57 protein-coding genes, 2 rRNA genes and 1 pseudogene (2 of these 60 only partly in view) are annotated in these 55,165 nt (G+C 62.1%); 37 read left to right on the forward strand and 23 right to left on the reverse strand.

Translation table 11 applies throughout. The features are described from left to right. The 4 genes from I6L39_RS08370 to I6L39_RS08385 all read left to right on the forward strand — a co-directional run. Positions 1–707, forward strand: a 23S ribosomal RNA gene (locus I6L39_RS08370) (it extends 2,182 nt beyond the left edge of the window). An 83-nt stretch (positions 708–790) separates the two neighbouring features. Beyond that, positions 791–905, forward strand: a 5S ribosomal RNA gene (gene rrf / locus I6L39_RS08375). A gap of 362 nt (positions 906–1,267) precedes the next feature. Beyond that, positions 1,268–1,585 carry a PTS system regulator TmaR gene (gene tmaR, locus I6L39_RS08380; RefSeq protein WP_042074391.1) on the forward strand — a complete coding sequence of 106 codons (318 nt, stop codon included), beginning with the start codon at positions 1,268–1,270 and terminating at the stop codon, positions 1,583–1,585. Between the two features lie 211 nt (positions 1,586–1,796). Beyond that, positions 1,797–4,880: a transglycosylase domain-containing protein gene (locus I6L39_RS08385; protein ID WP_042074393.1), complete on the forward strand. Its 3,084-nt coding sequence runs from the start codon at positions 1,797–1,799 to the stop codon at positions 4,878–4,880. Between the two features lie 64 nt (positions 4,881–4,944). Here I6L39_RS08385 and yjgA read toward each other — a convergent pair whose 3' ends face one another. Next, positions 4,945–5,469: a ribosome biogenesis factor YjgA gene (gene yjgA / locus I6L39_RS08390; protein ID WP_042074394.1), complete on the reverse strand. Its 525-nt coding sequence runs from the start codon at positions 5,467–5,469 to the stop codon at positions 4,945–4,947. A 113-nt stretch (positions 5,470–5,582) separates the two neighbouring features. On the opposite strand from yjgA, the gene pmbA reads away from it, so the two are divergent. After that, positions 5,583–6,926, forward strand: coding sequence for a metalloprotease PmbA (gene pmbA / locus I6L39_RS08395; protein WP_042074395.1), 1,344 nt, complete (start codon positions 5,583–5,585; stop codon positions 6,924–6,926). Between the two features lie 93 nt (positions 6,927–7,019). Here pmbA and murA read toward each other — a convergent pair whose 3' ends face one another. Genes murA through mlaF form a run of 7 tightly spaced genes read right to left on the reverse strand, consistent with a single transcriptional unit; the run spans position 7,020 to position 11,543 of the window. Then, entirely contained in the window at positions 7,020–8,276 is a 1,257-nt protein-coding gene (gene murA / locus I6L39_RS08400) for a UDP-N-acetylglucosamine 1-carboxyvinyltransferase (protein WP_042074397.1), read from the reverse strand. Positions 8,277–8,294: 18 nt separating this feature from the next. Beyond that, a complete protein-coding gene (gene ibaG, locus I6L39_RS08405; RefSeq protein WP_010675882.1) occupies positions 8,295–8,552 on the reverse strand; it encodes a BolA family iron metabolism protein IbaG in 258 nt (85 codons plus the stop codon). Beyond that, positions 8,552–8,824, reverse strand: a complete 273-nt coding sequence (locus I6L39_RS08410; RefSeq protein ID WP_042074400.1) for a lipid asymmetry maintenance protein MlaB — start codon at positions 8,822–8,824, stop codon at positions 8,552–8,554. Before I6L39_RS08410 ends, ibaG begins: the two co-directional genes overlap by 1 nt. Beyond that, positions 8,821–9,453, reverse strand: a complete 633-nt coding sequence (gene mlaC / locus I6L39_RS08415) for a phospholipid-binding protein MlaC (RefSeq protein WP_042074403.1) — start codon at positions 9,451–9,453, stop codon at positions 8,821–8,823. The genes I6L39_RS08410 and mlaC overlap by 4 nt, the downstream gene beginning before the upstream one ends. Positions 9,454–9,455: 2 nt before the next feature. Further along, positions 9,456–9,956: an outer membrane lipid asymmetry maintenance protein MlaD gene (gene mlaD, locus I6L39_RS08420; RefSeq protein WP_042074406.1), complete on the reverse strand. Its 501-nt coding sequence runs from the start codon at positions 9,954–9,956 to the stop codon at positions 9,456–9,458. Positions 9,957–9,963: 7 nt separating this feature from the next. Then, positions 9,964–10,743: a lipid asymmetry maintenance ABC transporter permease subunit MlaE gene (mlaE, locus tag I6L39_RS08425; protein ID WP_042074408.1), complete on the reverse strand. Its 780-nt coding sequence runs from the start codon at positions 10,741–10,743 to the stop codon at positions 9,964–9,966. After that, a complete protein-coding gene (gene mlaF, locus I6L39_RS08430; RefSeq protein WP_042074410.1) occupies positions 10,743–11,543 on the reverse strand; it encodes a phospholipid ABC transporter ATP-binding protein MlaF in 801 nt (266 codons plus the stop codon). The genes mlaE and mlaF overlap by 1 nt, the downstream gene beginning before the upstream one ends. Before the next feature lie 206 nt (positions 11,544–11,749). Between mlaF and I6L39_RS08435 the strand changes: the two genes are divergently transcribed. From I6L39_RS08435 to npr, 10 genes are all read left to right on the forward strand, one after another. Then, positions 11,750–12,745, forward strand: coding sequence for a KpsF/GutQ family sugar-phosphate isomerase (locus I6L39_RS08435; protein WP_042074411.1), 996 nt, complete (start codon positions 11,750–11,752; stop codon positions 12,743–12,745). Beyond that, complete coding sequence (gene kdsC, locus I6L39_RS08440) at positions 12,745–13,299, forward strand: 3-deoxy-manno-octulosonate-8-phosphatase KdsC (RefSeq protein WP_042074412.1); 555 nt, start codon at positions 12,745–12,747, stop codon at positions 13,297–13,299. The genes I6L39_RS08435 and kdsC overlap by 1 nt, the downstream gene beginning before the upstream one ends. Continuing rightward, entirely contained in the window at positions 13,296–13,856 is a 561-nt protein-coding gene (lptC, locus tag I6L39_RS08445) for an LPS export ABC transporter periplasmic protein LptC (RefSeq protein ID WP_042074414.1), read from the forward strand. The genes kdsC and lptC overlap by 4 nt, the downstream gene beginning before the upstream one ends. Further along, the gene (gene lptA / locus I6L39_RS08450; RefSeq protein WP_042074415.1) at positions 13,843–14,361 is read left to right on the forward strand and encodes a lipopolysaccharide transport periplasmic protein LptA; all 519 of its coding nucleotides are present in this window, start codon (positions 13,843–13,845) and stop codon (positions 14,359–14,361) included. The genes lptC and lptA overlap by 14 nt, the downstream gene beginning before the upstream one ends. Positions 14,362–14,373: 12 nt before the next feature. Continuing rightward, positions 14,374–15,099 (forward strand): LPS export ABC transporter ATP-binding protein, encoded by a 726-nt coding sequence (lptB, locus tag I6L39_RS08455; RefSeq protein WP_010675872.1) that lies wholly within the window; start codon positions 14,374–14,376, stop codon positions 15,097–15,099. Positions 15,100–15,164: 65 nt separating this feature from the next. Further along, positions 15,165–16,604, forward strand: a complete 1,440-nt coding sequence (locus tag I6L39_RS08460) for an RNA polymerase factor sigma-54 (RefSeq protein ID WP_042074418.1) — start codon at positions 15,165–15,167, stop codon at positions 16,602–16,604. Positions 16,605–16,624: 20 nt separating this feature from the next. Then, positions 16,625–16,912, forward strand: coding sequence for a ribosome hibernation promoting factor (gene hpf / locus I6L39_RS08465; protein ID WP_005305957.1), 288 nt, complete (start codon positions 16,625–16,627; stop codon positions 16,910–16,912). Between the two features lie 2 nt (positions 16,913–16,914). Then, positions 16,915–17,361, forward strand: coding sequence for a PTS IIA-like nitrogen regulatory protein PtsN (ptsN, locus tag I6L39_RS08470; RefSeq protein WP_010675870.1), 447 nt, complete (start codon positions 16,915–16,917; stop codon positions 17,359–17,361). A gap of 40 nt (positions 17,362–17,401) precedes the next feature. After that, the gene (gene rapZ, locus I6L39_RS08475) at positions 17,402–18,268 is read left to right on the forward strand and encodes an RNase adapter RapZ (RefSeq protein ID WP_042074423.1); all 867 of its coding nucleotides are present in this window, start codon (positions 17,402–17,404) and stop codon (positions 18,266–18,268) included. Positions 18,269–18,284: 16 nt separating this feature from the next. Next, on the forward strand, positions 18,285–18,557 hold the full coding sequence (gene npr / locus I6L39_RS08480; RefSeq protein ID WP_042074425.1) for a PTS phosphocarrier protein NPr: 273 nt from the start codon (positions 18,285–18,287) through the stop codon (positions 18,555–18,557). A 14-nt stretch (positions 18,558–18,571) separates the two neighbouring features. Here the strand turns inward: npr and I6L39_RS08485 are convergent, their stop codons facing one another. The 12 genes from I6L39_RS08485 to I6L39_RS08540 form a co-directional block, all read right to left on the reverse strand. After that, on the reverse strand, positions 18,572–20,476 hold the full coding sequence (locus I6L39_RS08485; protein ID WP_216991541.1) for a transcription antiterminator: 1,905 nt from the start codon (positions 20,474–20,476) through the stop codon (positions 18,572–18,574). A gap of 106 nt (positions 20,477–20,582) precedes the next feature. Continuing rightward, positions 20,583–21,323 (reverse strand): KDGP aldolase family protein, encoded by a 741-nt coding sequence (locus I6L39_RS08490; protein ID WP_216991542.1) that lies wholly within the window; start codon positions 21,321–21,323, stop codon positions 20,583–20,585. Then, positions 21,323–22,438, reverse strand: coding sequence for a DgaE family pyridoxal phosphate-dependent ammonia lyase (locus tag I6L39_RS08495; protein WP_216991543.1), 1,116 nt, complete (start codon positions 22,436–22,438; stop codon positions 21,323–21,325). Before I6L39_RS08495 ends, I6L39_RS08490 begins: the two co-directional genes overlap by 1 nt. After that, positions 22,422–23,561 carry an amidohydrolase/deacetylase family metallohydrolase gene (locus tag I6L39_RS08500; protein WP_216991544.1) on the reverse strand — a complete coding sequence of 380 codons (1,140 nt, stop codon included), beginning with the start codon at positions 23,559–23,561 and terminating at the stop codon, positions 22,422–22,424. The genes I6L39_RS08495 and I6L39_RS08500 overlap by 17 nt, the downstream gene beginning before the upstream one ends. Before the next feature lie 49 nt (positions 23,562–23,610). Next, positions 23,611–24,261, reverse strand: a complete 651-nt coding sequence (locus tag I6L39_RS08505) for a DUF4310 family protein (protein ID WP_042074435.1) — start codon at positions 24,259–24,261, stop codon at positions 23,611–23,613. A gap of 11 nt (positions 24,262–24,272) precedes the next feature. Continuing rightward, entirely contained in the window at positions 24,273–25,049 is a 777-nt protein-coding gene (locus tag I6L39_RS08510; RefSeq protein WP_216991545.1) for a DUF4311 domain-containing protein, read from the reverse strand. Positions 25,050–25,089: 40 nt separating this feature from the next. Then, positions 25,090–25,386 carry a DUF4312 family protein gene (locus I6L39_RS08515; RefSeq protein WP_216991546.1) on the reverse strand — a complete coding sequence of 99 codons (297 nt, stop codon included), beginning with the start codon at positions 25,384–25,386 and terminating at the stop codon, positions 25,090–25,092. Then, positions 25,386–25,751, reverse strand: a complete 366-nt coding sequence (locus I6L39_RS08520; RefSeq protein ID WP_216991547.1) for a glycine-rich SFCGS family protein — start codon at positions 25,749–25,751, stop codon at positions 25,386–25,388. Before I6L39_RS08520 ends, I6L39_RS08515 begins: the two co-directional genes overlap by 1 nt. Then, a complete protein-coding gene (locus I6L39_RS08525; protein WP_216991548.1) occupies positions 25,752–26,114 on the reverse strand; it encodes a transcriptional regulator in 363 nt (120 codons plus the stop codon). 309 nt (positions 26,115–26,423) lie between these two features. Continuing rightward, the gene (gene degS / locus I6L39_RS08530) at positions 26,424–27,551 is read right to left on the reverse strand and encodes an outer membrane-stress sensor serine endopeptidase DegS (protein WP_042078460.1); all 1,128 of its coding nucleotides are present in this window, start codon (positions 27,549–27,551) and stop codon (positions 26,424–26,426) included. Between the two features lie 89 nt (positions 27,552–27,640). Further along, on the reverse strand, positions 27,641–28,999 hold the full coding sequence (locus I6L39_RS08535; protein WP_216991549.1) for a Do family serine endopeptidase: 1,359 nt from the start codon (positions 28,997–28,999) through the stop codon (positions 27,641–27,643). Positions 29,000–29,080: 81 nt separating this feature from the next. Beyond that, positions 29,081–29,461 (reverse strand): YhcB family protein, encoded by a 381-nt coding sequence (locus I6L39_RS08540; RefSeq protein ID WP_216991550.1) that lies wholly within the window; start codon positions 29,459–29,461, stop codon positions 29,081–29,083. A 139-nt stretch (positions 29,462–29,600) separates the two neighbouring features. Between I6L39_RS08540 and zapE the strand changes: the two genes are divergently transcribed. The 8 genes from zapE (at position 29,601) to I6L39_RS08580 (ending at position 35,782) form a co-directional block, all read left to right on the forward strand. After that, positions 29,601–30,695: a cell division protein ZapE gene (gene zapE, locus I6L39_RS08545; protein ID WP_216991551.1), complete on the forward strand. Its 1,095-nt coding sequence runs from the start codon at positions 29,601–29,603 to the stop codon at positions 30,693–30,695. Positions 30,696–30,961: 266 nt separating this feature from the next. Continuing rightward, entirely contained in the window at positions 30,962–31,390 is a 429-nt protein-coding gene (gene rplM / locus I6L39_RS08550) for a 50S ribosomal protein L13 (protein ID WP_005336289.1), read from the forward strand. 14 nt (positions 31,391–31,404) lie between these two features. Further along, the gene (gene rpsI, locus I6L39_RS08555; protein ID WP_005336286.1) at positions 31,405–31,797 is read left to right on the forward strand and encodes a 30S ribosomal protein S9; all 393 of its coding nucleotides are present in this window, start codon (positions 31,405–31,407) and stop codon (positions 31,795–31,797) included. A gap of 298 nt (positions 31,798–32,095) precedes the next feature. Next, entirely contained in the window at positions 32,096–32,686 is a 591-nt protein-coding gene (gene petA, locus I6L39_RS08560) for a ubiquinol-cytochrome c reductase iron-sulfur subunit (protein WP_209794238.1), read from the forward strand. Positions 32,687–32,688: 2 nt separating this feature from the next. Then, entirely contained in the window at positions 32,689–33,906 is a 1,218-nt protein-coding gene (locus I6L39_RS08565; RefSeq protein WP_042078452.1) for a cytochrome bc complex cytochrome b subunit, read from the forward strand. Further along, positions 33,903–34,637: a cytochrome c1 gene (locus I6L39_RS08570; protein WP_042078451.1), complete on the forward strand. Its 735-nt coding sequence runs from the start codon at positions 33,903–33,905 to the stop codon at positions 34,635–34,637. The genes I6L39_RS08565 and I6L39_RS08570 overlap by 4 nt, the downstream gene beginning before the upstream one ends. Positions 34,638–34,724: 87 nt before the next feature. Further along, the gene (gene sspA, locus I6L39_RS08575; RefSeq protein ID WP_039040485.1) at positions 34,725–35,354 is read left to right on the forward strand and encodes a stringent starvation protein SspA; all 630 of its coding nucleotides are present in this window, start codon (positions 34,725–34,727) and stop codon (positions 35,352–35,354) included. Then, a complete protein-coding gene (locus I6L39_RS08580) occupies positions 35,351–35,782 on the forward strand; it encodes a ClpXP protease specificity-enhancing factor (protein WP_042078449.1) in 432 nt (143 codons plus the stop codon). Before sspA ends, I6L39_RS08580 begins: the two co-directional genes overlap by 4 nt. Positions 35,783–36,497: 715 nt before the next feature. On the opposite strand, the pseudogene I6L39_RS08585 reads toward I6L39_RS08580, so the two are convergent. Continuing rightward, positions 36,498–36,656, reverse strand: a pseudogene (locus I6L39_RS08585) (acyl-homoserine-lactone synthase); the annotation flags it as partial. Positions 36,657–36,719: 63 nt separating this feature from the next. On the opposite strand from I6L39_RS08585, the gene I6L39_RS08590 reads away from it, so the two are divergent. From I6L39_RS08590 to I6L39_RS08600, 3 genes are all read left to right on the forward strand, one after another. Further along, the gene (locus tag I6L39_RS08590; RefSeq protein ID WP_042078448.1) at positions 36,720–37,502 is read left to right on the forward strand and encodes a LuxR family transcriptional regulator; all 783 of its coding nucleotides are present in this window, start codon (positions 36,720–36,722) and stop codon (positions 37,500–37,502) included. A gap of 263 nt (positions 37,503–37,765) precedes the next feature. After that, entirely contained in the window at positions 37,766–38,386 is a 621-nt protein-coding gene (gene lysE, locus I6L39_RS08595; RefSeq protein WP_216991552.1) for an L-lysine exporter, read from the forward strand. A 127-nt stretch (positions 38,387–38,513) separates the two neighbouring features. Next, entirely contained in the window at positions 38,514–40,493 is a 1,980-nt protein-coding gene (locus I6L39_RS08600) for a bifunctional 2',3'-cyclic-nucleotide 2'-phosphodiesterase/3'-nucleotidase (protein ID WP_216991772.1), read from the forward strand. A 253-nt stretch (positions 40,494–40,746) separates the two neighbouring features. Here I6L39_RS08600 and lpxL read toward each other — a convergent pair whose 3' ends face one another. Next, complete coding sequence (lpxL, locus tag I6L39_RS08605) at positions 40,747–41,670, reverse strand: LpxL/LpxP family Kdo(2)-lipid IV(A) lauroyl/palmitoleoyl acyltransferase (protein ID WP_216991553.1); 924 nt, start codon at positions 41,668–41,670, stop codon at positions 40,747–40,749. Between the two features lie 264 nt (positions 41,671–41,934). On the opposite strand from lpxL, the gene hldE reads away from it, so the two are divergent. Beyond that, entirely contained in the window at positions 41,935–43,362 is a 1,428-nt protein-coding gene (gene hldE / locus I6L39_RS08610) for a bifunctional D-glycero-beta-D-manno-heptose-7-phosphate kinase/D-glycero-beta-D-manno-heptose 1-phosphate adenylyltransferase HldE (protein WP_216991554.1), read from the forward strand. Positions 43,363–43,594: 232 nt separating this feature from the next. Here hldE and tolC read toward each other — a convergent pair whose 3' ends face one another. Then, on the reverse strand, positions 43,595–44,920 hold the full coding sequence (tolC, locus tag I6L39_RS08615; protein ID WP_216991555.1) for an outer membrane channel protein TolC: 1,326 nt from the start codon (positions 44,918–44,920) through the stop codon (positions 43,595–43,597). A gap of 307 nt (positions 44,921–45,227) precedes the next feature. Here tolC and nudF point away from each other — a divergent pair, with 307 nt between their 5' ends. From nudF to parC, 10 genes are all read left to right on the forward strand, one after another. After that, positions 45,228–45,869 (forward strand): ADP-ribose diphosphatase, encoded by a 642-nt coding sequence (nudF, locus tag I6L39_RS08620; protein WP_216991556.1) that lies wholly within the window; start codon positions 45,228–45,230, stop codon positions 45,867–45,869. A 108-nt stretch (positions 45,870–45,977) separates the two neighbouring features. Then, a complete protein-coding gene (locus I6L39_RS08625; RefSeq protein ID WP_216991557.1) occupies positions 45,978–46,424 on the forward strand; it encodes a DUF1249 domain-containing protein in 447 nt (148 codons plus the stop codon). 28 nt (positions 46,425–46,452) lie between these two features. Further along, positions 46,453–47,271 carry a 3',5'-cyclic-AMP phosphodiesterase gene (gene cpdA, locus I6L39_RS08630; protein WP_216991558.1) on the forward strand — a complete coding sequence of 273 codons (819 nt, stop codon included), beginning with the start codon at positions 46,453–46,455 and terminating at the stop codon, positions 47,269–47,271. A 10-nt stretch (positions 47,272–47,281) separates the two neighbouring features. After that, complete coding sequence (locus tag I6L39_RS08635) at positions 47,282–47,869, forward strand: YqiA/YcfP family alpha/beta fold hydrolase (protein ID WP_216991559.1); 588 nt, start codon at positions 47,282–47,284, stop codon at positions 47,867–47,869. A gap of 2 nt (positions 47,870–47,871) precedes the next feature. Continuing rightward, positions 47,872–48,495: an NUDIX hydrolase gene (locus tag I6L39_RS08640; RefSeq protein WP_216991560.1), complete on the forward strand. Its 624-nt coding sequence runs from the start codon at positions 47,872–47,874 to the stop codon at positions 48,493–48,495. Between the two features lie 96 nt (positions 48,496–48,591). Continuing rightward, positions 48,592–48,813 (forward strand): DUF1656 domain-containing protein, encoded by a 222-nt coding sequence (locus I6L39_RS08645; protein ID WP_084202739.1) that lies wholly within the window; start codon positions 48,592–48,594, stop codon positions 48,811–48,813. Beyond that, a complete protein-coding gene (locus I6L39_RS08650) occupies positions 48,806–49,672 on the forward strand; it encodes an HlyD family secretion protein (RefSeq protein ID WP_042076810.1) in 867 nt (288 codons plus the stop codon). The genes I6L39_RS08645 and I6L39_RS08650 overlap by 8 nt, the downstream gene beginning before the upstream one ends. Position 49,673: 1 nt before the next feature. Next, complete coding sequence (locus I6L39_RS08655; protein WP_216991561.1) at positions 49,674–51,683, forward strand: FUSC family protein; 2,010 nt, start codon at positions 49,674–49,676, stop codon at positions 51,681–51,683. A 115-nt stretch (positions 51,684–51,798) separates the two neighbouring features. Further along, positions 51,799–53,697, forward strand: a complete 1,899-nt coding sequence (gene parE, locus I6L39_RS08660; protein ID WP_216991562.1) for a DNA topoisomerase IV subunit B — start codon at positions 51,799–51,801, stop codon at positions 53,695–53,697. A 105-nt stretch (positions 53,698–53,802) separates the two neighbouring features. After that, positions 53,803–55,165, forward strand: partial view of a DNA topoisomerase IV subunit A gene (parC, locus tag I6L39_RS08665; protein WP_216991563.1) — the 5' portion only. It continues 932 nt past the right edge of the window; 1,363 of the gene's 2,295 nt are visible here — the first part of the coding sequence; its start codon is at positions 53,803–53,805; its stop codon lies beyond the right edge, outside the window.

A 55,165-nucleotide genomic window follows, 5' to 3' on the forward strand; every position in this document is an offset into this window, starting at 1 on the left:
ACGCAGGGCCCTGAATCGGGCTCGCGGACAGTGCCTGGTGGGTAGTTTGACTGGGGCGGTCTCCTCCCAAAGAGTAACGGAGGAGCACGAAGGTTGGCTAATCCTGGTCGGACATCAGGAGGTTAGTGCAATGGCATAAGCCAGCTTAACTGCGAGACGGACAGGTCGAGCAGGTACGAAAGTAGGTCATAGTGATCCGGTGGTTCTGAATGGAAGGGCCATCGCTCAACGGATAAAAGGTACTCCGGGGATAACAGGCTGATACCGCCCAAGAGTTCATATCGACGGCGGTGTTTGGCACCTCGATGTCGGCTCATCACATCCTGGGGCTGAAGTCGGTCCCAAGGGTATGGCTGTTCGCCATTTAAAGTGGTACGCGAGCTGGGTTCAGAACGTCGTGAGACAGTTCGGTCCCTATCTGCCGTGGGCGTTGGATGATTGAAGGGAGTTGCTCCTAGTACGAGAGGACCGGAGTGAACGAACCTCTGGTGTTCGGGTTGTCACGCCAGTGGCACTGCCCGGTAGCTAAGTTCGGAATCGATAACCGCTGAAAGCATCTAAGCGGGAAGCGAGCCCTGAGATGAGTCATCCCTGACCCCTTGAGGGTCCTAAAGGGCCGTTGGAGACCACAACGTTGATAGGTGGGGTGTGTAAGCGCGGCGACGTGTTGAGCTAACCCATACTAATTACCCGTGAGGCTTAACCATACAACACCCAAGAAGTGTTCGAAGGCTTGTAGCAGATACCGAGAACGAACAACAAAATCAGCTTTCTTAGATTGAAGATTTTGCCTGGCGGCAATAGCGCAGTGGAACCACCTGACCCCATGCCGAACTCAGAAGTGAAACGCTGTAGCGCCGATGGTAGTGTGGCATTCGCCATGCGAGAGTAGGACACTGCCAGGCACCCAACACGAAAAACCCCGCTCATTTGAGCGGGGTTTTTTATTGCCTGAAATGTCTGTTCGCCGTTGTCCTGCCCCTCGCTCCCTCTTATTTATATCTTTGCATGGAGTGGCCTGTTTGCCCGCTGTCATTGCTTGGCGTATGAACATGACGTTACCTGAGCACTCACCGCTGTGCATCAGATTGCCCAGTTGGCTCTCTTCTGTCTAAACCCGGTATCGGGCCTGCGATTGGGGTTGTATCTGCATCATAACTCGGTAGAGTAAAGGGCATTCCGGGTTTGCCCATGCCATGCCTTCGTCTATTTATCTGGTACTGGGAATACCGATCAGTTTTCATTCACCTTCAGTAGTGGTATCGATATGGAACAAGTAAACAAGTCTACCTTCAGCGATGTGTTGGAATATGTGCGTATGTCCCGTCGTCAGAACAAGCTCAAGCGTGAGATCGCGGATAACGAGAAGAAGATCCGTGACAACCAGAAGCGGGTCCTGCTGCTCGACAACCTGAGCGACTACATCAAGCCCGGCATGAGCATCGACGAGGTACAGGCCATCATCGCCAACATGCGTGCGGATTATGAAGAGCGGGTTGATGACCACATCATCAAGAACGCAGAGCTCTCCAAGGAGCGCAAGGAACTGAGCACCAAGCTGAAAGGCATGAGCACCAGCAAGTAATCCCGCCCTGCTCTCGCAAACACCGGCCTTGGGCCGGTGTTTCATTTTCCCCTCAGCTCGGATCTCTTGCCGCGCTGCAACAATCGGCTCCCATTTTCACAATTGCCCTGTTAACATCGCTGCAAAGCAGTCAATAGTTTTCAAGCCCTTGACTTGAAACGACTAAGCTTGATTGAAAGACAATAAATTGCGCAACCATGGTGGGGCTGATATGGGCGCATCAAAACAGACGGATTCGAATAAAGTGGCATCTCAGGATTCATCCGTCCCGCATGCGGACGGGCAACATCAGCGCAAGCGTCGCCCTTGGTGGCGCTGGTTGTTCTGTTTTATCTTCGTGCTTTGCCTGGTTGCCGTGATTGCCCTGGTCGGCTATGAGATGAAGACATCACGGCTGCAGTCGCAGGAGGTCTCCCGCTATGCAGCCAAGCTGACGTATCAGCTTGAACCCGGCCCCAGTAAACAGATCGCCTTCCCGGACGATGGCCCCTTCGACAAGCGCCTTGGCTATGTGCTGATGCCCATGATCCAGGAGCGTCTCACCCAGCGCGGCTATCAGGTGAGCGAGCAGGTGCGTTTTTCTGATGCACTCTACAACTATGCCAGCCATGGTTTCTTTGTCCCTTACACCGAGAAGGTTCAGGCGGGGCTGACGCTGCATGACTGTCGTGCCGAGCCCTTCTACCAGTACAAGTATCCGACCCATTACTATCCGGATTTCAACGCCATACCGCCTCTGGTAATACAGTCGCTGCTGTTTATCGAGAACCGGGATCTGCTGAGCAACAAGGAGCCCCTCGCCAACCCGGCCGTGGACTGGCCACGCTTCGCCAAGGCGGCCCTGTCTCAGGTGGGCAAGGCATTGGACATGCAGGATCAGTCGGCCGGCGGCAGTACCCTGGCGACCCAGGTGGAGAAGTATCGTCATTCTCCCGATGGCCTGACCGTTTCGCCGACCGAGAAGATCCGCCAGATGGTCTCTGCCAGCGTGCGTGCCTATCGTCTGGGGCCCGAGACACTGGAGGCGCGCAAGCTGGTTGCCTGGGCTTATCTCAACTCGGTGCCGCTCTCTGCCGCCCCGGGATACGGCGAGGTTCATGGTCTGGGGGATGGGCTCTGGGTCTGGTTCGGGGCCAATGTGGACGAGGTCAATCGTCTGTTGGACCCCGCCCGCAATCAGGACGCTACCCTGGCCGAACAGGGCTTGGCACTGCGCCAGGTCGTTTCCCTGATGATTGCCCACCGTCGCCCCTCCTACTACCTAGCTCAGGGCCGGGAGGCATTGTCGACCCTGACAGACAGCTACCTGAGACTGTTCGTGCAGGAAGGGATGATCACGCCCCCCCTGATGGAGTCCGCCCTCAAGGCCCAGCTGGTCTTCCGCGATTTCCTGCAGGCACCGGCCATCACCCGGGTCAACAACAACAAGGGCCTGCAGGTGGCTCGAACCCGTCTGAGCCGCCAGCTCGGGGTTCAGCTCTACGATCTGGACCGCATGGATCTGACGGCCAATACCACCCTCAACATGCCGTTGCAAAACGAGGTCTCACGTTATCTGCAGCAGTTGGCGGATCCCGCCTTCGCCGCCCAGGTAGGCCTGTTTGGTGAGCGCCTGCTCTCGCCGGAGAAGACGGGGGACGTGAAATACAGCTTCACCCTGTTCGAGAAGACCCCGGAAGGGGTCAAGGTGCGCGTGCAGACCGACAACACGGATCAGCCGTTCGACATCAACGAGGGAAGCAAGCTGGAGCTGGGGTCCACCGCCAAGCTGAGGGTGCTGACCACCTATCTCGAGATCGTCACCGAGCTGCACGACAGCTACGGGAACATGCCGGCCGAGAGTCTGCGCAAGATCGAGGTCTCCGATCAGGACAACATCAGCCGCTGGGCCATTTCCTATCTGATCAATGCCAGGGACCGGAGCCTGCCCGTGATGCTGGAGGCCGCGCTGGACCGCAAGTACTCCGCGAGCCCCTATGAAGGCTTCTTCACCGGGGGCGGCATGCACACCTTCAACAACTTCCGCAAGGAGGACAACGGTCGCATCCCCCCTATCCGCGATGCCTTGCGTGAATCCATCAACCTACCGTTCGTGCGGCTGATGCGGGATATAGTGCGCTACAGCCTCTACAAGGAGGGTAACCGGGCCCAGTTGCTCAAGGATGACAAGGATCCGCGCCGCACCGAGTATCTCGCCAAGTTTGCCGACAAGGAGGGCCAGACTTATCTGCTGCGCTTCTGGCGCAAGTATCGCGGCAAGACGGTGGAAGAGCAGCTCGATACCTTCCTCGACGGTCTCAAGCCCAGCGCCGTGCGTCTCGCGGCCGTGCATCGCTACCTGATGCCGGAGGCGTCGCAGGCGGAGTTTGCCGCCTTCCTGGCGAAGCGTCTGCCACGGGAGAAGCTGAGCGAGAAGCGGGTCGAGCAGCTCTATGTCAGCTACGGTCCGGGTAAGTATTCACTGCCGGACCAGGGCTATATCGCCCGGGTCCACCCCCTGGAGCTGTGGCTGCTCTCCTATCTCAGGGCGTTTGACAAGGCGACCTTCGCCGACGCCGTCGAGGCCAGCCGGGACGAGCGTCAGGAGGTCTACAGCTGGCTGTTCAAGACCCGCCATCGCAGTGCCAGGGACAGCCGGATCCGTACCATGCTGGAGGTCGAGGCCTTCCTCGACATCCATCAGCGCTGGGCACGCCTGGGTTATCCGTTCGACCATCTGGTGCCCTCCCTGGCAACCGCCCTTGGCAGCTCGGGTGACAGGCCGGCGGCTCTGGCGGAGTTGATGGGGATCATCCAGAACGGCGGGATGCGGGCGCCGACCCTGCGCATCGAGCATCTCTCCTTCGCCAAGGACACCCCCTTTGCCACCGCCTTTGAGCCGGCCAATACCCAAGGGGTCAGGGTGATGCCGGTCGAGGTGGCGGATGCCCTGCGCAACGCCTTGTCCAAGGTGGTGGAAGGGGGCACGGCGCGGCGCATCGCCGGAGCCTTCGCCCTGCAGGACGGCACCGTCCTGGCCCTGGGGGGCAAGACGGGGACGGGGGACAACAGGATCGAGACGGTTGGCCGCTACGGCAATGTGACCAGCTCGCTGGCCCGCAACCGTACCGCGACCTTTGTCTTCTACATCGGGAATGATCACTTCGGCACCCTGACGGCCTATGTGCCGGGCAGCCAGTCCGACAAGTTCCGCTTCACGTCGGCGCTACCGGTGCAGGTGCTCAAGGGGATGGCTCCCCTGCTGGTGCCTTATCTGCAGCCCGGCACCCATACCCAGTGTATGGCGGGCAACTGATCTAGCATAAAAAACGGGGCCTGATTGGCCCCGTTTTCGTTTCTGCCGTCAGCAGGCGGCTGGCTTACAGCTGGTCTTCGATCTCGCCGCGCAGGTACTGGTACATCTCGCGATAGGCGACCGGCGGCTTGTTCAGCTCCCGCTCCTTGTTGGCGGTCCGGATCAGCTGACGCAGCTTCTGGCGGTCCAGTTCGTGGAACTGGGACATCAGCTCGTTGAGGGCGCTGTCACCCTCGGTGATCAGGCGCTCGCGCCACTGTTCGAGACGATGCAGACGGGCGTTCACGGTGGAGTGGCGCATCTTGATGATGGAGAGGGCCTCTTCGATGGGGCCGACATCGCGGCTGCGCATCAGGCGACCGATGAACTGCAGATGGCGGCGGAAGGACTCATCCTTCTTGGGCTTGAGCTTGCGGCCCAGCTCGACCGCTTCGGCCAGCTCCTCGTCCAGCGGGATCTTCTCCAGCTCGCTGTGGCTCAGGGAGACGATCTCTTCCCCCATCTTCTGCAAGGCCTCGGCATCGCGCTTGAGCTGGCTCTTGCTGGGGCCCCAGTCTTCCCACTCGTTGTCGTCTTGATATTGACTCATCGGTCTCTAGATTCCTGTCATTCACGTTTGGCGGATATGTTACCAGCTTCTCCCGCTGGGCGCAGGGGTCTGATATGCTTAGCCCCTTTCCTTCCTTCATACAGATGTGAGTTATGGACCAGCAAGATCAAATCCGCCAGGATCAAGCCCATCTCGAGGCCGTGGTCGCCGAGGCCCTGGCGATAGCGAAAGGGCTGGGCGCCGGGCTTGCCGAAGTCTCCATCAGCAAACAGACCGGCCTCTCGGTGAATACCCGGGGCTGCGAGCTGGAAAGCATCGAGTTCAACAAGGACGGGGCGCTCGGCATCGCCGTCTATCGCGATGGCTGCAAGGGCTCCTCGTCCACCACGGATCTGACCAAGCCGGCCATTCGTGCCGCCGTGGAAGCGGCCATGGAGATCGCCCGCCATACCTCTCCCGATGAGTGCGCCGGCCTCGCGGATGCGGATCTGCTGGCCTGGGATGCGCCGGATCTGCAACTCTGTCACGCCATCGAGCTCGATCCCCAGCGCGGCATCGAGCTGGCCATCGAGTGCGAGCGGCTGGCCCTGGGGCGCGACGCCCGCATCAAGCACTCCGACGGCGCCAGTTTCTCCAGCCATCTGGGGGTGAAGGTCTATGGCAACAGCCACGGCTTCGTCAAAGGCTATGCGGCATCGCGCAACTCCCTGAGCTGCGTGCTGATCGGCGAGCAGGACGGCGATATGCAGCGGGACTATGGCTACTCCTCCAGCCGCTCCCTGGACGGGCTCTGGAGCCCGCAGCGCATCGCCGACGAGGCGGTGGAGCGCACCGTCTCCCGCCTGGGAGCTCGCAAGATCAGCACCCGTCACGCCCCGGTGCTGTTCCACCCCGATACCGCAGCCGGGCTCTGGGGCCACCTGGTGATGGCCATCAGCGGGGGCAACCTCTATCGCAAGTCGAGCTTCCTGCTGGACAAGCTGGGCAAGCAGATCCTGCCCGAGTGGCTCACCATTCAGGAGTTCCCCCACTTGCTGGGGGGGCTCGCCAGCACCCCGTTCGACGGGGAGGGGGTGCGTACCCGCGACCTGGACATAGTCCGCGACGGCGAGCTGATGAGCTGGCTGCTCACCTCCTACTCCGCCCGCAAGCTGGGGCTGACCACCACGGGCCACGCCGGGGGCATCCATAACTGGCAGGTCTCCAGCACAGGTCAGGACTTCCAGGGCATGCTCAAGGAGATGGGCACCGGCCTGCTGGTGACCGAGCTGATGGGGCAGGGGGTCAACATCGTCAATGGCGACTACTCCCGCGGCGCCGCCGGTTTCTGGGTGGAGAACGGCGAGATAGCCTATCCGGTGGAGGAGATCACCATAGCGGGCAACCTGGCCGAGATGTTCAGCCATGTCGTGGCGGTGGGCTGCGACGAAGACGAGCGCTCCAGCCTCAGGACCGGCTCTGTGCTGGTCGAGCAGATGAAGTTGGCGGGGCACTGATCTCCCTTTGCCCTGCCTGAATCGCGATCATGGAAAAAGGCCCCCTCGCCTGGCGAGGGGGCCTTTTTATGCACGGCTCATGAGGAACCGGACTTATTCCTTGATGCGCTCGATGCGACCGCCCAGGCCTTGCAGCTTGTGCTCGATGTCTTCGTAGCCACGGTCGATGTGATAGATGCGATCGACTATGGTGGCCCCTTCGGCCACGAAGCCGGCCAGCACCAGGCTGGCGGAGGCGCGCAGATCGGTCGCCATCACCTGGGCACCCTTGAGCTGGTTGGTGTCGCGGCAGATGGCCACGTTGCCCTGCAGTTCGATATCGGCGCCCATCCGTACCAGCTCGGGCACGTGCATGAAGCGGTTCTCGAAGATGGTCTCGGTGACCATGCCGGTACCCTGGGCGACCGCGTTCAGGACGGTGAACTGGGCCTGCATGTCGGTCGGGAAGGCCGGGTAGGGGGCGGTCTTGATGGTAACCGGCTTCAGGGTGCGGCCCGTCATGTCCAGGGTGATCCAGTCCTCGCCCTTCTCGATCAAGGCGCCTGCCTCTTCCAGCTTGACCAGCACGGCTTCCAGCAGACTCGGGTCCGTGTTGCGGCAGGTGATCTTGCCGCCGGTGACCGCTGCGCCCACCAGGAAAGTCCCGGTTTCGATGCGATCAGGCTGCACGCTGTAGCTGCCACCGTGCAGACGCTCGACGCCGTCGATGGTCAGGGTGTCGGTACCCGCACCCTGAATGTTAGCTCCGAGCGCGTTGAGGAAGTGGGCCAGATCGACCACCTCCGGTTCCCGCGCGGCGTTTTCGATCACGGTGCGACCGTCGGCCAGGGCAGCGGCCATCATCAGGTTCTCGGTGCCGGTGACGGAGACCATGTCCATCAGGATGTGGGCACCCTTCAGGCGACCGTCGACACGGGCCTTGATATAGCCGTCCTCGATGGTGATCTTGGCGCCCATCAGCTCCAGGCCGTGGACGTGCAGGTTGACCGGGCGGGCACCGATGGCGCAGCCGCCGGGCAGGGAGACGTCGGCCGCCCCGAAGCGGGCCGCCAGCGGACCCAGCGCCAGGATGGAGGCACGCATGGTTTTCACCAGCTCGTAGGGGGCGACGTGGTTGTTCACCGCACCGGTCAGCACGGTCACATTGCCGTTGACCTTGGTGGTGGCACCCAGCATCTCCAGCAGCTTGAGGGTGGTGCCGACGTCTTTCAGACGCGGCACGTTGGAGAGCTGCACCTCTTCGTCGCACAGCAGGGTGGCGAACAGGATGGGCAGGGCGGCGTTCTTGGCGCCGGAGATGGTCACTTCACCGGAGAGGGTGCAGGGGCCGGTGATCTTGAATTTGTCCATGGTTACTTCTTTACCAAATCAGGAGGGCAGCTGGAATTTACGCTCGCGTTTCCACTCGGCGTCGGTATAGGCCTTGATGGAGAGAGCGTGGATCTCGTTGGTGGCGATCTTGTCCATCAGGGGGGCATAGATGGCCTGTTGTTTCTTGACCCGGCTCATGCCGTCAAACATGTCGCCGACGGCGATCACCTGGTAGTGACTGCCATCCCCTTTGACATGGACTTCGGACAATGGCAAAGCCTCGAGGAGTATCGCTTCAATTTCAGAGACTTGCATTATGAGTCCTCAGTTGTGAGCGGGGTTGAATGAAAGAGGCCGGCCACCCCGTAGAGGTTGGCCAGCGTATGAAAATCGTCGGAGGCGCCCACCAGTGTCGGTGTGGCGCCTCGTGCCAGGGCCGCCTTGGCCCATTTGACCAGCAGGGCCAGGCCGGCGGAATCCAGGGTGGTGACGGCACCGAGTTCGAGTCGGTCGTCCTGCCACCAGTCGGCGCGGCGTTGCCAAAGATCGTTGACCTGGGCCGCCTGCAAGTCACCGCTCAGGATCATGACTTGATGACCAGCGGCTTGGCATTGTGTTCGCGCAGCTGGGCAATCACCGCGTCGATGCCGTTCTGGCGGATGAGGCCGCCGAGCTCGTTCTGCTTGGCAGAGAGCAGGCTGATCCCTTCTGCGACCATGTCGAAGGCTTTCCACTCGCCGGTCTTGTTGTTCTTGCGCAGCTTGAATTCGAGGAAGATGTCCGGCTTGCCGGCCTCTTTCACGCTGACGTTGACGGCGGTGATGTTGCTCTCGGCGGCCTTGCCCGGCTGAACCTTGACGGTCTGCTTGTCGAAGTGGGCCAGGGCATCGGCGTAGGAGCTCACCATGTACTCGGTGAAGACGTCGACGAAGGCGTCACGCTGGGCCGGGGTGGTCTGCTTGATCTGGTTGCCGAGCACCTTGTAGGCGGCGAAGCGGTTGTCGACATAGGGCAGCAGCTCCTCGCGGATGATCACCCTCAGGTGGTCCGGGTTGCTCTTCACCTGGGCCTGGTCGGCTTTCAGGCGGGCAAAGGTCTGCTGGGCGGCCTGATCCACCAGGGCGTAAGGATCCGAGGTGTTGACATCCGCCCGGGCGACGAGGGAGAACAGCATGCTGGTCATCAGACCCAGCAGCAGGGCGACTTTCTTGAACATGGTTACTCCTTGGTTGCGGGTGTATTGGCGGCCGGAGAGGACTGGCTGTAAAGGAACTTGCCAATCAGGTCTTCCAGCACGATGGCGGACTTGGTGTCTTCGATCATGTCGCCGTCCTTGAGCATGCTGGTGCCCATATCCTCGTCGGTGAAGCCAGGAGCCAGACCGATGTACTGCTCGCCGAGCAGACCTGAGGTGAGGATGGAGAGGGTGCTGGTCTCGGAGAACTCGCCGGCACTCTTCTGCATCTGCAGGGAGACGACGGGCACCTGGCTCTTGGCATCCAGGCTGATGTCGCTGACCCGGCCGACGACGACGCCACCCACCTTGACCGGCGAGCGTACTTTCAGGCCGCCGATATTATCGAAATGGGCGCGCAGGGTATAGGTTTCTCCTTCCGGTTTGAAACTCAACCCCGCCACTTGCAGTGCCAATGCCAGAATGGCCGCGATGCCAGCCAGCATGAAGGCGCCAACCAGAAATTCTACTTTGCTGAACTTCATCTTTCCCTTATCCAAACATGACTGCGGTGAGTATAAAATCCAGACCGAGCACGGCCAGGGATGAGTGGACCACGGTGCGGGTCGTCGCCTGACTGATCCCGGCCGAGGTCGGTTTGGCATCATAGCCGTTGAAGAGTGCGATCCAGGTGACCACCAGGGCGAAGATCAGGCTCTTGATGGCCCCTTGCATGATGTCGTCCTGCCAGTCGACGGAGGCCTGCATGGCGGACCAGAAACTGCCCTCATCCACCCCCAGCCAGTCCACGCCAACCAGCTTGCCGCCGAAGATGCCGATGAGGCTGAACATGAAGGCCAGCAGCGGCATGCTGATGACACCGGCCCAGAAGCGTGGCGCCACGACGCGGCGCAGGGGATCGACGGCCATCATCTCGAGGCTCGAGAGCTGCTCGGTGGCCTTCATCAGGCCGATCTCGGCGGTGAGGGCCGAGCCCGCACGACCGGCGAACAGCAGGGCGGTGACCACGGGGCCCAGCTCCCGCAGCAGGGAGAGGGAGACCAGGGGCCCCAGGCTCTGCTCTGCGCCGAAATCCTTCAATACGTTGTAGCCCTGCAGCGAGAGCACCATGCCGATGAAGAGGCCCGACACCAGTATGATGGCGACGGACTGTACACCCACCACGTAGAGCTGCTGCACCAGCAGCGGGAAGTGCTTGCGCGGCTGGGGGCGGCCCGCCAGCGCATGAAACAGCATGATGGTGGCGCGACCGATGGCGCTGATGAAGCGCACCCCGCTCCGACCCAGCTTGCTTACCTGAGTTGTCAACATCACAGATCCTGTAGCAGGTCGCCTGCCGGAAAATGAAACGGAACAGGACCGTCGGGCAATCCTTTCAGGAACTGCTCGACTTCGGGATTGTGCTCTTCGCGCAGTTGCTCCGGCGTGCCGTGCGCGACCACCTTGCGGTTGGCGATGATGTAGGCGTAGTCGGCGATGCTCAGCACCTCTTTCACGTCGTGGGTGACGATGACGGAGGTGATGCCGAGGGCGCCGTTGAGCTCCTTGATCAGCTTGACCAGCACCGCCATGGTGATGGGATCCTGACCGACGAAGGGCTCGTCATACATGATGAGATCCGGATCCAGCGCGATGGATCTGGCCAGGGCCGCGCGTCGGGCCATGCCGCCGGAGAGCTCGGAGGGCATCAGTTTCGCCGCGCCGCGCAAGCCCACCGCCTGCAGCTTCATCATGACGATGGTGTGGATCAGCTCCTCCGGCAGACCGGAGTGCTCCCGCAGCGGAAAGGCCACGTTGTCGAAGACCGTCATGCCGGTGAACAGGGCGCCGCTCTGGAACAGCATGCTCATCCGCTTTCGCACTTCATACAGCCGGCTGCGCGAGAGGGTGGGGATGTCTTCCCCGTCAAACAGGATGTGACCGGATTCAGGCTTCAGCTGGCCCCCGATCAGGCGCAGCAAGGTGGTCTTGCCGATCCCGCTCGGCCCCATGACGGCGGTGACCTTGCCACGGGGAATGGTCAGGTTGATCCTGTCGTACAGCAACCTATCTCCGTGACTGAACGTCAGGTCGGAGATGGTGATCAGGTCATCGTTCAAACAATTGTCCATCCGGTATAAATGAAGAGCGAATTTTATGGGCTAGTCTAGGTCTAAGCAACAGCGAGGAACAACTATTGAGCGGGTTTCCCCCCCAAAGATGCGACAGTTTTATGTAACAACTTGCATCAACGACCAGCCCTTCCGCATCCGATTCGCTTATCTCGGCAGACTTTTTTATAATCCCGCAGCAAATTTCGGCCCGGAGCTGTGCCTTTATGTCTGTAAAGCCTGAAAAAGTGTCTGAATTGTTCGATTTCCGTCGCAGTGCCCGTGCGGTGCTGGACATAGAAAAACAAGCCATCGATGGGCTCTACCAGTACCTTGACGAAGCCTTCGAGCGCGCCTGCGAGATGGTGCTGCGCTGCGGCGGCAAGATAGTGGTGACCGGCATGGGCAAGTCGGGTCATATCGGCAACAAGATTGCCGCGACCCTGGCCAGCACGGGGACGCCCGCCTTCTTCCTGCACCCGGGCGAGGCCAGCCACGGGGATCTGGGGATGATCTCCGGCGGGGATCTCATCATCGCCATCTCCAACTCCGGCGAGAGCGACGAGATCCTGGCCCTGCTGCCGGTGCTCAAGCGTCGCGGCATTCCACTCATCTGCATGACAGGCAACCCGGCTTCCACCATGGCGAAAGAGGCCAATGTGCATCTGTGCATCAAGGTGGAGAAGGAGGCCTGCCCCCTCGGTCTGGCACCCACCTCCAGCACCACCGCGACCCTGGTGATGGGGGACGCGCTGGCCGTGGCCCTGCTGGAGGCCCGCGGCTTCACCGCCGATGACTTCGCGCTGTCGCACCCGGGCGGGTCCCTCGGCAAGCGGCTGCTGCTGCGGGTCGGCGATCTGATGCACAGCGGTGAGCTGTTGCCCAAGGTGGGGATAGATGCCACCATCAGCCAGGCGCTGCTGGAAGTGAGCCGCAAGGGGCTCGGCATGACGGCGGTGGTAGATGAACGGGGGCTGCTTGCCGGCCTGTTCACCGATGGTGACCTGCGCCGCATTCTGGATCTGCAGGTGGATATCCATCACACCCCCATCAGCCGCGTCATGACGGTTAATTGTGTTACCGTAGGACCTGAGATGATGGCGGCCGAGGCCGTCAAACTGATGGAAACCAGAAAGATCAACGGGTTGTTGGTCGTGGACGGGGAAAGACGTCCGCTGGGCGCCTTCAACATGCACGACCTGCTGAAAGCCGGAGTAATTTGATGCAAGACGTACCGACCCTCTATGGTCCGGTGACGCGCAGCCAGTACGAGAGGGCGGCGCAGATCCGCCTGCTGGTGTGCGATGTGGATGGAGTGCTCTCAAACGGCTTCATCTATATGGGCAACAACGGCGAAGAGCTGAAAACCTTCTGCACCCGCGACGGCGCCGGCATGCGGGCCCTGCTCAATGCGGGCATCGAGATCGCCATCATCACGGGGCGCAACTCCCGCATCGTCAGCGATCGCATGAAGGGCCTGGGGGTGCAGCACCTGGTGCAGGGGGCGGATCAGAAGCTGCCCCACTTCGAGGCACTGCTGGCCAAGCTGGGGCTGGATGCATCACAAGCAGCCTATATGGGGGATGACACCATAGACCTGCCGGTGATGCAGGCCTGTGGCCTGGGTATCGCCGTGGCGGACGCCCATCCTCTGGTGCTGGCGCGGGCCGACATGGTGACGCGGCTGGGAGGCGGTGTCGGTGCGGTGCGCGAGGTGTGCGATCTCATCCTCCAGGCCAAGGGCCTGGGAGACTATCAACCCGAGGCGTCGATATGAACAAGCAGACGGTGCTCTTCGGCCTGCTGTTCCTGGTGGCGCTGGCGGCCTGGCAGCTTGGCGAGATCGAGCTGGCCCCGGAGCCGACCACCAAGGTGGAGAACTTTCAGCCGGACTTCACCGCCAGGAACCTGGTGACGACCCGCTTCAACGAACTGGGCAAACGGACCGAACGGCTGGAGTCGGAATACGCGGAGTATTACCAGATCCTCGAGCAGGCCACCTTCGACAAGCCGGTGGTCTACATGTTCGACGAGAAGGGGGAGGCCGAGTGGAAGCTGACGGCCGAGACCGGGGTGCTCAACACCGATGACAATGTGATCCTGCGTGACAAGGTGCATCTGGACGGCCTGCTGCCGACCTCGTTCATCTCCACGCTGGACAGCCCTTATCTGGAGCTGGATCTGGTGACTCAGGAGATGAGAAGCAACCAGCACATCAGCATAGTGGGCCAGGAATTCCAGACCGAAGGCGTGGGCCTGAAGGGTCACCTGGAACGTAAATATTTCGAATTACTGGATAAAGGCCATGCCACTTATTTCAATGAAAAACGTTAATCTGGCCCTCACGACCCTGCTGCTGTGCGGCACCCTGAGCGCCAAAGAGTCCGACTTCGCCGAGAAGGTCTATGTGGATGCGGTCAAGCAAGTGGCCGAGATGCAGGACAACCGCATCACCTTCAGCGAGGACGTCATCATCACCCAGGGCACCATCAAGATTCAGGCCGACAAGGTGGTGGTGATCCGCTCCGGCGAGAAGGGGGCGGAAGTGATGACGGCCTATGGCAATCCGGCCACCTTCTTCCAGGTGCTGGACAACGGCAAGCCGGTCAATGCCCACGGCAACAGCATCCGTTATGAACTGAAGAACCGGCTGGTGACCATCACCGGCAACGGCCAGCTCAAGCAGGAAGACAGCCAGGTGAACGGGGATCTCATCCGCTACGACATCGTCAAACAGAAGATGATCGCCGAGAGCAAGGGGCCGGCCCAGCGCGTCAAGACGGTGTTCCTGCCGGATCAGGTCGAGAACTTCGACAAGCCCGCCGACCAGAAGAAGTAGGAAACAGAAACCATGGCAGTGTTAAAAGCAACGGGTCTGCAGAAGAGCTACAAGCGCCGCATGGTGGTCAGCGACGTGAGCCTGGAGGTGGGAACGGGCCAGATCGTGGGACTGCTCGGCCCGAACGGGGCGGGAAAGACCACCTCCTTCTACATGATCGTGGGCCTGGTGCAGCGGGATGCCGGTCTCATCACCATCGACGAGCAGGACATCAGCCTGCAGCCCATGCACATCCGAGCCCGCAACGGCATCGGCTACCTGCCGCAGGAGGCCTCCATCTTCCGGCGCCTGTCGGTGTTCGACAACCTGATGGGGGTCATGCAGACCCGCAAGGGGTTGAGCCGGGAAGAGCGGGAGGATAAGGTCGAACAGTTGCTGGAAGAGTTCAACATCACCCATATCCGCGACAGCCTGGGGCAGAGCCTCTCGGGCGGGGAGCGCCGCCGGGTCGAGATCGCCCGGGCGCTGGCGGCTGAGCCGCGCTTCATTCTGCTGGATGAACCCTTCGCCGGTGTTGATCCTATTTCCGTCATAGACATCAAGAAGATCATCCAGCATCTGAAAGAACGCGGGCTGGGTGTGCTGATCACCGACCACAACGTCAGAGAGACGTTGGATGTGTGCGAGAAGGCCTACATCGTCAGCCACGGCAAGATGATTGCCGAAGGTGCGCCGGCCGACATCCTCGCCGATGAGCAGGTCAAGCGCGTCTATTTGGGCGATCAATTCAGTCTATAGTAAGGGGGCACCCCTCATTTTTGTTAGGTGACTGCCTCGCTGAACATAAGGATATCCCGACGTAGATGAAGCCGACATTACAGTTGCGCCTCGGTCAGTCCCTGACCATGACGCCACAATTACAACAAGCGATTCGTCTGCTCCAGCTCTCCACCCTGGAACTCCAGCAGGAAATTCAGCAAGCGCTCGACAACAACCCCTTGCTGGAGCAAGAGGAGAACGAGGCGCAGGAAACCAGTGAGGCAGAGGCACAGGACGCCAGTCAACTCGACTCCAGCGATGCCATGGCCCAGGAGAGCATGCCGGACGAACTGCCGGTGGACACCACCTGGGACGAGGTCTACTCCGCCGGTACGGCCCAGAGCGCAGGGCCCATTCACGACGGGGAGGACAGCATCTATCAGGGGGAAACCACCGAAAACCTGCAGGACTACCTGCTGTGGCAGATGCGGCTCACCCCCTTCAGCGACGTGGATGCGGCAATCGCGCTGGCCATCATCGATGCCATCGACGAATCCGGCTATCTGACGGCCACCCTCGAAGATATTCAGGCTGCAGTCAGCAGCGAAGAGGTAGAAGTCGAACTGGATGAGGTCGAAGCGGTGCTCAAGCGGGTGCAGCATTTCGATCCGGTCGGCATCGCCGCCCGCTCGGTACAGGAGTGCCTGCTTATCCAGCTCGGCCAGTATTCGCCTGAATTGCCCTGGCTCAACGAGGCCAGGGAGGTGATCCGCGAGCACATGGATCTGCTCGGCAATCGCGACTATCGCACCCTGGCTCGCAAGACCCGCCTCAAGGAGAGCGATCTCAAGGAGGTGCTGGATCTCATCCAGCAACTGGAACCCAGGCCCGGCAACGGCATCATCCAGAGTGAATCCCAGTACGTGATCCCGGATGTGTCCGTGGTCAAGAAGGGGAGCAAGTGGGTGGTGGAGCTCAATCCGGACTCGGCACCGCGCATCCGTGTCAACGAGGCCTATGCGGCCATGGCGCGCAATGCCCGCAGCAGTACGGATACCCAGTTCATCCGTTCCCATTTGCAGGAGGCCAAGTGGTTCATCAAAAGTCTGGAGAGCCGCAACGACACACTGCTCAAGGTGGCCAGCTGTATCGTCGAGCAGCAGCAGGGCTTCTTCGAATATGGCGAAGAGGCGATGAAACCCATGGTGCTCAATGACATCGCCGAGGCCGTGGAGATGCATGAGTCGACCATTTCCAGGGTCACGACCCAGAAGTACATGCATACGCCCCGCGGCATCTTCGAACTGAAGTTTTTTTTCTCCAGTCATGTCAATACGGAGGGAGGAGGAGAGTGCTCATCGACCGCTATTCGTGCGCTCATCAAGAAGCTGGTGACGGCGGAGAACCCCGCCAAGCCGCTTAGTGATAGCAAGATCGCGGATTTGCTGGCCGAACAGGGTATTATGGTGGCGAGACGCACGATCGCAAAGTACCGTGAATCCTTGTTGATCCCGCCATCCAATCAGCGCAAACGCCTGGTTTAGGCAAACAGAAGGAAGACGTTATGCAAATCAACCTGACCGGACACCATGTCGAGATTACCGAAGCTCTGCGTGACTATGTGAACAACAAATTTGCCAAACTCGAGCGTCACTTTGACCATATCAACAACGTACATGTGGTGTTGAGCGTCGAAAAACTGAACCAGATTGCCGAAGCCAAGCTGCATGTCAGCGGGGGAGAGGTGTTCGCCAATTCGCAGCATGCCGACATGTATGCGGCGATTGATACCCTGCTGGATAAACTGGATCGGCAGATCATCAAGCACAAAGATAAGTTAAATCAAAAATAACTATGCAACTTGAACACATACTGAGTCGGGACTGCACCAAGAGTGCGGTCCCTTGTACCAGCAAGAAACGCGCGCTAGAGATCATCAGTGAACTGGCCGCAGAGCGCCTCGGTGCCTCCCGCCAGGTGCTGTTTGAGAGCCTGCTGGCGCGAGAAAAGATGGGCAGTACCGGGATCGGTGCCGGTATCGCCATTCCCCACGGCCGGATCGACGACGCTTTTGCCCCGACCGCCGTATTGATGACCTTCTCCGAACCCATCCCTTTCGATTCTATCGACAATCAACCGGTTGACCTGCTCTTTGCATTGCTGGTGCCGGAAAGCGAGTGCAAACAGCACCTCAAGACTCTTTCCCTGATGGCATCCAAGCTGGGTGACAAGGCCGTCTGCCGCCAGTTGCGCCAGGCGACCAGCGACGAAGAACTCTATCAGATCATGACGTCGGCCTGAGGCCGGGTCTGACACAGCCACGTTGGCGTGAGGGGACAAGATGCAGTTAATAGTGGTAAGCGGTCGTTCGGGCTCCGGCAAGACGGTAGCCCTGAGGGTGCTGGAGGATCTGGGGTACTACTGCGTGGACAACCTGCCGGTCAACCTGCTGCCCCAGCTGATCGTCTCGGTGGAGAGCCAGTATGACAAGCTGGCGGTCAGCATCGACGTGCGCAACCTGCCAGCCCAGACAGACAGGCTGGAGAGCCTGCTGAGCCAGGTTCGCAACGAGGGACGGGTGAAGTTTTCGAGCTTCTTCTTCGACGCGGACAACACCACCCTGCTCAAACGCTACGGCGAGAGCCGCCGTCTGCATCCCCTGTCCCGCAACAAGCTGTCGCTGGACGAGGCGATCCGGGAAGAGACCCATCTGCTGGCGCCGCTCTCCTCGACCGCCGACCTGCGCATCGACACCACCAACCTCAGCATTCACGATCTCAGCGAGCTCATCAAAACCCGGGTGCTCGGCAAGAAAGAGAACGAACTGGTGCTGGTGTTCGAGTCGTTTGGCTTCAAGTACGGCATTCCCAAGGATGCGGACTTCGTGTTCGACGCCCGTTTCCTGCCCAACCCGCACTGGATCCCCGAGCTCAAGCCCTTCACCGGCAAGGATGAGCCCGTGGCCAACTACCTCTCGAGCCAGCCCGACGTCATGCTGTTCATCCAGCAGATCGAGAACATGCTGGGGACCTGGCTGCCCCATCTGGAGCGCAACAATCGCAGCTATGTGACCGTCGGGATCGGCTGCACCGGTGGTCAGCACAGGTCGGTGTTCATCGCCGAGCGGCTCGCCAGCGCATTCCGGCTGCTTGGCAAGAACGTGCAGATCCGCCATCGCACGTTGGACAAGCGTTCAAACCCCGCCTGACACACAGGATGCTCAGATGACAGTTTCCGCCTCGGTAGAAGTCAAAAACAAGCTAGGCATTCACGCACGACCGGCCATGATGCTGTTCGAGCTGGTACAGGGATTCGATGCCCACGTGTTGCTGCGCAACGAGGACGGCGTGGAGGCCGACGCGGACAGCGTGATCGGCCTGCTGATGCTGGACTCTGCCCAGGGCAAACAGGTGGAGGTCCAGGTGGAGGGCCCCGAAGAGGTGGAAGCCCTGGCCGCCGTAGTGGCCTTGTTCACCTCGGGCTTCAACGAGGAGTAAACTCCCCCGTTGCCTCAGGGAGCGCTGCGCGCCAGCGCCTTGAAATCGGCAAACTCCCGACAAGCCAGCAGGTTCCTGCTGGCTTTTTCGTTCATCAGCGCCAGAAACAGGTCGTAAAGCCCCATGGCCTCCTCGTAGTCGGCCTTGGCGATGGTCAGCACGAAGATCAGGGTGGCGCTCTCCCCGTTGCCCCAGTCGATCCCCTGTGGGGCCAGCACCGTATAGACCAGGGTGCGGCGCGCCAGCAGACCGAGGGAGTGGGGCAGGGCGATGCCGTCCCCCAGCATTGTAGAGACGATCCGCTCCCGCTCCTGCAATGATCCCCGAAAGCCGGTTTCCACCAGGTCTTCTGCCTCCAGCTGGCTGCAGATGCGATCAAACAGCGCCGCCTGACTGAGAGGTTCATCAAGCACCATGAAGTGCTCGGCATCGAAGTACTTGTCGAGCAGGTAGGGGCGGGTGCGATCGACCAGCACTAGCTTGCCGAGCTGCTCCAGCTGGTACTGGGTCGGGAAGGGGGCCACCTGCACCACGGGGGCATTTTTCTCGCTCACCTTGACGGTACTGATGACGAAATCCTGTTCGACTCGCATCAGCCCCTCGTAATCCCGCACCGACTCCAGCGTGGTCAGCTGAAGCTGGGGGTATTCCCGCCGGATACGCGCCTCCAGCACCCGGAAGGTGGCGTTGCCCGCATCGCACAGCAGCAGCGCCTGGGGGCGCCGGGTGTAACCGATGTCATGGTGGCGCTCCAGGCCGACCCCGATGTGGATCACCAGGTAGCCTATCTCGTGATGGGTCAGGTGGTACGGGGTCTGCCTGATCCACTCCGAGATGGCCGCCAGGGTGATGTCGTAGGCGAGGGGATAGTACTGCTTGATGTGGTCCGCCAGGGGATTGTGGCTGCCAATCTGGTACTTGACCCGCAGCAGCATGGCGCCGATGTGGGTCTGCAGGTCGGCCCGCAATTGCGGATCGCCGCGAAGGTCATAAGGGTAGTGCTGGTGGATGTAGTCCAGCAGGTGCGCCACCAGTTGCTCGCTTTCGGTCGCCATGGCCGGGCTGAGCAGGGGCGTCTCCGCGGTGAGGCGTGCCTGGATCTGGATGGCGAGGCAGGCGATCTCCTCCTGCCCCGGCGGGGTCAGGGTCGGCAGCTCGGCATAGATGTCGCGGGCCACCGCAGCCAGGGCCGGCGTGATGTCGTCGCTGGCAAACTGCCGCAACTCGTGGCCGGACGCCTGGCGCAGCAGGGCGACGGCGCAGTAGACGGTGACTTGCTGCAGGCTCTCGTCGGCCAGACGCAGCTGATGGCGACCGAGTTGCTCGTGAATGTGGTTGCCTACTACCTCCAGCGTCTTGCTGGGGCAGAGGGTGGGCAGCAGGCTCTGGAGCGGATGCCGGTGCAGCAGCTCCTGGCAGAGCAGCTGGGTGAGGCAGGCGCGGATCGCCGTCTCGCCCCCCTGGATGCGCATCCCCAGCCGGGGTCTGCTGTCGATGGCGAGCCCGAAGTGGGCGAGCCGCTCCCGCACCTCCGTCATGTCACCCTGCAAGGCTGCCCGGCTCAGATACCAGGTGTCCGCCAGTTCGTCGAGCTTGATCCCCTGTTCCGCCGTCAACAGCAGGATCTGCAGGTGCAGCACTCGCTCGCGGCTGGTGCGGGGCAATCCGCTCTCCTGCTCCTGGGCCGCCAGCAGCGCCTCGAACAGCCCCTGATTGTAGATCTTGAGCTGATAGCCGCTGCCGCGCTGGTGGATCAGGTGGGCACCCCGGGTGGCGATGAGCTCGTTCAGGGTCGCCACGTCGGTACGCACCGTACGGGTAGAGACATTGAGGCGGCGGGCCAGCTCCTCCTGCGGCAGCGGCTCGGCGTGGAGCAGGGTGAGCAGTTGCTGGAGTCTGGGGTGGGGCAGCTTGATCATGAGGCGGGATCGGACTCCTGTCGCGGAATGAAAAATCGATGTTAACAAGGGGGTCATTGACAAGCCAGGCACCGCCCAGTGATCGGACCGGTGCCTGAGGGCGTCGCTATGCCAGCAGTCCTTTCATCGTGGCCAGCAGGGTACGCACGTCCTCGGGACGGGTCTGACCGCTCTCGCTGTCGATGATGGAGCTGTAGATGTGGGGGATCACCTTCTCGACCCCGGCATCCAGCGCAATCCGCACTATCTCCTGGAAGTTGTCGAGATCGATGCCGCCGGTGGGCTCCAGCCAGAAGCCGTGGCGAGCGCAGGCCTCGGCCACCGCCTGATACTCGGCGCGGCAGGCCAGCCCGCCCATGGGGAAGAACTTGACCGAGCTGCCGCCCATGTCCTTGAGCAGGGCGATGGCGGTGTCGATAGGAACTATCCCGTCCGGCTGCTGGGCACTGAGGGGGCCGGTGGAGATCTTCACCATCCCCGGGGTGCCGCTGGGGGAGACAAGGCCATTGACGAGGGTGTCAGACTGGCCGAGCAGTGCCCGGCTGGCGCCGACCCCGGTGAACACCTGGTTGACGTGCTGGGGTTGCAGCTGGCGAGCCAGCTCGGCCACCATGGCGGACTGGCGCGGATCGCCTGCCCCCAGCCCGATGGAGAGGGCGTTGTCGATAAGCCTGGCGTAAGCCTGCATGTCGGCCACCGCGGAGGACACATCCGGGTAGTTTTTGGAGAGCACACCGACCAGCACGTGGCCCTCGGCAGCCTCATAAATGTCGACGGCATTTTGTCGGGAGCCGGCCAGCACGTTGAGGCAGACCCGATCGCGGTAGTAATTGGGAGTCAAAGACATCAGTTGTTCTCCTGAACGAGGTGGGCGATGGCGGCATGGATCTGGTTGAGCTGGGGCTGGGTGACGCTGCGCACGTCTATCTCGATGTGCCCCTCGTTGGCCTTGTAGCCACGGCAGTAGATGGCAGGCGTGCCCTGCTGCAGGCGGGAGACCACTTCCACCGTGGTCATGCCGATCTGCTGGTGGTCGAAGGCGATATCGGTGCGGGCGATGTCGCGCCCCGCGCTGTCCCACACTACCTTGGCGCTGATGCCGGGCAACTGGTTGAGGCGCTCGATGAAGGGGGTCATCTTGGCGACCATGGCGGCGCCGCTCTCCTTCTCCTTGGCCAGGTAGCGCTCGATGGCGTGGGTGAGGCCGAGGATCCCCTCCTTGCCCACCTTCATGGCACGGCCGATGCCGTTGGCCTGCTGCTTGACCCACTCCACATACTGGCGCTTGCCGAGCACCAGCCCGCTGGTGGGCCCTTCGATGGCCTTGGCGCCGCTGTAGATGACCAGATCCGCTCCCTGGTTGTAGTAGAGACGCAGATCTTCCTCGGCCGCCGCATCGACGATGAGCGGGATCCCGTGGGCCCTGGCCACCTCGGCCGCCTCGGCCACCGACAGAATGCTCTTTTGCACGCAGTGGTGGGACTTGATGTAGAGGATGGCGGCGGTACTGGCATTGATGGCGGCGGCCAGCTGGGCGGCAGAGCACTCGTTGGCGTAGCCGGCCTCCACCACCTTGCCGCCACCCAGGTTGACCATGGTGCCGACGGGGGCACCGAAGTTCACGTTGTGTCCCTTGGGCAGCACGATGTCGCTCGGCACATTGTGGGCATGGGCGTGCAACTGCTCGAGGCGGTAGGGGTCGCCGCGCACTATCACCGCGGCCACCGACTGGGCGATGCCGGCGCTGGCGCAGGAGACCACCACCGCATCTTCAACGCCCAGCAGGTCGGCCAGGTAGGCGCCGGTCTTGTTGATCAAGTCTTTGACCTCGAAGTAGTGGCCGAGGCCGAAGTTGACCGCCTCGACCACCTCCTGCTCGGGGGTGGATACGCCGAGAATGGTCATGCGCCCGGAGGCGTTGATCACCGGTTTGAGCCGGTATTTCTCATACACGGAAGGCATGGTGTGATTTCCCATAGTGAGTCAGAACCAGTTCGCCACCGACCAGGGCGGCGAGGGGCATCAGTTGCCGATCGCCACTGCGGGCGCCGGCTTCGGTATCGGTAAAGAGGGTGGGGCCGTTCATCACCTCGAACAGGGTCAGATCGGCATCGGCGCCCACCTCGAGTCGCCCCTTGCCGGACAGGCGCAGGGCGTCGGCGGCCTGGTGGGTGACGCAGGCGAGCACCTGCTCCAGGCTCATGCCGATGGCGAGAAATTTCGACATCACGTGGGCCAGGCTGTAGACGGGCCCCTTGATGCGGTTCTTGCAGTAGATGTCGGAGCTGATGGTGTGGGGCAGGATCCCCTGCCGAATGGCCGCTTCCGCCACCTCGAAGCTGAAGCTGGCGCCGCCGTGGCCGATGTCGAGCAAGAGTCCACGCCGCATCGCTTCGCGCACCGCCTGGCGCAGCTCGCCCGCCGGAGTCAGGATGCGATTCGGCTTGCCGTTGAAGCAGTGGGTCAGCAGATCGCCGTCCCCCAGCAGGGCGACGATCTCGTCCAGATCCGGCGGCGTGTTGCCCACGTGCACCATGAGCGGCAGGTTGCCGTTGGCCTGCTGGATCTGCTTGGCCATGCGCAGGGGTTGCAGACCGTTCTCGCCCACCACGCTGCCGCTCATGCGTGCCTTGATGCCGACGATGAAGCCGGGGTGGCGGGCAATGGCCGCCGAGGCGAGATCCATGTCGAGGTCCCGGCTGTCGGCCAGCTCGTTCTGGCGCAGCAGGCCGATGCGGGAGATGTTGAGCAGGGCGTGGACCCGGGTCTTGCAGGTGGCGGCTATGCGCTGGAAGTCGTCCACGTCGTCGGCGCCCGTGCTGCCGGCGTCGATGACGGTGGTGACGCCGGACGCCACCCCCACCTTGTCCGGTTCATCGCAATAGATGGGGGAGGCGGGATAGCAGTGGGTGTGGCCGTCGATCCAGCCGGCGCTCACATGCACCTGTCCGGCCAGAGTGAGGGTTTGCTTCGCCTCCGTGGTCTCTGGCAGCGCACCCAGGGCCGCTATCCTTCCGTCCAGGATGGCGATGTCGACGAGTTGCCCGTTTCCCAGGCGTCCCGCCCTGATGATCATGTCGTACATGCTGATGGCCTCGACAAGGCCGCCCCGAGGGGCGGCGGTGATTCCGGGCTTATGCCAGGGCGATGGGGAAGAAGGTGCCGAACAGCATGGCTCCCAGGATGGCGCCACCCGTGATGGGCTTCTCCCAGAGGTAGAACACCAGGGCGCCCAGCAGGGATCCGATGCCGATGGGGATGGAGGCCCCCATGGCGGAGAGGATGATCAGAGGGCCGAGGAAGCGGCCCGAGCTGTTGCCGGCCCCCATCATGACGTCCGCCCCGTAGGTGGAGTCGCTCTGGTTGATGGTGAACTTGCGCGCCAGGATGATCACGTAACCGATGGCCAGACCAATCCCCATGCCGGTGATCAGGGAGGCGGTGAAGTTTTCCACCGGATAGACGATGCCTGCCCCCAGCAGCAGGGCGGGCACGCCAAGGCCGACCCCGGTCTGGATGGCGCCGCCGATGTCCAGGATCCCCACCAGGGAGCCCTCTATGATGCGGGCGAACAGGAAGCTGGCGCCAAAGGCGGCGACCGCACCGTAGGCGCCGGTGTCCATCCCGGCCTTGAGCATGGCAACGAAGGCCACCTCGTTGAAGGCACCGACCCCGTAGAGGTAGAACATATGGGTACCGGCGAAGACGCCGGAAGAGAGCAGGCCGACGAAGATGGGGAAGGACCAGTCGGCATACCAGAAGTTGTTTCTCAGTTTCTCATCCATGGTGTGATCCCTTATTTGCCGCTCAGCAGGTTGTGGACGTTCTCCAGCCACAGGGGGATCCCCAGGTGGAAGGACTCGATCAGTTTCATGTCGAAGCCGCGGAAGAAACCGCTCAGCACGAACAGCAGCACGATGGCGCTCATCATGACGCGGGTGACGTGGTTCCAGCCGCTCTCTTCGACACCCTTGCCGATCAGGATGCCGAGCACCAGACCCGGTACGGCGTTGCCCATGATGAGCTGGGCCAGACCGCCGAAGATGGTGGCCCAGAAGCCGGACTTCTTGCCCGCCTCGATGGCGGCCAGCCAGAAGATCACCGGCATGACGGTGTTGACCAGCAGGTTGGCGGCCGGCACCAGCACCTTGACCGCGGTGACCTGCAGGGCGGCGGGGACGGCGGCGGCCGTGCTGTTGAGGAAGGCGACCACGATGGCGCCAATGATGCCGCAGGCGATGGCCATCTTCCTGGGGTCGTGCAGGGTGGTGGCGAGATCCCGGTTCTTGATCATCAGGGCCGCCGCGCCCCAGTTCGGCAGGATGCGGTGATCCACGTCCTGGGTGAAGGCGCCGGCCGCGACCGTGGAGGCCCAGGCGTTGAAGAAGAAGCCCAGACCGAACGAGAAGTGGGAGGCGGGATCCCCTTCACAGGAGTTGAGCTCACCCAGGGTACGGAAGGCTCCCATGCCCTGTACGGTCGGCGCGTGGAACATCCGTGCCGCGCCGGCCCCCACCCCGACGCCTACCAGGCCGCCGATGATGAGTGACTTGATAAATATGATTAGAAACATCCAACGTATCCTTCTTGTGGGGTGGTACCCGCGGGCGGCGTCACACCAGGGTGAACACCACTTGCTCGGCATCCAGACTGGTGACCTTGACGGTGATCGCCAGCCGGACCCGGAACTCGCGGCGCTGGCGTGGCAGGAAGAAGAACAGAAACTTCTCCACCCGTACCGATTCCTCGGCCTCGAGCACCTCGACCTCAATCGGTTCGATGCGCAGCATCACCTTGGGGCTCTCCTTGAGCAGGCTGGGTTGCACCTGGCTGAGGGCGGCGGCGAACGCCTGCTGGCGGGTCGCCCCCTTGCCGTTGACGGTGACCCGGGTGGTGAACTGCTCTTTCATCAGGCGCGTCCGTGTTTCTTGGCGAAGGCCTCGACCAGCTTCTGGCCCAGCTCTTCCTTGTCCATGAAGCCGAAACCCAGCACCACGCACCCCTCGTTGATGGCGGTGACGCCCTCCTCGATGGAGCGCATGCCGTAGCGGCACTTGTAGCCGTACTTGGTCTGGGCCGTGATGGCACCGGCGCCGCCGCTGCCGCAGAAGGAGATGCCAAGGTCGGCCTGCTCCCTGTTCATCACGTCACCGAGCTTCATGTCGGCGGCCATGCCGGGGATGACGGTCACGGTAGCGCCGGCGGCTTCTGCGCCCGCTCCCACTTTCTGACCCTTGCCGAGACGATCTCCAATCACGAGTTTGATGGCTGTCATTTAGCTTTCTCCTTTGACTGAGCTGAGCTCATTTTCTTTGGCAACTTCGAAATGGACGGACAACAGGTGCGCCTCCTCGTAGGCGAGTCGCTCCAGCCAGCTGACGACCTGCTCCGCCAACCGCAGGGAGAGCGGTGAGATCTCCTCGAACAGGCTGAGGTCGACCTCCGGCAGGGATTCCCCGCTATGGGAGCGCCACACCATGGCCTTGACGTGGGAAGCCAGCATCTGCTGCTGTACCTCGTTGGGGCGTATGCCCTGATCCGCCAGCAGGTTGTGGATGCGGGCCAGGGTGAGATCGGTCTTGCGCAGCAGCGCCGGGCTGTCCGGGGTCAGGGGGGCGTCATGGGTGTCGGTATTCAAGGTCTGCTCTCCAGGCTGGCAGAAAGGATGGGAGCACCTTAAGGCGGGGGGGCGGCGGAGAGGAGGCAGGGTTTTTCCGATTCGAAATGGAAATCCGGAGGAAACGGCGTCGGGAGAGGCCATTTCTGTGGTCAAGAGGGGGAAAAGGGGGGATCAGGGGACGGTGGGGCGTGATCGGAGTCGCGTTTTGGCGGTTCCGCTCCCCGAGGCCGCATCGGTGAAAACCGTGAGTCATCTCACGAACAAGCGGGAGCCGGAGGGCTGCAGATACAAGAAAGGGCCCTCTCGGGCCCTGCGAAGGTGTGTCGGTCAGGTGGCGGGGACGGCGCCGCTGGTCGGCAGGTTCTGATTCTGGTAGCGCAGATCCTCTTCGATGACGACTTCGACGTCCAACGGCTTGCCATTGCGGATCACCGAGATGATGAGCCTGGTGCCGGGGCGGCTCTCGACGATCTTGTCCATGACGGGACGTACGCCCGTGATGGCCTCGCCGTTGATCTTGAGCAGCACGTCTCCGCGCCTGAGGCCGGCCTTGGTGGCGGGACCGTTGGGATCCAGGCTCTCCACCACCAGGCCCTGCAGATCTCCGAGGTTCAGCATGCGCGCCACTATGGGGTTGATCTCGACGCTGGAGATGCCGAGGTAGCCTCGGATCACCCGGCCGTTGGCGATCAGCTCGTCCATGATGCGCTTGGCCAGCTTGTAGGGAATGGCGAAGCTGATGCCGTAGCTCTCCTGGTTGCCGTTGAGGTGGTAGGCGGCGGTGTTGATGCCCACCAGGTCGCCGCGGGCATTGACCAGAGCCCCCCCCGAGTTGCCCTCGTTGATGGCGGCGTCGGTCTGCAGCAGATCCTGCCGGCCGTTGCTGTCCGGCCCCATGCTGGAAAGGCCGATGCGGCCGGTGGCACTGATGATTCCCTGGGTGATGGTCTGGCCGACGTTGTAGGGGTTGCCGATGGCGAGCACTACGTCCCCCACGTCGGGCAGACGCTCCGGATCCTGCGGGATCACCGGCAGGTTGTCCGATTCGATGTAGAGCACCGCCAGGTCGGTCAGCTGATCGGTGCCGACCAGCTCGGCGCTGAATACTCGCCCATCCTGCAGGGCGACAATGATCTGATCCGCGTCGGCGATGACGTGATAGTTGGTGAGCACGTGGCCGCGCTGGTTCATGATGACGCCGGAGCCCAGCCCCTGGGGCCTGAGTTCAGCTTTTTCACCGCGATTGCCGGCGAAGCTGCGGGTGTAGATGTTGACGACGGCCGGGCCGGCCCTATGGGCGGCGTAGGAGAAGCTCAACTCGCGGGCATTGGTGATGAGGCCCGGCAGGGGAGCGCCGCCGCGAAAACTGGGAAACAACAGCAACAGGAGTGCAGCCACGGTGAGGCCAAAGCCGACAGACTTGCCCAAGTAACTGATCAAAGGTGGGATTTTCATGTCATTCTCGTCCGTACACGCTGCGCGCAGAGAATAACATCATCGGTGGATAAAAATCACCCGCGGCGGTTGCCGCGGGTGTGAGGGACTTAACGGATCACCAAATAGAGGGAGGAGTCGCCGCGCTGGATGTTCAGCGCCAGCACGTCCGGCTTGTTCTTCAGTGCCTTGGTCAGTTCACCCATGGAGTTGATGCGCAGGCGGTTGACCCCGATGATGATGTCGCCCTTCTGCAGGCCGGAGGCGGCCGCAGGGGAGCGCGGATCGATGTCGGCCACGGCCACGCCGGTCACCGGCTCCGTGGTGGTGCTTAGCTTGGCCCCTTCCAGTGCCGGGTGCAGGGCGCTGGCGAGGATCTCGCTGTCATCGGCCTTCTTCAGGGTGACCTTGACGGTCTGCTCCTTGCCGTCGCGGATGAGGCCGAGGGCGACCTGCTTGTCGGCCCCCATGGTGGCGATCTTGGCGCGCAGCTCACCGAAGGAGCGGATGGGCTTGCCGTCGATGCTGATGATGATGTCGCCCGCCTTGATACCCGCCTTGGCGGCGGCGGAGTCGGGCATGACCTGGTTGACGAAGGCGCCGTCCTTCTTGTTGTAGCCGAAGGTCTTGGCGATCTCGCTGGTGAGCTCGGTGCCGGTGATCCCCAGCTGGCCGCGGCGCACTTCACCATACTTCACGATCTGCTCGGACAGGTCGCGCACCATGTTGGACGGGATGGCGAAGCCGATGCCGATGTTGCCGCCGTTCGGGCCCAGGATGGCGGTGTTGATGCCGATCAGCTCGCCGCGCAGGTTGAGCAGGGCGCCACCGGAGTTGCCCGAGTTGATGGCCGCATCGGTCTGGATGAAGTTCTCCAGGTTCTCGATGTTGAGGCCGCTGCGTCCCAGGGCGCTGACGATGCCGGAGGTGACGGTCTGGCCCAGGCCGAACGGGTTGCCGATGGCCAGGGCGTAGTCACCCACCCTCAGCTCGTCGGAGTCGGCAAACTTGATCTGCACCAGATCCTCGGCCTTGATCTGCAGCAGGGCGATGTCCGACTGCTTGTCCTCGCCGATCTTCTTGGCCGCGTATTCGCGACCGTCTTTCAGATTGACCTTGATCTCGTCCGCCTCGTGGACCACGTGGGCGTTGGTGATCACGTAGCCCTTCTTGGCATCGATGATGACGCCGGAGCCCAGCGCCTGGAACGGCTGCTCGCTCACCTGCTCGTCAGGCATGTTGGGGCCGAAGAAGAAGCGGAACTGTTCCGGCAGACGCTGGCGGGTGATCTTCTTGCCAGAGACGGAGATGTTGACCACGGCAGGGGTCACCTGCTCGAGGACGGGGGCCAGGCTCGGCATCTCCTGGCTGTTCGCCGACAGGGGCAGGGCGGCTTGTGCCGGTGCTGCGGACAGGGCGATACCGACACTGAGGGCTAAGACACTGAATACAGAAAGAGGTTTACGCATATGAGAAACAGCTCCCAGAAAAAGTTGCAGTGCAATCGTCAAGGTCTGACCACGATAAGGCGTAATTAGTTCCACCAGAGACTAGCCTGGCTGCTTGAGCAGACCGGAGGCACCCGCGTAATCGCGGGGGGGCTGGCCCGGCTCTTCACCGGTAGAGGCGTCGCTTGTCTCTTCCACCTGGGCTTCACGGAACAGCGGCTCCTGCGCCTTGGCCAGGAACTTGCTCTGTTCGGCCATGTGGCGATAGAGGGTCTGGTACTGTTCGGCCAGTTGCTCCATCAGGGCGGCGCTGTCGGCGAAGTGGGTGGTGATCTGGCCCTGATAGCTCTCCAGCTCCTTGTGAGCCTTTTTCAGCTCCTGTTCCAGGCGTCCGGCATCCCGGCTGCGGACAGTGAAACGGCCGATCAAGACGCCGATGATCAGGGCGGCAACCGCCAGCAGGATCCCGTTAAGCAGAGTCATAGAAGCTCCTTGTTACAGCTAAATCGATGAATTTGAAGCGGTCGGATTGACCGCAACGCCTCGTTGGCACTATACCGTGCCCCCCGAGAGCGTGATACCATTTTGTCCCTCATTCAGGGACTTGGAGGCGGTTTACAGGATGACCCCGCAGCAAAAATATCAGCAGGATTTGCAGCGTCCCGGCTTTGTGGCCGACCCGGCTCAGGCCATGGCCGTGGCCCGCCTGGAGCGACTCTATCAGGATCTGTGTGCCAGCCCGACTCCGACCAGATCCCGCGGCCTGCTGGGCTGGCTGCAAAAGCCGAAGACCCGCGACCCCATCCAGGGGTTATATATGTGGGGCGGTGTGGGCAGAGGCAAGACCTGGCTGATGGATACTTTTTTTGAGAGTCTGCCGGGAGAGCGCAAGTTGCGCATCCACTTCCACCGTTTCATGCACAGGGTGCATGACGAGCTCAAGGGGCTGACCGGGCAGGCCGATCCACTCAAGCTGATCGCCTGCAAGCTGGCCGACGAGACAGATGTCATCTGTTTCGACGAGTTCTTCGTTTCAGACATCACGGATGCCATGCTGCTGGGCACCTTGTTCCAGGCGCTGTTCGGGCACGGCGTGGTGCTGGTGGCCACGTCGAACATACCGCCGCAGGATCTGTATCGAAACGGCCTGCAGCGGGCCCGTTTCCTGCCGGCCATCGCGCTCATCGAGCGCCACTGCGAGGTACTCAATGTGGATGGGGGCATCGACTACCGTCTGCGCACCTTGGAGCAGGCGGAGATCTATCACTTTCCGCTGGACGAGCAGGCCAGGTGCAACCTCGACCGCTATTTTGGGCAACTGACCGGGTTGCCTCAGGCGAGCCCCACCACGCTGGAGGTCAATCACCGCCAGCTGAGCGCGTTGGGGATGGGGGAGGGGGTGCTCTACATGGAGTTTGAGCAGCTCTGCTGCACCCCCCGCTCCCAGGGAGATTACATCGAACTGGCCCGGGAGTTTCACACCGTCCTGCTGGCCAATGTACAGCCCATGGGCTCGGGGACGGACGATGCCGCCCGCCGCTTCATCGCCATGGTGGACGAGTTCTATGAGCGGCACGTCAAGCTCATCTTGTCGGCGGCGGTGCCCATGCAGGCGCTCTATGGCAACGGCCTGCTGAATTTCGAATTCAAGCGTTGCCTTTCACGGCTCCAGGAGATGCAATCGCACGAATACCTTGCCAGAGTGCACCTTCCTTAGTCACAATACCGCGCCTGCCAGTCGGATGGGCATCTGCGGCAGGTAGGGCCGGGCGACATTTGCTGGTTTCATGGCAGTGAAATTAGCAGGTGATATTTAAGGCAACTTCACTTATAATCGCCCGGCCCACGTTACAGCTGTCGATAAGACAGCAACACTTTAAGCTTTACTTGTATTCGAAGGGGTACAGGTAGGCCATCGTTTGTTGTTTGTGGGAGAGCCCCCATAAGCAATTGGGTCTGTAACAGGTAATTGGGTTTAACTTAATGAAAACTTTCGTTGCCAAGCCAGAAACCGTAAAACGTGACTGGTACATTGTGGACGCAGAAGGTAAAACTCTGGGTCGTATCGCAACCGAGATCGCTGCTCGTCTGCGTGGTAAGCACAAAGCCGAGTACACTCCGCACGTTGACACCGGTGACTACATCATCGTTGTAAACGCCGAGAAGGTACACGTAACCGGTAAGAAATTTACCGACAAAATGTACCACGCTCACTCCGGTTTCCCGGGTGGTATCAAGTCCATCAGCTTTGACAAGCTGATTCAGCGCAAGCCGGAAATGGTAATCGAAGCTGCCGTCAAGGGCATGCTGCCGAAGGGCCCGCTGGGCCGTGCCATGTTCCGTAAGCTGAAAGTTTACGCAGGCGCAGAGCACGCTCATGCTGCTCAGCAACCTCAAGTACTGGATATCTAACGGGAACTGGCAACATGGCAGAAAATCAATACTACGGTACCGGCCGTCGCAAAAGCTCCACTGCTCGCGTCTTCATCAAAGCGGGTAGCGGTAAAATCGTAATCAACCAGCGCTCCCTGGAGCAATACTTCGGCCGTCCGACTGCCCGCATGGTAGTTCGTCAGCCGCTGGAACTGGTCGAGATGACCGAGAAACTGGATCTGTACATCACCGTTAACGGTGGTGGCATCTCCGGTCAAGCTGGTGCGATCCGCCACGGTATCACTCGTGCTCTGATGCAGTACGACGAGACCCTGCGTTCCGAACTGCGTAAAGCAGGCTTTGTTACTCGCGATGCCCGTAAGGTTGAGCGTAAGAAAGTCGGTCTGCACAAAGCGCGTAAGCGTCCGCAGTACTCCAAGCGTTAATCCGCTTTTGGTACGCACTCTCACGAGTGTCAAAAAAGCCTGGCCACGTGCCAGGCTTTTTTTATTGGTAATCTTACATACGTCAATGCTAAGCATACGTCACAAAAGACAAAAATTTGTGTATTTATTGTTTTTGCCCCTCGCTTCCCTTTCTTGTCAAATTGTTATCTTTTCTTTAAAATTTCCATGGTCTTTCTGTGTCAATTGCCACTCCGCTTCCGCCGCAGTTGTCAGGGAGAGGAGATAGGAAACGGGGACACTATAAGAATGAGCGGAGTCCACATGGGAGAGTTTTTGGATGAGCAATGCGCCAGTTGATACCGGTCGCCGCAGATTTCTTACCTGGTCAACGGTTGCCGTTGGCGGAGTAGGAGCTGCTTTTACCGCAGTGCCGTTTATAAAGTCATGGAATCCGAGCGCCAAAGCCAAAGCGGCGGGCGCACCGGTAGAGGTGGATATCAGCAAGTTGGAGCCGGGTCAGCTGATCCGCGTCGAATGGCGCGGCAAGCCGGTCTGGGTGGTGAAGCGCACCAAGCAGACCTTGGATGCCCTGGCTGCCCACGATGGTCAGTTGCGAGACCCATCTTCGGACGAACCACAGCAGCCGGACTATGCCCACAACGGCTACAGATCCATCAAGCCCGAGATCTTCGTTGCCGTGGGCATCTGTACTCATCTGGGCTGTTCCCCCTCCTACCTGCCGGACAGCTTCGGCGAGCAGGTGCAAGGGGTGACCTCCGGCTTCTTCTGCCCGTGCCATGGTTCCAAGTTCGATATGGCCGGTCGGGTGTTCCAGGGCGTGCCCGCACCGCTGAACCTGGTCATTCCGCCATACCAATTTCTTAGCGACACCACCATTCTGGTGGGTGCCGATGGCAAGGAGGCCTGACCATGTTTGCCAAACTCATGGGCTGGATTGACGATCGTTTCCCGCTCACGGCCATGTACAACGATCACATGGCCAAGTATCCGGCTCCCAAGAACCTGAACTTCTGGTACTTCTTCGGTTCCCTCGCCATGCTGGTGCTGGTCAACCAGATCATCACGGGCATCTGGCTCACCATGAACTACAACCCGTCGGCAGAGGGGGCCTTCGCCTCCGTCGAGTACATCATGCGGGATGTGGATTACGGCTGGCTGCTGCGCTACATGCATTCCACCGGCGCCTCCGCGTTCTTTGTGGTGGTCTATCTGCACATGTTCCGCGGCATGATCTACGGCTCCTACCAGAAGCCGCGCGAGCTGCTGTGGATCTTCGGCATGCTGATCTTCCTGGTGCTGATGGCAGAAGCCTTCATGGGCTATCTGCTGCCCTGGGGCCAGATGTCGTTCTGGGGGGCCCAGGTCATCATCTCGCTGTTCGGTGCCATTCCGGTCATCGGTGACGATCTGACCCTGTGGATCCGCGGTGACTACGTCATCTCGGGCGCTACCCTGAACCGCTTCTTCGCGCTGCACGTGATCGCACTGCCGCTGGTGCTGGTGATGCTGGTGGCCATGCACATCCTGGCGCTGCACGAAGTGGGTTCCAACAACCCGGACGGCATCGACATCAAGAAGCACAAGGACGAGAACGGCTGGCCGCTGGATGCGGTGGCATTCCACCCCTACTTCACCGTCAAGGACATGATCGGTGTGGCCGGTTTCCTGTTCTTCTTCTGCGCCATCATCTTCTTCAAGCCGGACATGTGGGGTTACTTCCTCGAGAAGCCGAACTTCGAGGTGGCGAACGGGCTGAAGACCCCGGCGCACATCGCCCCGGTATGGTACTTCACTCCCTTCTACGCCATCCTGCGGGCGGTGCCGGACAAGCTGCTGGGGGTCGTCATGATGGGGCTCTCCATCGTCGTGCTGTTCCTGCTGCCCTGGCTGGATCGCTGCAAGGTGCGTTCGGTACGCTATCGCAGCACCCTGCATAAGCTGAACATTGCCCAGTTCGTGGTCTGCTTCATCATTCTGGGTGTGCTGGGGGTGTTGCCATCGACCCCGACGCTGACCCTGATCGCCCAAATCTGTACTCTGGGTTATTTCGGGTTCTTCGTCCTGTTGTTCTTCTACAGCAAGAATGAGCGCACCAAGCCGCTGCCGGAGAGGGTGACATTCAAATGAAAAGAATAATTTTTGCAGTGCTGGCCCTTCTGCCCGGTCTGGTGTTGGCCGCGGGCAGCGGCTTCCCCCTCGACAAGGCGGAGTACGACCTGAGCGACAAGGCATCCCTGCAACGGGGCGCCGCCACCTTCATGAACTACTGTGCCGGTTGCCACTCCACCCAGTATCAGCGTTACAACCGGGTGGCCGCCGACATCGGCATTCCGGAAGAGCTGATGAAGGAGAACCTGATCTTCACCGGCGCCAAGATTGGCGACCTGATGAAGAGCGCCATGTCCGAGAAGGATGCGGCCAAGTGGTTCGGTGCGCCGCCCCCCGACCTGACCCTGGTCGCCAGGGTGCGGGGCGCTGACTGGGTGTATACCTATCTGCGTTCCTTCTACGTGGACGAGACCCGACCGTTCGGAGTGAACAACGCCGTCTTCCCGTCCGTGGGCATGCCTCACGTACTGGAGCCGCTGCAGGGGACGCCCCGCGCCGAATTCACGACCCACAAAGTCGATGGCGTCGATGTCCAGCAGGTTGTCAGCATCAAATCTGACGGCAACGGTGAAATGAACAACGAAGAATATGATCAGACGGTACTGGATCTGGTAAACTTCTTGGTCTACTCGGCTGAGCCGGTGCAGCAGGAGCGCGAACGCATGGGCTTCTGGGTGCTCGGTTTCATCGCTATCTTCTTCATCTTCACTGTGCTGTTGAAGAAGGAATTCTGGCGCGACGTTCACTAAGCGACCAGATCGGAGTAATATGACGCACGGCAATGAAGACAGACATGCTTCATTGCCGTTTCTGCTTTTTAATGACGGGAGGGTTCAATGGCTGTAGCTGCCAATAAGCGTTCGGTAATGACGCTGTTTTCCGGTGCCAACGATATGTTCAGCCATCAGGTGCGCATTGTCCTGGCGGAGAAGGGTGTTAGCGTGGATATCTGCCAGGTGGATCCTGCCAACCTGCCGGACGAGTTGGCCGAGCTGAACCCGTACAACACTGTGCCGACCCTGGTGGATCGCGAGCTGGCTCTGTACACCTCGCGCATCATCATGGAGTACCTGGACGAGCGTTTCCCGCACCCGCCCCTGATGCCTGTCTATCCGGTGGCGCGCGGCAACAGCCGTCTGATGATGCACCGCATCGAGCTGGACTGGTACTCCCTGGCCGACAAGATCATGGCGGGCACGGATACCGAAGCCGCCCGCGCCGAGCTGCGTGACAACCTGCTGGCCATCGCCCCCATCTTCGGCGAGATGCCCTACTTCATGAGCGAGGAGTTCGGTCTGGTGGACTGCTACATGGCTCCGCTGCTGTGGCGTCTGCCGAGCTTGGGTATCGACTTCACCGGTCGTGGCGCCAAGGAGCTGAAGGCCTACATGGTGCGCCTGTTCGAGCGCGAATCCTTCCAGGCTTCCCTGACCGAAGCCGAGCGCGAGATCCGCGCCGGCGTATGAGCATGGAACCGACGATGACCCCCAGTCGCCCGTATCTGTTGCGGGCGTTTTTCGACTGGTTGCTGGATAACGACCTGACCCCTCACCTGGTGGTCAATGCGAACATCCCCCATGTGATGGTGCCGATGCAGTTCGTTCAGGATGGCCAGATCGTCCTGAACATTGCGCCTCGGGCCGTTGGCCAGTTCCACATGGATAATGACGCAGTCAGCTTCAGCGCCCGTTTCGGTGGCGTGTCGCAGCAGGTCTACATCCCGATGGCGGCCGTGCTGGCCATCCACGCCCGGGAGAACGGTGTCGGGACCCTGTTCCCGCCCGAGCCTGGCTACGATCTCTGGCTGGAGCAGGCGGAAACCCAGACACAGCCCGAGCCGGACCCCGAGCCGCCGCGCCCCTCGGGTCGCCCGACTTTGAAAGTCATCAAATAAAAAAACGCAGCCTCATGGCTGCGTTAATGTGATGCGCAGCCCGGTAGGCTATGTCTGCTGGCTGCTTTTCTGTCACGCAGGGAAATATCACACTCTTTGGCGTTGGCAAACACGGCTTCCATCTCGTTGGGATGTCCAGTGCAACCCCTCTTCAAGTGCCAGTCCCCCCGTGCAGCTCGCATGACCTAGTATCCACCAGCCTATTGCGATGGAAGCCGACTGCGGCTCCCCTTGGTTCGCCTGCAAGCCCCTGTTTTGGCCGTTGAGTAGCGTTGATCGCTCCACGATATGTCCGCCTCCTCGCCATCGGCAACAAAACAACTCTCGAGATGTTCAGGCGAGCTGTGAGGACCTCCAGCATGCGCTATGCCGGTGTCAGGCGCCTGAGCAGCAGGCCACCTGCATTGCTGGGTGAGTACTGACTGGCAACCAGAGCCACGATGCTGCTCGAATCTGACATCATGCTGCCATCGGGAGTCTGGGGTTTCAAGCTGATCCCCGACATCCTGATGCATGCAAGCTTCGATTCGCCCCAGGTTACCCAACCGCTCCTGTCAGCCCAGAGCGAACCTGCGGCTCCCTGGCTGAGCGGATTAGCGAGCAGGCAGACAGATCGGTGCCCACGCCAAGGTGTTGTGCTGAGTCGTCGACTGATGAGTTTCACCGGTATTGGCTCAACCCCGTTCACACCCCGTCTGGCCTCAATCTGAGTTTGGTTGGTATCGGGTTTATCGAAACTGTCCTGCTCCAGCCCCCGGTGGGATTCCACATCCCAACCGAGTCGATCGGAGAAGACGTGCTTGCGAAAGCGATAAAGCTCGTTTTCGACCTCCCATCTGGGGTGTTCTCTCAGTTTTCCTTTGAAAACAAGCATTCATGTCTCTCCATTTCATGGTTAGGCGCTATAATCCAAGGCCTTGGCCAGGGGGGCTAGCCTATGACACGCGACCAACTGCTTGAGTATCTGGAACATTTCACCCTGGTGACCGATGGCAACCGGCTGGCAGAGCTGATCGGCCGCTTCACCCTGGGAATGGGCTACGACTACTATAGGTTTGCGCTCATCCTGCCCATGTCGATGCAGAGGCCCAAGGTGGTGCTGTTCAACCAGTGCCCCGACTCCTGGGTGCAGGCCTACACGGTGAACAACATGCTGGCCTGCGATCCCATCATCCAGCTTGCCCGCAGGCAGACCCTGCCCATCTACTGGAACCGGCTGGACGAGAAGGCGCGCTTCCTGCAAGAGGGGAGCATGGACGTGATGGGGCTGGCGGCGGAGTTCGGGCTGCGCAACGGCATTTCGTTCCCGTTGCATGGGGCGGCGGGGGAGAACGGCATACTGTCGTTCATCACCCGGGAGAGGGCGTCGAGCGATCTGATGCTGGAGTCCTCGCCCATCCTCTCCTGGATGTCCAGTTACATCTTCGAGGCGGCGATCAGGGTGGTGCGCAGCAGCATGAGGGAGGATGATCCCCAGGAGGCACTGACCGAGCGGGAGACCGAGTGCCTGTTCTGGGCCAGCGAGGGGAAGACCTCGGGCGAGATCGCCTGCATCCTCGGGATCACGGAGCGTACCGTGAACTACCACCTCAATCAGGTGACCCGCAAGACGGGGTCGATGAACCGCTATCAGGCCATCGCCAAGGGGGTGAGCAGCGGCATATTGCTGCCGAACCTGGAGCAGGTGGTGGTCACCAACTTCCCCAAGCTGCTGCAGTGAGCCTCGACCGGGCGGCATTGCTCCGTCGCCCGGCATCTCCCCTGTCGCCATCGCCCGCTGTCCTGCGCCGCTCCCTCATCCCGCCGATTCTCGGGGTGGTGACCGGGGCCCCACAATTGTCAGATCCTGCAATTGACAACCTTCTTTGTGTGGTTTCGGCGCGAATATCATCAGTTTTATGAATGCATCAGAAAATGAATGAATTTCTCTGATTGCCTGCACCCCCTTATAGTGCGTCCAACTCTTTCACAGGAACGCATCCCATGTTTGCCACCACCCTGCAAGGCTTCACCCTCGGCCTCGCCATGATCATCCCCATCGGGGCCCAGAATGCCTTCGTGCTGAGTCGGGGCATTCACCGCAACCACCACCTGCTGACAGCGACCCTCTGCTGCCTGTGCGATCTCGTGCTGATCGGCATAGGTGTGTTCGGCGGTGCCAACCTGCTGGCGGCCAGTCCAGTGGGGCTGGCGCTGCTGACCTGGGGCGGCGTGCTCTTCCTCGGCTGGTTCGGTATGCGCTCCCTGCGCAGTGCCTGGCGCGGGCAGGGGGCTGCCCTGGCGGATTCCCCCCAGCTGATGGGGGTCAAGGGGGTATTGGCCATGACGCTCGGGGTGACCCTGCTCAACCCCCACGTCTATCTGGATACCCTGATGCTGCTCGGCTCCTTCGGCAGCCAGTTTGCCGAGGATCTGCGGCCCGCCTTCGCGGCTGGGGCCATGCTGGCCTCCCTGGTCTGGTTTTACGGATTGGCGTTCGGGGCGGCGGCGCTTTCCCCCTGGCTTTCTCGGGGGCGGGTACAGCAAGCCATTGATCTTGTTGTTGGTCTCATCATGCTGGTGCTGGCGGTCAAGCTGGCCAGCGGGGCACTGATGGCCTCATAAGGCTATTTTTGTGCCGCGCTTCATAAAAATGAGTCCCGGCTTCATATGCTGACATATTCGTCTGTTAAATTCCCGGCGCTGGTAAAGCGTTACTCATAATAAAAGGGAAAATACAGTGAAAAACACCATGAAGCTGGGGGCCATCGCCACCATAGTGCTGCTGTCTGCCTGCAGCAACGAAAACGACAGCAAGGCACAGCCGGGGACTGTCTCCCTGCGTCTGATCCAGACCTCCGACATCCACTCCAACGTGCTGGGGTATGACTACTACCAGGACAAGGAGGACCGCAAGTTTGGCCTCTCCCGCACCGCCCTGCTGATCCGCGCCGCCCGCGCCGAGAACCCCAACAACCTGCTGCTCGACAACGGCGACCTGATCCAGGGCACGCCGCTGGCGGACTACATCTTCGAGCAGTCCGGCGCCGGCTACCTGGAGAAGCAGGCCCACCCGGTGTTCAAGGCGATGAACGAGCTGGACTATGACGCCGGCAACCTGGGCAACCACGAGTTCAACTACGGTCTGGATTACCTCGGCAAGGTGCTGGCGGGGGCCGAGTTCCCCTATGTGAACGCCAACGTGTTCGAGGCGGCCGCCTTCAAGCGCGATGCGAAGGGGCAAGTAGACTGGAGCGGCAACAAGTTCACCCCCTACCTGCTGCTGGATCGCCAGGTGACCGATGACAAGGGCCAGCTGCAGACCGTCAAGGTGGGCATCCTGGGCCTGACCCCGCCCCAGGTGCTGCAGTGGGACAAGCGCCATCTGGAGGGCAAGGTGGTGGTGGCCGATATGGTCGAGACCGCCAACCACTATGTGCCCGAGCTGCGCGCCAAGGGTGCCGACGTGGTGGTGGTGGTGGCCCATACCGGCATCAATGCCAGCAGCTACGAGGCCATGATGGAGAACTCTGCCTGGCACCTGGCCAAGGTGAAGGGGGTGGATGCCCTGATGCTGGGCCACGCCCACAAGAACTTCCCCGGGGACTTCCCGGACCTGCCGGAGGTGGACAACCAGGCGGGCACCCTCGGCGGCATCCCGACCGTGATGCCCGGCTACTGGGGCAACCACCTCGGCATCATAGACCTCAAGCTGGAGCAGGTGGACGGCCAGTGGCAGGTGAAACAGAGTCAGGCCAGCCTGCGCAAGATCGACTCCAGCGAGGGCAGCGCCGTGGATCAGCGGGTGGTGGACCTGGTGCAGGCGGACCACGACGCCACCAACCAGTGGCTGGACGAGCCCCTCGGTAAGATCACCTCTCCCATCCACAGCTTCTTCGCCCTGGTGCAGGACGACCCCTCGGTCCAGCTGGTGAGCGATGCCCAGCGCCGCCACGCCGAGCAGTTGCAAAAAGACGGCCTGCTCAAGGAGCCGTATCCGATCCTGTCGGTGGCGGCCCCCTTCCGCGGTGGTCGCAACGGCATCAACGACTTCACCTACGTGGCCCAGGGTGACATCTCCCTGCGCAACGTCTCCGACCTCTACATCTATCCGAACACCCTGCAGGTGGTCGAGGTGAACGGGGCCACCGTCAAGGAGTGGCTGGAGATGAGTGCCGGCCAGTTCAACCGGATCGACACCAGCAAGACAGAGGTGCAGTGGCTGGTGAACGAGAACTTCCCCACCTACAACTTCGACGTCATCGACGGGGTGAGCTACGAGGTGGACATCACCCAGCCGGCCCGCTACGGCAAGGACGGGACCAAGGTGAGCGACGGCCAGCGCATCAGCAACCTCACCTTCAACGGCCAGCCCGTCGATCCGGCCCAGAAGTTCTACGTGGTGACCAACAACTACCGCGCCAGCGGCGGTGGCCACTTCCCGGGCATAGACGGCAGCAACATAGTCCACGAAGACCCCTCCGAGACGCGGGAGATCATCGCCCAGTACCTGAAGGCCCAGTCTGCGGATAACCCGGCCGGCTTCAGCCCGGCGGCCAACAACAACTGGCACATGAAGGCGCTGCCCGCCAACGTGGACGTGCGACTCTACTCCTCTCCGACGGACGAGGCCAAGGCCCTGGCGGGGGCGGATCTGGCGTACCAGTCCACCCTGCCGATGGACGATGCCAAGCACCCCGGCTACGCCATCTACCGCCTGATCCGCCAGTAAGGCCGGCTCGGGCAGATAACAAAAAGCCCTCGCAGTGCGAGGGCTTTCTCATTGGGGCCGGTAGCTCAATCCCATCGGCAGCAGCCCGGATCCTCCGGGTCGAAGCGGGTCTTGGGGAGGTGATGAATGTCTCCCAGTAGTAACCGGCATCCTCCGGGCCGAAGCGGGTCTTGGGTAGGTGATGAATGTCTCCCAGTAGTAACCGGCATCCTCCGGGTCGAAGCGAGTCTTGAAGCAGCGGTGAATGCCTCTATCAGTAGTAACTGGGATCTTCCGGGCTGGGACGGGTCTTGAAGCGGCGGTGCAGCCACATGTACTGCTCCGGGGCCTTGCGCACGGCGGCCTCGATCTCGCGGTTGGCGCGGCTGGCGTCGGCCAGATCGTCGCCGCTCGGGTAGCCTTCCAGCGGCGCCCCTATATGCAGGGTGTAGCCCTCTTTGGTGCGGATGTTGTAGCAGGGCAGGGTGACGGTGTTCTTGACCCGCGCCAGGGTGGCGGTCCCCGTGATGGTGGCGGCCTGCTCGACCGCGAAGTAGGGCACGAAGACGCTGGCATGGCTGCCGTAGTCGTGATCCGGCGCGTACCAGAGGGCATCGCCGTTACGCAGCGCCTTGATCATGCCCTTCACGTCCATGCGGTCTACCAGGTATTTGTTGGAGGCGCAGCGGCCGTGGTACTGGGCGTACTCCAGCACAGGGTTGGTGTTGGGGCGATAGACGCCGACCCCGGGCCGCACCAGGCCGAAGCAGCGCGCGTTGAGTTCCAGGGTGAGGAAGTGGCAGGAGAGCAGCAGCATGCCCTGGCCCTGCTCCACGGCGCGGATGACGTGCTCTTCCCCTTCCACCGTCATCAGGCGGCGCATCCGCCAGTCCGGCCAGAACCAGGCGATCCCCACCTCGAAGATGGCGCAGCCCACGCTCTCGAAGTTTTGCACCAGCAGGGCCTCGCGCTCATCCCGGCTCAGCTCCGGCATGGCCAGCTCCAGGTTGCGGCGCGCTATCTTGACGCGGGATTTCAGCACCTTGCGGGCCAGGGTCCCGAGCTGGCGGCCCAGCCACATCTGGCTGCGCCAGGGCAGCAACACCAGCAGCCAGAGCAGGCCGAGGCCGAACCAGCTGCCCCAGTAACGGGGATGGAACAGACGGGGTTCGAGGCGGGGAGCATGTTCTTGGGCCATGAAGAGTCTCTTGTTCACAAACGCAAAATAGGGGAGTCCAGCCGAACGGGGACGAGCCGTGCTCGTGCCTGGCCGTGCGGATGGCGCCACTCGCAATCTGGGGATTCTATCCGAAAAACAGGGGCGGGTGCGAATCAGCGTCGCCTGGTCAGAGGGGTCGGCAGGGGCGGGTGGCGGTGGGCGGGGCCGCGCTTTTTTCACGCCGGGGAAAAGAGTGTGATAAAATCGCCCGCTGAAATTTTCAGGTTTTGAGAGCCGATACAGATGAAGATCACCCTGCCCGAGTTTGAAAAAGCCCGCGTTCTGGTCGTTGGCGATGTCATGTTGGATCGCTACTGGCACGGCCCCACCGGCCGCATCTCCCCCGAGGCACCGGTGCCCGTGGTCAAGGTCGAACACATAGAGGAACGTCCGGGTGGCGCCGCCAACGTGGCCCTGAACTCGGCGGCCCTGGGGGCCCAGGCCGTGCTGCTGGGGCTGACCGGCCAGGATGAGGCCGCCGATGCCCTGGCCGGCCAGATGGCGGGGGTCAAGGTGGCCTGTGATTTCGTTCGCCTGACCGACTACCCGACCATCACCAAGCTGCGGGTGCTCTCCCGCAACCAGCAGCTGCTGCGCCTCGACTTCGAGGAGGCCTTCCACGACGTGAACGCCAGCCTGCTGATGGGCAAGGTGGAGCAGGCGCTGCCCGAGGCGGACGTGATGATCCTCTCCGACTACGGCAAGGGCGCCCTGAACGACGTGCCGGGCATGATCCGCCGCGCCCGCGTCGCCGGCATTCCCGTGCTGGTGGATCCCAAGGGGACCGACTTCGAGAAGTACCGCGGTGCCACCCTGCTGACCCCCAACATGTCCGAGTTCGAGGCCGTGGTGGGCAAGGTGAAGGGGGAGGAGGATCTGGTCGCCAAGGGACTGGATCTGGTCAAGCGCTTCGAGCTGGACGCCCTGCTGGTGACCCGCTCCGAGAACGGCATGACCCTGATCCGCGAAGGCCAGCCCGAGCTGCACCTGCCGGCCCAGGCCCACGAGGTCTATGACGTGACCGGTGCCGGTGACACCGTCATCTCCACCCTGGCGACCTCCCTGGCCGCAGGCATGAGCCTGGACGAGGCCTGCGCCCTGGCCAACACCGCCGCCGGCATCGTCGTCGGCAAGCTGGGGACTTCCACCGTCAGCCCGGTGGAGCTGGCCAATGCGCTCTACACCGAGCAGGAGACCGGCTTTGGCGTCATGTCCGAGGCCCAGCTCAAGGTGGCCGTGCAGGCCGCCCGCCTGCGGGGCGAGAAGGTGGTGATGACCAACGGCTGCTTCGACATCCTGCACGCGGGCCATGTCTCCTATCTGGCCAATGCCGGCAAGCTGGGGGATCGCCTGATCGTGGCGGTCAACACCGACGAGTCCGTGCGCCGCCTCAAGGGGCCGGGTCGCCCGGTGAATCCGACCGAACGCCGCATGACGGTGCTGGCGGCCCTGGGCGCCGTGGACTGGGTGGTTCCCTTCTCCGAGGACACTCCCCAGCGCCTGATCGCCGAGATCCTGCCGGACCTGCTGGTCAAGGGTGGCGACTACAAGCCCGAAGAGATCGCCGGTTACGCCGAGGTGACCGCCAACGGCGGCGAGGTGCGGGTGCTGAACTTCGAGGACGGCTGCTCCACCAGCGACATCATCAAGACCATCCGCGAGCGCGGCTAAACCCATCCTATTAGGCTATTGTATTCGCCATTTTGAACCCGGGCAGTGCTCGCTTATGTGAAACCAAGGGCTCACGTACTCCAGTACGCTCCGGTTTCTGTGTGCTGTCCTGATTCAAACTGCCTTCAACAACGACGCCTACCGGGATAGGTTGGAAGTGAGCGGTTTGACTACTGTGCAGACATAAAAAAGGCGACCCCGGGGTCGCCTTTTCTCATGGTGTGCGCCTGGCTCAGGACTGTTTGGTGACCTGGGCCGCAGGCATCAGCCCCTGGTTGACCTCCTCCAGATCCTTCTGCTCCAGGATGCCGGCGGCCTGCTTCAGGGAGAGGATGCTGAGGATGTAGTTGTAGCGGGCCTCGGAGAGCTTCTGCTTGGCCTGATACAGCTTGCGGGTGGCGTCCAGCACGTCGACTATGGTGCGGGTGCCCACTTCATACCCGGCCTCGGTCGCCTTCAGGGCGCTGTCGGCGGAGATGACGGACTGGCTGTAGGCGCGCACCGAGCCGATGCTGGCGTTCACGTTGTTGTAGGAGGAGCGGACCGTGCTCTGCACCGAGCGGAAGCTGCGCTCCAGCTGTTCACTGGCGGCCACGTAGTTGAACTGCGCCTGCTTGACCTGGGAGGTGGTGGCCCCGCCTGTGTAGAGCGGCAGGTTGAAGTTCAGGCCGATATTGCCCTGGTTGCTGTTGCTCTCGGGGTTGCGGATCTCGTCCTTGTAATCGTTGTAACCGGCGCTGAGCCCGGCGCCGAGATCCAGGGTCGGCTCGTGGCCTGTCTTGGCCAGATCGATCTGCTCCTTGGCGATGTCCTTGCCGATGCGGGCGCTGTGCAGCTCCAGGTTCTTGTCCAGGGCCAGCTCCAGCCACTTGTCGGAGTTGAAGGCCGTCTTCTGCGGACTGAAGCGCTCGGTGTTGAGCACGTCCAGCTGACGGTGATCGATGCCGGTCAGCTCGCGCAGGCTCTCGTAGCTGTTGTCCAGGGTGTTCTCGGCATTGATCTCGTCCGCCAGCGCCTGGTCGCGCTCGGCCTCGGCCTCATGCACGTCGGTGATGGCGGTCAGGCCCACTTCGAAGCGCTGCTGGGTCTGTTCCAGCTGACGTTCCACCGCGGTCTTGTTGGCGCGCACGAATTCCAGGGTATCCATCGCCTTGAGCACGTCGAAATAGGCCTGGGCGGTACGCAGCATCAGGTTCTGGTACTCGAGGTTGTAGGCCACGTCGGACTGGGTGGCGCTCTTCTCGGTCAGGTCCAGGTTGACCCAGTTGCTGCGGCGGTAGATGGACTGATCCAGCGTCACTGAGCCGGTGGCGCCCGAGTTGGTCTGGGTATCGTCCTTGTTCTGCAGGTAGTTGAGGCCGGCACCCAGGTTGATCTGGGGCAGCAGGGCTGCGCGGGATTCGTTGATCTTCTCGAAGGCTTGGTCCCGTTTGGCCTTGGATTCCAACAGCTGGGTATCCTTGATCTGGGCTTGTTGGTAAATTTCGAGCAGGTTTTCGGCATGAGCGGCGCCGCTCACACCCAGCATCACCATGACTGACAAGAGTGTTCTTTTCATATGATATTTTTAACCTTATGTATCAACCCAAAGCTGTCCGCTGGATGAAGGGGGGGATTGTCACCGACCAAGCTTGATTTCAGCTTAACCACTCTACTATAAGCAGATTTCATTGCGAACTGTCTCTTTTCCAGTAACGGAAACGTCAAGAGGCAGGGCAGGTTTTCTCGGCAACCCGCCTAGCCAAATGTCCTGTGGCTGCTAAAATCCTTCCCTCATCATCGGCGAGAGCAAATGAATGAATGTTCATTCATGCCCCCGAATATTATGGTCAAACCAGGCCAAGTCAAGCTGGTAGGAGTCTCATATGTCACAGCAAGCCTTGCCTCAAACCAGTCACTACTCCGGCGATGATGTGAAAATCATCGGGAAATCAGCCGGATATAACGGCTTCTTCAAGGTGAACGTCTACCGCTTGCAGCACAGGCTGTTTGCCGGTGGCTGGAATGAGCCCATAGTACGGGAACTGTTCGAGCGCGGCCATGCCGCCGCCCTGCTGCCTTATGATCCGGTACGGGATGAGATCGTGCTGGTGGAGCAGTTTCGCATCGGCGCCATGGAGACCAGCGCCACCCCCTGGCTGCTCGAACTGGTGGCCGGCATCATAGATGAAGGGGAGACCGCCGAGGCCGTGGTGCGGCGCGAAGCGGTGGAAGAGGCGGGGATCGAGGTGGGCCGCTGTGAACACGCCATCAGCTATCTGGTGAGCCCGGGTGGCAGCACAGAGCGCATCGAAGTCTACATTGGCGAGGTGGATGCGAGCCGGGCCGCGGGGATCCACGGTCTGGCGGAGGAAGGTGAAGACATCCGGGTGCACGTAGTGAGCCGCGAGCAGGCCTATGCCTGGTTGAAGGAGGGGCGCATCGACAACGCCGCCTCCGTCATCGCCCTGCAGTGGCTGGCCCTCAACCACGGCGAACTGCGGGCCCGCTGGTTGGCGGAGTGCTAAGGTGGCGCTGACCCTGCAACAGAGCCGGCGCTATGCGCCGGACCTGATCTCCTCGCAGCGCACCTGCGAGGTGAACTACCCATGGACCCTGATTGATGGAGCGGCGATATGCCATTAGTTCAGAGCCCGATGAAGCGCTATGTGCCTGATTTGATGTCCTTGCAGCGTACCTGCGAGGTGAACTACATGGCCTTGATGAAGCTGCTGCCCCCCGGCGGCTCCGTGGGGGCCGAGCGCCGCTATCAGGTGGGCAACGGGCTGCAGTTTCAGCTCACGGTGAGCGAGGAGAGTCGCTTCACCAGCCAGGTGATCCTGGCCCAGCACAACCCGGAATTGCCGAGTTATTTGCAGGCCCGAATAGAGATCCGTTTGTATCATGATGTGCGGATGGCGGAAGTGTGTGCGGCGCAACAGATTTCGATGTTGCAACCACGTTATGATTATCCCAATCAAAAAATGCATCACAGGGATGAAAAAGAGCAGGTAAATCTATTCCTGGCCGATTGGTTAAGATTTTGTCTCAAACACGGCACCAGCCTGATCAACATCCTCTAGTTGAACCCATAAAAAAAGAAGCGTGATTTTGGAAACAGAGCTACCTCAGGCGCCGGACGGCAGTGTGCGCCTGTTACAGATTACCGACACCCATCTCTTCGCGAGCGCCGAGGGGCGGCTGCTGGCCGTGCCCACGGCGCAGAGCCTGGCCGCCGTGCTGGAACAGGTGCAGGCCAATGACCACCCGTTCGATCTCATCCTCGCCACCGGGGATCTCTCCCAGGATCACAGCCCGGAGTCCTACCAGCGCTTCGCCTCCATGATGGCGCCGCTCGCTCGCCCCATCTACTGGCTGCCCGGCAACCACGACGACGGCCCCCTGATGACCGAATACCTGCATGCGGCCGGCATCAGCGAGGCCAAGCAACTGGTGGGGGAGCACTGGCAGATCATCCTGCTGGACACCCAGGTGCGCGGCAAACCCCACGGCGTGCTGGGGGATCACCAGCTGGCGGCCCTGGATCAGGCCCTGCGCCAGCATCCCGAGCGCCATGCCCTCATCGCCCTGCACCATCAGGCGGTGCCGGTGGGCTGCGCCTGGCTGGATCAGCACAACCTCAAGAATGCCGACGACCTGTTTGCCGTGCTGGCCCGCCACCCGCAGCAGAAGACCATACTGTTCGGCCACGTCCACCAGGAGTTTGACGAGGTGCATCGAGGGGTGAGGCTGATCGCCAGCCCCTCCACCTGCATCCAGTTCAAGCCGCTCTCCGACGGCTTCGCCCTGGACGAGTCCGGCCCGGGTTGGCGCTATCTCACCCTTCATCCGGACGGCAAAGTCGCGAGCCAGGTGTGGCGCCTGCCGATGGGGCAGTTCGTGCCCGACCCCGATGCCACCGGTTATTGAGGAGGCCAGCATGACCTCCGTTCTGCTTTATCTGCACGGTTTCAACTCCTCCCCCGGCTCGGCCAAGGCGCAGCAGATGGCGGCCTGGGTGGCCGAGCACAGGCCCGACATCGAGGTGGTGATCCCGGCCCAGCCCAATACGCCAGCGGCGGCCTGGTCCGCCATCGAGCAGGCCATCGCCGGCCTGAAAGCCCGTCACGGCAGTGCGTTCAAGCTCGGCGCCGTGGGCAGCTCCCTCGGCGGCTTTATGGCGACCAGGGTGAGCGAGCTGCATGGTTGCCGCGCCGCCCTCATCAACCCGGCGGTGCGCCCTCACGAACTGCTCTGCGACTACCTCGGTCCCCAGACCAACCCCTACAGCGGCGAACGCTACGAGCTGCTGCCTGCACATATGGATGAGCTGCGGGCGTTGGCGGTGCCGGTGACGGCCCCCGAGCGGCTCTGGATCCTGCAGCAGCAGGAGGATGAAGTGCTCGATTATCGCAAGGCGCTGGACGAATACCGCTTTGCCCGCCTGTCGCTGGAGTGCGGTGGCAACCACGCCTTCACAGGCTTCGAGCGCTACCCCGCCCAGATCGTCCGCTTCCTCGGGCTCTAGCCGTGCAGCCGCCGTTGGCCGCCTTCCTCGAACAGGTGCTGGCCACGGCGCAGGCCGGGCTTACCTACTCGAAAGATCCCTTCGATATAGCCCGCTTCGAGGCGCTGCGAGCCGCCACGGTGGCGCTCATCGCCAGCCAGAGCGAGCTGGCACCGGAAGCCATCGGCGACTGGATCGCCCTCGATAGCGGCTATCCCACCCCCAAGCTGGATGTGCGAGCCTTCATCCAGAACGATGCGGGCCATCTCCTGCTGGTGCAGGAGCGCTGCGACGGGCTCTGGACCCTGCCGGGGGGCTGGTGCGACATTGGCGACTCGCCGGCGGGGGCCGTGGTGCGCGAAGTGGTGGAGGAGACCGGCCTCGCCTGCCGGGCCGTGCAACTGCTGGCGCTGTTCGACAAGCTCAAGCATCCCCATCCCCCGCAACTGCCCCATGCCCACAAGGCTTTCTTCCTGTGCGAGGTGACGGGGGGCGCGCTACTCACCGAGACTAATGAGACCCAGGGCGCGGCGTACTTCCCCATCGACGACTTGCCCCCGCTTTCCCGCCATCGGGTGGTGGCATCCCAGTTGCGCACCCTGCACGCCCATCTGCGCGAGGGTCGGCGGGATACCCTGTTCGATTGAGGCGACGACGCGGGGAAGGAGTCACCCGCTTCTGTCGCCGCCGCCGGCTGTGTTAACCTTGGCGCACCCCTTCCTCCGCCCACAGGGAGCCCGTCATTGCCCATCTCTTCCGCATTGCCCGACCTGGTCCTTGGCGCCTCTCTCTACTTTCCTCCCCTGTTCAAGGCGGTGCTGCTTGGCCTGCTAGGCTGGCTGCCCGTGCACCACCTGCTGCGTGACTGGCTCTACGGTGGGGATGTCTGGCATCCCCTGCTGATGGATCTCTCCCTGTTTATCCTCGCCGTCAGCGGCGCCCTATGGATATTGCTACATGGCTAAATCACCCCTCGCGACCCTCAAATACTTCTCTACCCTGCTGGTCTGCGCGCTGGCGCTGGCGGCGGGCTGGTGGCTGTGGAACTACTACATGCAGGGGCCCTGGACCCGGGATGGCAAGGTGCGGGCCGAGCTGGTCAGCATCACCCCAGAGGTGTCGGGCAAGATCATCAAGATAGCGGTGAAAGACAACCAGCTGGTGAAGGCGGGGGAGGAGATCTTTACCCTGGATCCCGAGCCCTACCGGATCGCGCTGGACAACGCCCAGGCGGCGCTGGCCAAGGCCAAATCGGATCTCGACAAGGCGGAGCACGAGGCGGGCCGTCGCCAGAGCCTCTCCCGCAGCGTCATCTCCGCCGAGGCGGTGGACGAGGCCCGCCTCAATGCCCAGGCGATGAAGGCGGCCTACCAGGTGGCCCAGGCCAATCTGGAGCAGGCCAGATGGTCGCTGGCCAAGACCCGGGTTCATGCCGCGAGCGACGGCTACATCACCAACCTGCAGACCCGGGTCGGCAACTATGCCAGCGCCGGCGTGCCGCTGGTGGCACTGGTGGACATCCACTCCTTCTACGTGCAGGGCTACTTCGAGGAGACCAAGCTCAGGCACATAGCGCCGGGCAAACCGGCAGAGGTGGTGCTCTACAGCGGGGAGCAGCGGCTGCACGGCGAAGTGGAGAGCATAGGGCGCGCCATCCACGATCAGAGCGTGGAGGGGGCCGACAACCTGCTGCTGGACGTCAAACCCAACGTGCCCTGGGTGCGGCTGGCCCAGCGGGTGCCGGTGCGGATCAAGCTGCTGGAGGTGCCGCCCGGGCTGACGCTGATTGCAGGCACCACCTGCACCATCACCATAGGGGAGTAAGGTGGCCGCCTCGCTCTGGCGCCAGACCCCCTGGGGCAAGGCCAATGGCGGCCAGTGGCGCTACGCCCTGCGCAACAGCCTGGCCATGTGCCTGTCGCTCTGGCTGGCCTTCGTGCTGGAGCTGGACTCTCCCTACTGGGCGATGACCTCAGCGGCCGTGGTGAGCTTTCCCACCGTGGGCGGCGTCATCAGCAAGAGTCTGGGGCGGGTAGTGGGCAGCCTCATCGGCGCCATGGCGGCTGTGGTGATCACCGGCCTTGGCATCAGCGATCCCTGGCTGTTCAGCTTCCTCATCGCACTCTGGCTGGCGCTCTGTACTTACATCTCCAACCACCATCAGAACAACGTCTCCTACGCCTTTGCGCTGGCGGGCTACACCGCCGCCATCATCGCCTTCTCCTGCGTCAACCTGACCGACCCGCAGCACATCTTCGACATCGCCCAGGCGCGGGTGAGCGAGGTGATCATCGGCATCCTCTGCGGCGGCCTGTTGATGATGATCCTGCCCAGCACCTCGGATGGCGAGACCCTGCTGCAGTCGCTGAACAAGACCCAGGCCCGCCTGCTGGAGCATGCCCAGCTGCTCTGGCTGGGGGAGGCGAGCCCGGAGGTGCGCACCGCCCACGAGGGGTTGATCGGCCAGATCCTCACCATGAACGTGCTGCGCATCCAGGCGGTCTGGAGCCATCATCGGCTGCGGCGCCACAACAAGCTGCTCAACTTCCTGCTGCATCGCCAGCTGCGGCTCATCAGCCTCATCTCCAGCCAGCGCCGCATGCTGCACAACTGGCCGGCGCAGCCTGAGGGGCTGCAGGCGTTGCTGGAGCGGCTGCTGGCCGAGCTGGGCCAGCCCGGCTGCGACAAGTACCGCATCGCCCGGCTGCTGGCCCCCTTGGTGCCGACGGCGGCCAGCGACTATCGGCTGCACACCTTCTGGCGGCGGCTGCGCCACTTCTGCTGGAGCTATCTGGAGTGTCTGCGCTGGCTGGATCGGCTGGCCCGTTACGACGATCAGGAGTGGCCGGCGCCGCCGCGCCACTCTTCGCTCACCAGCCACACCGACACGCTGGAGGCGGCCTACAACGGCGGGCGCACCTTCCTCTGCGTGCTGCTCGGCTGCGCCTTCTGGATCCACAGCCAGTGGGATGCGGGCAGTTCGGCGCTGACCCTGCTCTCCATCTGCTGCGTGCTCTACTCGGCCACCCCGGCGCCCGCCAAGGGGGCCAACACCATGCTCAAGGCGATCCTGCTGCTGAGCCTCATCTGCTTCGCGGTCAAGTTCGGCCTGATGATCCGGCTCGACGACTTCTGGCTCTTCTGCGCCCTGCTGTTCCCCGCGCTCATCACCATGCAGCTGTTCAAGCAGCAACAACCCAGGCAGGCGGTGCTCTGGGGCCAGCTCATCGTGCTGCTCGGCTCCTTTCTCGCCATCACCAATCCGCCGAGCTACGACTACCTGCAGTACATCAACGGCAGCCTGGGGCAGGCGCTGGGGGTGATGAGCGCCGGACTGGCGTTCCAGCTGCTGCGGCCGAGCTCGGATCGGCGCAAGAGCCGCCGCCTGATCCGCTCCCTGCGCCGCCACTTCATGGATCAGCTGGCGCCGGCCCCGCGCCAGAGCGAGAGCCAGTTCGAATCCCTCATCTACCACTGCATCAGCCAGCTCAGCCAGAGCCAGGATCAGACCGCCCGCCTCTGGGTGCTGCGCTGGGGCGTGGTGCTGCTCAACTGCAGCCACATCGTCTGGCAGCTGCGCCAGTGGCGCGGCGAGGATCAGCCCCTCTACCTGGTGCGCGACGCCTGTATCCGCGCTCTGCAGGGGATCCTCACCGAGCAGGGGGTGCAGCGCGCCTCCCTGGATCGCACCCTGGGCGAGCTGCAGCGGATCTGCGGGGCCCTGGCCAACCACAGGGAGCCGGCGGCGCGGGAGCTGGCCGGCATGGTGTGGCGGCTGCACGGCGCCCTCTCCCAGTTGCAGCAGGCGCTGCCGGTGGCGGTCGAGGCGAGCTGAACGGGGCGGGGGCGGCGGCTTATCCGGTCGGGATCAAGCTTTGCCGCCGACGGGTTTGTCCAATACCCTCCCAGCGAGTAAGATTCCCCCCAAACGTCAATTCGCAAGGCCCTCCATGTCTACTCAATACAATGCGGATGCCATTGAGGTCCTCAATGGCCTTGAACCGGTGCGTCGCCGCCCCGGCATGTATACCGACACCACCCGGCCCAACCACCTCGGCCAGGAGGTCATCGACAACAGCGTCGACGAGGCGCTGGCGGGCCATGCCCGCAACCTGGAGGTGATCCTGCACGAGGATCAATCCCTCGAGGTGATCGACGACGGTCGCGGCATGCCGGTGGACATTCACCCGGAGGAAGGGGTCTCCGGCGTGGAGCTGATCCTCTGCAAGCTGCATGCGGGCGGCAAGTTCTCCAACAAGAACTACCAGTTCTCCGGCGGTCTGCACGGGGTGGGGATCTCGGTGGTGAACGCCCTCTCCGATAGGGTCGAGGTGACGGTGCGCCGGGACGGACAGGTCTATGACATCGCCTTCGAGCGGGGCGAGAAGGTGTCTGATCTGACCATCACAGGCACCTGCGGGCGTCGCAACACCGGCACCCGGGTGCGCTTCTGGCCCCAGCCGAGCTATTTCGACTCGCCCCGCTTCTCGGTCTCGAAACTCGAGCACCTGCTCAAGGCCAAGGCCGTGCTCTGTCCCGGCCTCACCATCAAGTTCCTCGACAAGAACACCGGCATCCGGCTTGAGTGGTGCTACGAAGACGGCCTCAAGGATTACCTCATCGACGCGGTCAAGCAATTCACCTGCCTGCCGGAGCAGCCCTTCGTCGGCAGCTTCAGCACCGAGCAGTCCGCGGTGGACTGGGCCCTGTGCTGGTTGCCGGAAGGGGGTGAGTGCCTCGCCGAATCCTATGTGAACCTGATCCCCACGGCGCTCGGTGGCACCCACGTCAACGGCCTGCGTCAGGGCCTGCTCGACGCCATGCGCGAGTTCTGCGAGTTCCGCAACCTTTTGCCGCGCGGGGTCAAGCTGACCCCGGAGGATATCTGGGATCGCTGTGCCTACATCCTCTCCATCAAGATGCAGGATCCGCAGTTCGCCGGCCAGACCAAGGAGCGGCTCTCCTCCCGCCAGAGCTCGGCCTTCGTCTCCGGCGTGGTGAAGGATGCCTTCAGCCTGTATCTGAACAGCAACACCGAGCTGGCCGAACAGCTGGCGGAGCTCTGCATCTCCAGCGCCCAGCGCCGGATGCGCGCCGCCAAGACGGTGGTGCGCAAGAAGATAACCCAGGGCCCGGCGCTGCCCGGCAAGCTCACCGATTGCGGCTGCGCCGACCCCATGCAGGGGGAGCTCTTCCTGGTAGAGGGTGACTCCGCGGGGGGCAGTGCCAAGCAGGCGCGGGATCGGGAGTTTCAGGCCATCATGCCCCTGCGCGGCAAGATCCTGAACACCTGGGAGGTGGAGGCCGGTCAGGTGCTCGCCTCGCAAGAAGTGCATGACATCTCGGTCGCCATCGGGCTCGACCCCGACTCCAACGACCTCAGTGGCCTGCGCTACGGCAAGGTGTGCATCCTGGCGGATGCGGACTCGGACGGTCTGCACATCGCCACCCTGCTCTGCGCGCTGTTCGTGAAGCACTTCCGCGCGCTGGTGGAGAAGGGGCACGTCTATGTGGCCATGCCGCCGCTCTACCGGATCGATATCGGCAAGGAGGTCTACTACGCCCTCGACGAAGACGAGAAGAACGGTGTGCTGGAGCGGGTCGAAGCCGAGAAGAAGAAGGGCAAGGTGATGGTGACCCGATTCAAGGGCCTGGGTGAGATGAATCCGAAACAGCTGCGGGAAACCACCATGGATCCCAACACCCGCCGCCTGGTACAGCTCACCATGGGCGAGGAAGGGGAGGAGGGGGACGAGACCCTGCAACTGATGGACATGCTGCTGGCCAAGAAGCGGGCGAGCGATCGCCGCGAGTGGCTGGAAGAGAAGGGCAACCTGGCGATCATCTAGGTCAGCCCACTCTCGTCATCATCAGCCGTCGACTGGCCCGCGCGGGCCAGCAAGCATTAGCCGGAGTCGCCCTGTGGCGGCTCCCGAACCGGAAGAGAATTTCACATGAGTGATGCTATCGAGCTCAGTCTGGACGGGGTCGAGCGCCAGCCAATGCGCACCTTTACCGAGCAGGCTTACTTGAACTACTCCATGTACGTCATCATGGATCGGGCCCTGCCGCATATCGGCGACGGCCTCAAGCCCGTGCAGCGGCGCATCATCTACGCCATGAGCGAGCTGGGCCTGTCGGCCCTCTCCAAGCACAAGAAGTCCGCCCGTACCGTGGGTGACGTGCTGGGTAAATATCACCCCCACGGCGACAGCGCCTGTTACGAAGCCATGGTGCTGATGGCCCAGCCCTTCTCCTACCGCTACCCGCTGGTGGACGGTCAGGGCAACTGGGGGGCGCCGGACGATCCCAAATCCTTCGCCGCCATGCGTTATACCGAGGCGCGGCTGTCGCGCTTCTCCGAGCTGCTGCTCTCCGAGCTGGGGCAGGGCACGGTGGAATGGACGCCGAACTTCGACGGCACTATGAAGGAGCCGGTGGTGCTGCCGGCGCGCCTGCCGCACATCCTGCTCAACGGGGTGACCGGCATCGCGGTGGGGATGGCGACCGACATCCCGCCCCACAACGCGCGGGAAGTGGCCCACGCCTGCGTGGAGCTCTTGGACAACCCCAATGCCGGCCTGGATGCCCTGATGGCCCATGTGCAGGGACCGGACTACCCGACCAATGCCGAGATCATCACGCCGCGCGACGACATCCGCAAGATCTACGAGACCGGCAAGGGCTCCATCAAGCAGCGGGCGGTGTGGAGCGAAGAGGATGGCGACATCGTCATCACGGCGCTGCCCCATCAGGCCTCCGGCGCCAAGATCATGGAGCAGATCGCCGCCCAGATGGTGGCCAAAAAGCTGCCCATGGTCACCGATCTGCGCGATGAATCGGACCACGAGAACCCGACCCGTCTGGTCATAGTGCCGCGCTCCAACCGGGTGGACGTGGAGGGGCTGATGGCCCACCTGTTCGCCACCACGGACTTGGAGAAGAACTACAGGGTCAACCTCAACATCCTGGGTCTGGACAACCGGCCCCAGGTCAAAGACCTCAAGACCATCCTCACCGAGTGGCTGAGTTTTCGTCGTGAGACGGTGCGCCGCCGCCTGCAGTATCGCCTCGACAAGGTGCTGGCCCGCCTGCACATCCTCGAAGGTTTGCTCATTGCCTACCTCAACATCGACGAGGTGATCGAGATCATCCGAACCGAGGAAGAGCCGGGCCGGGTGATGATGGAGCGTTTCAACATCAGCGAGACCCAGGCCGAGGCAATCCTCGAGCTGAAACTCCGCCACCTGGCCAAGCTCGAAGAGTTCAAGCTGCGCGCCGAACAGAACGAGCTGGCGGAAGAGCGCGACAAGCTGG

Origin of the sequence: Aeromonas sp. FDAARGOS 1409 (assembly GCF_019048705.1) — a bacterium.
In the GTDB taxonomy this organism is placed as follows: Bacteria; Pseudomonadota; Gammaproteobacteria; order Enterobacterales; family Aeromonadaceae; genus Aeromonas; species Aeromonas sanarellii.

Bases quoted from the DNA above. Each gene is read 5' to 3' on its own strand.
- mlaC (WP_042074403.1), bottom strand. From the start codon at position 9,453: ATGTTCAAGAAAGTCGCCCTGCTGCTGGGTCTGATGACCAGCATGCTG.
- I6L39_RS08535 (WP_216991549.1), bottom strand. From the start codon at position 28,999: ATGCGTAAACCTCTTTCTGTATTCAGTGTCTTAGCCCTCAGTGTCGGT.
- I6L39_RS08515 (WP_216991546.1), bottom strand. From the start codon at position 25,386: ATGAAAGAGCAGTTCACCACCCGGGTCACCGTCAACGGCAAGGGGGCG.
- I6L39_RS08490 (WP_216991542.1), bottom strand. From the start codon at position 21,323: ATGTCTTTGACTCCCAATTACTACCGCGATCGGGTCTGCCTCAACGTG.
- I6L39_RS08460 (WP_042074418.1), top strand. From the start codon at position 15,165: ATGAAGCCGACATTACAGTTGCGCCTCGGTCAGTCCCTGACCATGACG.
- tmaR (WP_042074391.1), top strand. From the start codon at position 1,268: ATGGAACAAGTAAACAAGTCTACCTTCAGCGATGTGTTGGAATATGTG.
- mlaE (WP_042074408.1), bottom strand. From the start codon at position 10,743: ATGTTGACAACTCAGGTAAGCAAGCTGGGTCGGAGCGGGGTGCGCTTC.
- kdsC (WP_042074412.1), top strand. From the start codon at position 12,745: ATGCAAGACGTACCGACCCTCTATGGTCCGGTGACGCGCAGCCAGTAC.
- rpsI (WP_005336286.1), top strand. From the start codon at position 31,405: ATGGCAGAAAATCAATACTACGGTACCGGCCGTCGCAAAAGCTCCACT.
- lptB (WP_010675872.1), top strand. From the start codon at position 14,374: ATGGCAGTGTTAAAAGCAACGGGTCTGCAGAAGAGCTACAAGCGCCGC.
- I6L39_RS08485 (WP_216991541.1), bottom strand. From the start codon at position 20,476: ATGATCAAGCTGCCCCACCCCAGACTCCAGCAACTGCTCACCCTGCTC.
- hldE (WP_216991554.1), top strand. From the start codon at position 41,935: ATGAAGATCACCCTGCCCGAGTTTGAAAAAGCCCGCGTTCTGGTCGTT.
- hpf (WP_005305957.1), top strand. From the start codon at position 16,625: ATGCAAATCAACCTGACCGGACACCATGTCGAGATTACCGAAGCTCTG.
- murA (WP_042074397.1), bottom strand. From the start codon at position 8,276: ATGGACAAATTCAAGATCACCGGCCCCTGCACCCTCTCCGGTGAAGTG.
- yjgA (WP_042074394.1), bottom strand. From the start codon at position 5,469: ATGAGTCAATATCAAGACGACAACGAGTGGGAAGACTGGGGCCCCAGC.
- lptA (WP_042074415.1), top strand. From the start codon at position 13,843: ATGAAAAACGTTAATCTGGCCCTCACGACCCTGCTGCTGTGCGGCACC.
- I6L39_RS08435 (WP_042074411.1), top strand. From the start codon at position 11,750: ATGTCTGTAAAGCCTGAAAAAGTGTCTGAATTGTTCGATTTCCGTCGC.
- mlaD (WP_042074406.1), bottom strand. From the start codon at position 9,956: ATGAAGTTCAGCAAAGTAGAATTTCTGGTTGGCGCCTTCATGCTGGCT.
- I6L39_RS08410 (WP_042074400.1), bottom strand. From the start codon at position 8,824: ATGATCCTGAGCGGTGACTTGCAGGCGGCCCAGGTCAACGATCTTTGG.
- I6L39_RS08580 (WP_042078449.1), top strand. From the start codon at position 35,351: ATGAGCATGGAACCGACGATGACCCCCAGTCGCCCGTATCTGTTGCGG.
- parE (WP_216991562.1), top strand. From the start codon at position 51,799: ATGTCTACTCAATACAATGCGGATGCCATTGAGGTCCTCAATGGCCTT.
- I6L39_RS08570 (WP_042078451.1), top strand. From the start codon at position 33,903: ATGAAAAGAATAATTTTTGCAGTGCTGGCCCTTCTGCCCGGTCTGGTG.
- ptsN (WP_010675870.1), top strand. From the start codon at position 16,915: ATGCAACTTGAACACATACTGAGTCGGGACTGCACCAAGAGTGCGGTC.
- I6L39_RS08500 (WP_216991544.1), bottom strand. From the start codon at position 23,561: ATGTACGACATGATCATCAGGGCGGGACGCCTGGGAAACGGGCAACTC.
- I6L39_RS08520 (WP_216991547.1), bottom strand. From the start codon at position 25,751: ATGACAGCCATCAAACTCGTGATTGGAGATCGTCTCGGCAAGGGTCAG.
- I6L39_RS08495 (WP_216991543.1), bottom strand. From the start codon at position 22,438: ATGCCTTCCGTGTATGAGAAATACCGGCTCAAACCGGTGATCAACGCC.
- nudF (WP_216991556.1), top strand. From the start codon at position 45,228: ATGTCACAGCAAGCCTTGCCTCAAACCAGTCACTACTCCGGCGATGAT.
- lysE (WP_216991552.1), top strand. From the start codon at position 37,766: ATGTTTGCCACCACCCTGCAAGGCTTCACCCTCGGCCTCGCCATGATC.
- petA (WP_209794238.1), top strand. From the start codon at position 32,096: ATGAGCAATGCGCCAGTTGATACCGGTCGCCGCAGATTTCTTACCTGG.
- tolC (WP_216991555.1), bottom strand. From the start codon at position 44,920: ATGAAAAGAACACTCTTGTCAGTCATGGTGATGCTGGGTGTGAGCGGC.
- I6L39_RS08565 (WP_042078452.1), top strand. From the start codon at position 32,689: ATGTTTGCCAAACTCATGGGCTGGATTGACGATCGTTTCCCGCTCACG.
- I6L39_RS08650 (WP_042076810.1), top strand. From the start codon at position 48,806: ATGGCTAAATCACCCCTCGCGACCCTCAAATACTTCTCTACCCTGCTG.
- pmbA (WP_042074395.1), top strand. From the start codon at position 5,583: ATGGACCAGCAAGATCAAATCCGCCAGGATCAAGCCCATCTCGAGGCC.
- rplM (WP_005336289.1), top strand. From the start codon at position 30,962: ATGAAAACTTTCGTTGCCAAGCCAGAAACCGTAAAACGTGACTGGTAC.
- I6L39_RS08600 (WP_216991772.1), top strand. From the start codon at position 38,514: ATGAAGCTGGGGGCCATCGCCACCATAGTGCTGCTGTCTGCCTGCAGC.
- I6L39_RS08385 (WP_042074393.1), top strand. From the start codon at position 1,797: ATGGGCGCATCAAAACAGACGGATTCGAATAAAGTGGCATCTCAGGAT.
- degS (WP_042078460.1), bottom strand. From the start codon at position 27,551: ATGAAAATCCCACCTTTGATCAGTTACTTGGGCAAGTCTGTCGGCTTT.
- lptC (WP_042074414.1), top strand. From the start codon at position 13,296: ATGAACAAGCAGACGGTGCTCTTCGGCCTGCTGTTCCTGGTGGCGCTG.
- I6L39_RS08635 (WP_216991559.1), top strand. From the start codon at position 47,282: ATGACCTCCGTTCTGCTTTATCTGCACGGTTTCAACTCCTCCCCCGGC.
- I6L39_RS08510 (WP_216991545.1), bottom strand. From the start codon at position 25,049: ATGTTTCTAATCATATTTATCAAGTCACTCATCATCGGCGGCCTGGTA.
- I6L39_RS08540 (WP_216991550.1), bottom strand. From the start codon at position 29,461: ATGACTCTGCTTAACGGGATCCTGCTGGCGGTTGCCGCCCTGATCATC.
- I6L39_RS08590 (WP_042078448.1), top strand. From the start codon at position 36,720: ATGACACGCGACCAACTGCTTGAGTATCTGGAACATTTCACCCTGGTG.
- I6L39_RS08505 (WP_042074435.1), bottom strand. From the start codon at position 24,261: ATGGATGAGAAACTGAGAAACAACTTCTGGTATGCCGACTGGTCCTTC.
- zapE (WP_216991551.1), top strand. From the start codon at position 29,601: ATGACCCCGCAGCAAAAATATCAGCAGGATTTGCAGCGTCCCGGCTTT.
- mlaF (WP_042074410.1), bottom strand. From the start codon at position 11,543: ATGGACAATTGTTTGAACGATGACCTGATCACCATCTCCGACCTGACG.
- lpxL (WP_216991553.1), bottom strand. From the start codon at position 41,670: ATGGCCCAAGAACATGCTCCCCGCCTCGAACCCCGTCTGTTCCATCCC.
- rapZ (WP_042074423.1), top strand. From the start codon at position 17,402: ATGCAGTTAATAGTGGTAAGCGGTCGTTCGGGCTCCGGCAAGACGGTA.
- npr (WP_042074425.1), top strand. From the start codon at position 18,285: ATGACAGTTTCCGCCTCGGTAGAAGTCAAAAACAAGCTAGGCATTCAC.
- ibaG (WP_010675882.1), bottom strand. From the start codon at position 8,552: ATGCAAGTCTCTGAAATTGAAGCGATACTCCTCGAGGCTTTGCCATTG.
- I6L39_RS08625 (WP_216991557.1), top strand. From the start codon at position 45,978: ATGCCATTAGTTCAGAGCCCGATGAAGCGCTATGTGCCTGATTTGATG.
- sspA (WP_039040485.1), top strand. From the start codon at position 34,725: ATGGCTGTAGCTGCCAATAAGCGTTCGGTAATGACGCTGTTTTCCGGT.